This is a genomic window from Streptobacillus canis (assembly GCF_009733925.1).
Classification (GTDB): Bacteria; Fusobacteriota; Fusobacteriia; order Fusobacteriales; family Leptotrichiaceae; genus Streptobacillus; species Streptobacillus canis.
This window is the reverse complement of record NZ_WOEI01000013.1, coordinates 1-43677: the sequence shown is the minus strand read 5'-3', so window position 1 is coordinate 43677 and position 43677 is coordinate 1. Positions and strand designations below refer to the sequence as shown.

Below are 43677 nucleotides of genomic sequence, written 5' to 3'. Positions count from 1 at the left end.
TTATGTCTTCTAATCCTGCTATCATTCTTAGTGTTGTTGATTTTGCACATCCTGATGGTCCTACAAATACCATGAATTCTCCATCTTTTATTTCTAGGTTTATTCCATGTACTGCTTTAAATCCATTCGGATATTGTTTTTCTACATTCTTTAATATTACTTCTGCCATTATTTTTCTCCTAAGATTTATTTTTGTAAAAACACTCGCATTTAATATACGAGTGTTTCCTATATTTAGAGGAATTTTACAATTGCGATAATTTTTTAAATTGTTCTTTTAAACTAATATATAATTCATTATATATTTGATAAACTTTCATATATTTATCATAATTCATTTTATTTGGAATAAATTTTTCAATTTGACTGTTATTTTTTTCAAAATAATCATTTAAACTGATTAATTCTAATTTATCCGCAACTAATAGAGCTACACCTAAAGTAGTTCCACTATTATTTGCAATCAATATATTTTTATTAAAAATATCTGCTAACATTTTAGACCATATTTTATTTTTTGATCCTCCACCTGTAAGTTTCATTTCATCTACTTTTATTCCCATTTCTTCAATTACATCTAAACAATTTTTCAAAGAATAACTAATTCCTTCTATAGTCGATCTAACAAAATGATTTTTATCATGTTTGGCTGATATTCCAAAATATACTCCTCTACATTCAGAATCCAAATGCGGTGTTCTTTCACCCATTAAATATGGTAAATATATTAACTTATCTGCTCCAATTTCAATTTTATCTAAATTTGAGGTTATTTCTGAAAAATCTTTATTTCCAAAAAATAAATTTCTCATATAACTTAAAGATAATCCAGCCGCTTGTGTAACTCCCATTACATGCCAAGTATTTGGAATAGCTGCACAAAAAGTATGTACTCTACCTTTTTTATCAATTATAGGTGTATTTATAGGAGCAAATACTACACCACTTGTTCCTATAGTTGTAAATGCTTCATTTTCTTTTATTACACCCATTCCTACTGCAGCTGCTGCATTATCCCCAGCACCTGCAATAATTGGAATTCCTTCTTTTAATCCTGTTAATTCAAAAAACTTTTTACTGGTATATGCAACAATTTCATTCGACTCGTAAACATCTGCTAGTAAATCTATATCAATATCTAAAATTTCCAAAATTTCATTCGACCATCTTCTATTTGGTACATCAAGTAATTGCATTCCACTTGCATCACTAACATCTGTTGCAAATACATCACTCATTATAAATCTAATATAATCTTTTGGTAACAATATTTTCTTACATTTATTATAATTTTCAATTTCATTATTTTTTATCCACATTATCTTAGAAGCTGTAAAACCTGGTAAAGCAGGATTTGCTGTTATTTCTATTAGTTTTTCTGCACCAACTTTATTTGTTATCTCTATACATTCTAAACTTGTTCTTTGATCTGCCCAAATTATAGAAGGACGAATAACATCATAATTAGAATCTAACATAACTAATCCATGCATTTGCCCAGTAAGTCCTATTCCTACAATATTATTTACATCAACTTTAGAGTTATTAACTATATCTTTAATTGTATATATTAAAGCTTTTTTCCAATCATTTGGATCTTGTTCCGCCCATCCATTTTGCGGTTGATATAGTGGATATTCATAATTTGAAACAAATACTTCTTTTAAATTCTCATTATATAGAACTGTTTTAGTTGATGATGTCCCAACATCTATTCCTATTAAATACTTCATATTCTAACCTCATCTTAATATAATTTGATTTAATATTGATTCTAAATATTCCTGTCTTCCACTTTCCATTGTTATTTTCTCTTTATTTTCAATATAATTCTCTAATTCTTCAAGATTAGTGTTTTCATCTAATATTTTTTTACCTATTTCAGAATTATAACTCGAATATCTATTTTTTATATTTTCCTCTATTCTTCCATCTTCTATTATTTCAAATGCTTTTATTAAGCCTTTAGCAAATGTATCCATTCCTAAAATATAAGCTAATACTATATCTTCAAATGTAAATGATCCTCTTCTAACTTTTGCATCAAAATTTAATCCTCCATTTGTAAACCCACCAGCTTTTATAACTTCATACATTGCAAGCGTTGCATCATATATGTTTGAAGGAAATTGGTCAGTATCCCATCCTAAAAGCATATCTCCTTGATTAGCATCTATACTTCCAAAAACATTATTAACTCTTGCAACATTTAATTCATGTTGAAATGTATGTCCTGATAACGTAGCATGATTTGCTTCTATATTCATTTTAAAATCATTTTCTAATCCATATTTTCTTAAAAATGCTAATGTTGTTGCAACATCAAAATCATATTGGTGTTTTGTAGGTTCTTTTGGTTTAGGTTCTATATAAAAATCACCTTTAAATCCTTTATCTCTTGCATATTTAACTGCCATTTTCATAAGTCTTGCTAAATTATCTAATTCAAATCCCATATCAGTATTTAATAAAGTCTCATATCCTTCTCTTCCACCCCAGAAAACATATCCGCTTCCATTTAATTCTATAGTAGCATCTATTGAATTTTTAATTTGAGAAGCAGCATGTGCAAATGCATCTACATTACAAGATGTAGCCGCTCCATGCATATATATTGGATTTGAGAAACAATTTGCAGTTCCCCATAATAATTTTATATTAGTATTTTCCATTTTACCTTTTATATATTGAACTATCTCTTTTAAATTTTTTCTATATTCTTTAAAATTATTTCCTTCTACAGCTATATCTACATCATGAAAACAAAAATATTCAATTCCAAGTTTTTCCATCAATTCAAAACCTGCATCTACTTTAGCTTTAGACCTAGCTATTTCATCAATTTCTCCGTATTTTCTATCAATTGTTCCTCTACCAAATGGATCTACTCCCTCAGCAACAATTGTATGCCACCAAGACATTGCAAATTTTAAATGATCTTTCATCTTTTTCCCATTTATAACTCTTTCTGCATCATAGTATTTAAAAGATAACGGATTTTTAGAATCTGGTCCTTCAAATTTAATTTTAGGTATATTTACAAAATATTCTTTCATCTTTCTAATTATGGATTTACATCCATATTCTCCTTTCAATTTAAAATTCTACTATATATTCTTTACTCCAATCTATAAAATCTGTACTTTGATAAACTGGTATCATCGGTATTTTACTTCCCTCTTTAATTAAAATTATTATAGGTAAATCTGTAGATTTTATTTCATAATATTTATTTCCATTATATTTTTCTTTAGTAAAGTAATCAATCCATATTCCTTCAGGAATATATACTTTTCTTAAATCTTTATTTTCTTCAAATAAAGGGGCCACTAAAATATCCCTACCAAATAAATATTCATCTTCTATATTCCAAGCAAATTCATCAGTTGGATATTCAAAAAATAATGTTCTTAATAAAGGATATCCTTTTTCACTTGCATATTTAGATTCTTTTAAAATATATGGTAACAGTTGATATTTTAATTCAACACTCTTTCTAAAAATTTCTTTAAACTCATTAGTGTACTCCCAAGGCTCTTTAGGTGGTTGTCCATGAGTTCTACTGTGAGATGTTAACATTCCAAAAGGAATCCATCTTTTATATAAATTTTCTGGTGATTTAAATGTAAATCCTCCTATATCATGACTCCAAAAAGTAAAACCACAAAGTCCTAATGATAAACCTGCCCTTAATGAAGCTGCCATTGAAGAATCTGTAATTTCGGCATCTCCACCCCAATGAACTGGGTATCTTTGTGAACCTGCCCATGCACTTCTTGCCCACATTATATTTTCATTATTTATTTTATATGTTATTTCATTAACTGCTTTGTTATATCTTAAAGGATACAAATTATGTTCAAATCTTCCTGATTTTCCAGAACTATATAATGCTTCATATGGTGCAGCTTCACCAAAATCTACCTTAATTGCTGAAACACCCATTTCAAATAATTCTTTTAATTTTTCTTGATACCACTTTACAGCTTTTTCATTACTAAAGTCTATAATTATATCTTCTGTAGGAATTTCTCCATCATAACCCTTGATATAGTATTTATTTTCTAAAGCTTCTTTATATAAACTATTAGTTGGAGTAATATATGGTAGCTGCCATAATGATACTCTAAAACCTTCTTCTTTCAGATCTTCCATCATTTTTTTAGGATCAATAAATCTACTTTCTGAAAATTTATAATTACATTTCCAATCTTCTTCAAACCATCCTGTATCTAAATGTATTACATCACAAGGAATTTTTTCTTCTCTAAGTCTTTTTGAAACTTCTCTTACTTGCTTCTCATTATCATAAGTTATTCTACTCATCCAAAGCCCAAAACTCCATATAGGTGGCATTTTAGCCCTACCCGTTAAACTTGTATATTCTTCTAATATCTCTTTAGGTTCTCCTAAAAAAATGAAAAAATCAATTTTATCATCATCTAAATATATAGTTTGAACTCCATCATAATCACGGCCTAAATCACATGTAATAGCTGAACTTGTGTGCATAAATATTCCATAACCTTTATTTGAAAAATAAAAAGGTATTGGTTTATACATATCTCTATTTTGTGCTCCTAAAGCATCATATGTCCATAAATTTATTTTCTGACCTCTTTTATTCAATCTTGTAAATGACTCACCTAATCCATATAATTTTTCATCATACTTCAATTCAAAACTTGCTGCAATTTTTCTCTTAAAAGAAGAAATTTCTCTAATATATGAAAAAGGTATGGGATATGTATTATCTAATCCTTTATTATCTTCAATTTGAAAGGTTTTTAAAATACTTTCTCCATTTGAATTTATTATTTCAATATTAAATGGTCTCTTATAAATATTTATAGAATATTTTTTTCCCTTAATTATATATTTATTATCATCTTTTATAATTTCACTTTCTATATCTTGAACTTTATTCAATATCATCAAAGAGTCTTCATCTACTATATCTCTATGATTATTATCCATTCTTATTCTTACACAATTTTCACTTATAAAAGAAATTTTAAATTTACCTATTTCATCCACTTCATATTCAGCAGGAAATTCCCAAGAATTTGTTTTTTCAAATGGAGCTGTAATAGCATTAAAACTCATTCTATATTTTCTATTGTATCTATCCCATTTTATTTTCCCGTTTTTCCCATCAAATTCTATTAATTCATTCATATTAAAATATGCATTATCATATTTTTTAAAATCATTACTAATATCTAATCTTTGATTTAAAACCTTTATATTAACATCTCTCATTTTTACTCCTTCACTGCTCCTTGAGTTAAGCCTCCTATTATATATTTTTGTAAAAAGACAAAAATTAAAATTACAGGTATCATTATAACAACTCCAAAAGCCATTATTTTATTCCATTGAATTCCATATTTACCAACAAAATTATATATCCCCACTGTTATTGGCCTCATTGTTCCATCTGCTAAGAAAGTTAAAGAAAAAATTAAATCTCCCCAAGCAAATAAGAAAGAAAATATTGCCGACATTATAATTCCAGGATAACTTAATGGTAACATTATTCTTACAAACGCAGTCCAAGTATTACATCCATCTATTATCGCTGCCTCTTCAATATCTTTAGGTAAGGATAAAAAATAAGGTCTAAGCATCATAACAGAAAAAGGTATTGCAACAGTACAATTAGCAATAATAGGGGCAAAAAATGTATTTGTAATCCCTATAAATCTAAATAATATAAACATTGGTGTTAAAAGTAATGTTGCCGGCATCAGTTGTGTTATTAAAAATGACTGTATCAAATATTTTCTACCTACAACATTAAATCTTGCAAGACCATATGCAGCTGGTACAGAAATAATAACAGATATTATCATTGTTGGTATTGAAACTGTTAAACTATTAAAAAATCCTTTTAAAATATTATAGTCTCCTCCAATAAATTGTTCTGAATATGCATTAAATATTATTTTTCTAGGAATAATCGTCGGATTTAAACTGAATATTTCAGAATCTGTTTTTAAAGAAGATACTATAATCCAATATAAAGGAAATAAAAATACAATTGCTATAATAATAGCTATAAAATTATAGATATATTCCATTTTATTTTTTTTAATCATCACATAACCTCGTCTTGTTTTATAAATTTAATATAAATAACTGAAACTATTACTAGTATCAAACATAATATATTCGCTACACTTGATCCTAACCCAAAATTAAAAGTATCAAATGAATATCTATAAGAAAGTGTTGATAAAACCTCCGTAGCATTAACAGGTCCACCATTAGTCATTATAAATACTAAATCAAATACTTTAAATGTATTAATAAATCCTAAAGTAATTACAGCTAATATTGCTGGTTTTATTGAAGGTAATGTAATATAAATTATTTTTTGAAACCAATTTGAACCATCTAATTCTGCACTTTCATAAAGTGTTTTAGGAATAGTACTTAATCCTGTTACTAATAAAATCATATTAAATGGTATTCCTATCCAAATATTAGTAATAATTAAACTCCACATTGAACTTTTTTGCCCTAATAACCATTCAATTGGTTCTTTAATAATATGTAATCTCAATAGTATTTCATTAATTATTCCTCCATTTATAGCAAACATAAATTTAAAATTTAGTGCTGTTACGGTTAAAGGTAATAACCATGCTACCATTATTAAACCTCTAATAAATCTAGCTAATTTAAAATCTATATTAAAAAACATAGCAAGTGCAAATCCTATAGTAAATTGAAATATAATACAAACAACAGTATAAAAAAGGGTATTAAATAAAGCCTTATAAAATACAGGATTATTTAAAACTGTTATGTAATTTCTCAGTCCTACAAAAGGTTTTATTCCAGTATTCAATGACATTAAATTTACTTCTTGAAAACTGATAATGATATTATATACTATTGGATATCCTACAAAAAACAGCATAAATAAAACTGCAGGTAAAATATACAAATAACCAATTTTTTCTTTAAGTCTTCTCATTAATACCCTCTCCTATTCTAATTTATTTTAATAAAGGTTCTATTTTCATTTGTGCATTGTTTAATGCTTCTTCAGGAGTTAATGCTCCAACTTCTATTTCTTGAAGAGCTGTATAAATCGCTTCAGAAATTTCAGGCCATTTAGCATGAGGTCCTCTTGGTAATGCATATTGCATTTGTTCAGCAAATACTTTTTTAATAGGATCTGTTGTCCATTCTGGTTCTTTTGCTACATCACTTCTTGGTGGGAAGTATCCTGTTTGACCTATAAATTCTTTTACAGTATTATAATCTCCTATATATTTTAATAAATCCCATGCTGCATCTAAATCTTTAGTACTTGAAGTTATACCTAAATTTTCTCCTCCTAATACAGATGCATTTACTTTATCTACTGGCATCATCGCTACACCAAATTCAATATTTGGATTATCTGTTGTAATTTGAGAAACCATCCATGGTCCTCCAATAAACATAGCTACTTTTTCTGCTGAGAATTGTTTTTGTGCATCTCCTTGTCCCCATGTTGGAGTTTCTTTACTCATTAATCCTTCTACTATTAATTCTCTCCAAAAACTTGCTGCTTTAATTGTTCCTTCTGAATTTAATTTATCATATGATCCACCTGCAGAAATCATCCATGGTAAGAATTGGAATGTTGCTTCTTCATTTTTAGGTGATCCCACTGCCATTCCGAAAATTCCATTTTTTGTTAATTTTTTAGCTGCTTCTTTTAATTCAACCCAAGTAGTTGGTACTTCAACTCCAGCTTCATTTAACATTTTTTTATTATAGAATAATGCTAAGTTATTACTTGTAAAAGGTAATCCATAATGTTTTCCATCAACCATTGTTGATAACATTGGGCCTTTAAAATACATATCTTTTCCTTCCCATGCATTCATTTTATCTGTAATATCTGCAAATATTCCCATTTGAGCAAATTGAGCATGGTCTGGATTGTCTATCATTATTATATCAGGTAATGTTCCAGCACCTATTGCTACTGATAATTGTTTTTTATAATCACCAAAAGGTATATATTCAGCTTGAATTTTTACACCTTTCTCTTTAGAATAATTGTCTAATTGTGTTTGAAAAACCTTTGCTTCATTATTAGAAAGATACGTCCAAACTTTAATAACTTTTTCTTCAGTCGCATCTGTAGATTCTTTCTTAGTTCCACAACTAAACATCATAAATATCATACTTAATAATATGATAATTTTTTTCATAATAATCACTCCTATCTATTTTTTCGTGCTCGCGCACATTTAATTTTAAAATTTTTAAAGATTATCTTTCATTTTTATTTCTGTATTTGTATGTATAATTTTATTTTGAGGCTCAAATCCCATCATTAAATAATTAAAAATAATTTCAGTAGCTTCAAAACCTTGTCTATAAGGTTCCTGACATATAGTTGCAACAATATTTCCTTTAGTCATATTTTTCCTAACTTCAGGTGTTAAATCCACTGTGATTATATCTAATTTATCAATAAGTTCCTTTTCTTTAATTGCTTTTAAGCCACCTTTAATACCTGCTGCACAAAAAAATATTCCATTCACTTTATTATTTTCAAGAATTTTTTTTGTAACTTTATATGATATTTCATCAATATCCTCATTTTCCTCAATACATATTATATTTATATTAGAATTGTTTTCTTTAATAAATTCTTTAAATCCTTTTATTCTTAAATTATGTCCTAAAACTAAATTAGAACCTGTTACTATCGCAACATTATATTCTTTATTTTTAGAAATTAGTGAAAATAAAGATGCAGCAACTCTACCTGCTTGTATATAATTAGAACCTATGTAAACTAATCTTTCACTTCCCTCAACATCTATATTTACATTAACAATCGGAATTTTTTTTTGTGAAACTTGATTTAATTTTTCTACTACTCTAATATCATTTATTGGAGAAATAATTAAAGCATCAACATTATTCTCTAACATATTATCAATAGCTTTTATTTGTTCTAAAACTTGATATCCTTTTTTATTTTCCATTATTATACTAAATCCAAAATCTCTTATACTTTTTTCTTTATCAAGTATTCCTTTTATAACTTCCTCATAGAACGGATTGTCTACAGAATTTAATATTATTCCTATTTTTTTTTGAGAAAATTGTTTTTGAGCTAATGCCTTCGCGACCATATTAGGTCTATAATTTTGTTCTTCAATAATATTTAATATTTTAGTCTTAACTTCTTCTCTAACTCCGCCTCTATTATTCAAAACTCTATCTACCGTTCCTCTTGAGACTTCTGCTAGTTCCGCAATTTTTTTTATAGTTATAGCCATAAAACCTCCGTGTTCGTGCACAATATATTTTACCTTGATTTTTATTTTTGTCAATAGATTTATAATTTTTATTTTTATTCTCTAAAAATTATAAGTATTCTTTGATAATTAAACTAAAAACTTGGTTTAAAAAATTAAACCAAGTTTTACTCTATTTCTCTATAGGAAATATTTCTAATATTTCCTTTTCTTTATTTTTGTATATTAAATCATTTAACAATTCTATTGCAATTTCAGAAAATTTATTAAATGGAATAATATTAGAATGTATATTCTTATTCATAAAATCTAAAATTTCATTATTTTCAAAGGTAGATATTTGATATTTTGTTATATTTTCATTAAGTTCTTTAAGAGCTTTCATAAAACCAAACGTCATAAGATTATTTGATATATATACAGCATCTATATCTTTTTTTATAATTTCTTTCCCTATTTTATATCCACTTTCCATTGAAAAATCTCCATAAAAAACATTACTTTCATCATATTTTATTCTATTATTTACCAAAACATCCTTATATGCTTTAAACCTTTCATTTGCAGTTGAAACATCTAACGGTCCACTTATAAAAGCAATATTTCTAGCTCCATTATCTATCATTTTTTTTATTGAATTATAGGTAGTTTGATAGTTTTCAATGAAAACACCAGAAAAATCATCACTAATTTTCCTATCTAAAAAAACTACAGGGATTTTTTTTATCAATTCTTTAAAATATTCAATTTTATAATTCGAATTTTTTGTTACAACTATTATTATACCTTTTACTCTCTCTTTTAGAAATAAATCTATATAATTATTTTGAATGTCGAAATCTTCGTTGCTACATCCTAATAATAAATTTAACCCTCTATCATTTGAAATATTCGTTAGTTCATTTATAATATTAGAAAAATATAAATTCTTAATATCTGGAACTATTACTCCTATTGTATTATTTTCATTTTTAACTAAATTCCTAGCAATAGCACTAGGTCTATAATCATTATTTTTTATTAATTCTAAAATTCTTTTTCTAGTTTTTGAATTAACATCTTCTTTATTATTTAATACCCTAGATACTGTAGCAACTGATACTCCAGCAAGCTTTGCTATATCTTTTATTTTCATATATTTCCTTTTTAAATTAAACAAGTAGTATAAATGTTAAAACTAATATACTAATCATTCCTACAACTATTGGAACTATTGTTCTTTTAATTACATCTGTAGGTCTTGCATTCATTGTAGTTGATATAATAACTATTACTGCTGCAACAGGTGAAATTGATCTTACTAAGTTAGCAAACATTTGCATTGGTAATGATATTGTTTGTGGTGGTATTTTAGCTGCTGTTGCTACTGCTGGTATTAATGCAACAGTTGCATAGAATACAGATAATCCACTTCCTGATATTAAACCTATAATTAAAGTGATTAAGCTAAATCCTAAAATCATAAATATTCCTGCACCATTTAAATTATTAACTGATCCAGTTAACATTTTTATAATCCCTAATGCTTTTAATCCTTCAACTAGCATTCCTGCTGCTACTAATAATGTTACTACCATACTTAATCCATTACCCATACCTTTAAAATACTCTTTTAATTCAGAACTAAGTTTTGGTAAATTTTTAGTTTTTAGTGTATCTACAATTATCGAAATAATTAATGAGATAAATGTAATTGTAACTAATCCTACTTTAACTTGTTTAAAGAATATATTTATTATTAATACTAAAATTAAAGGTAATAAAGGTAAAATACCATAATATATTGGCATTAAATCTTTTGTATCTTTAACTTGATTTTTCATATTTAAATCAACTTGAGTAAATCCATCTTTTTTATCTAAATATTTTTGCCAGAAATAATGAGCTAATGCCATTATCAATAATGTTGGAATAGAAATCATAGCATGATCTCTTACATAATCTACAATATTCATTCCAAATGTTTCTGCAGCAATTACATTATCAGCACCTAATGGTGTCGGCATAATTGTTGCCGTAGTTGCAATAACCCCTGCAGCTGCTAATGGTGAAATTTCTAAACTAGTTAAAATAGGAAATAATGTTGCCATAAGTAAAATACTTAAACTTGAAGCACTTGGTAATACTAACGACATTAAATTACCTAGTAAAAAAATTATTGGAATTAAAAGATACTTAGCTTTAATTGTTTTTAAAGGTTTTGTCATAATATCAATAGTTACATCATTTGCACCAATAACATTCATATAAGCTGAGTAACCAAATAAAGTCATAATTGTAAGACCAATATTACCTAAATTTTTCAAGAATAGTGTTTCAATAACTTTGAAAACATCTAAATACACAAATCCTGTAGTTACTTTTTCATCAAGAATTGTATGTCCTAATAAAGCTGCACAAAAAAGTAAAATTAAACCTCCTAATGCTAAGGCTAAAATTGAATCAAATTTTTTTACAATTAAATATGCAACAAATGAAACGACAATTATTGCAATAATAATTTCTAACATAACATCATCCTTTCTCTTATTATATACATTTATTTAACGATTCTATAAACCATGTTCTAAATTCTTCCGCTTTTACATCTGTTATTACTTTTACATTCTTTATATCTTTTTTTAAATATCCTCTTAAATCTACTAGAGTTACTCCTTTAGTCATCTCTCCTTTTAACTCTACATCAACATATGTGTCAACATATTCAAATAAATCAGGTTTTAATAAATATGCAACAGCTGTTGAATCATACATTTTTAATCCTGTATTAAAACTTCCACCACGATACTTTTTAAATAATGAATACACCATTTCACCTGTTTTATTCTGAACTTTTATTTTTTCACTATCTTCTGGATATATTAAGGCTTTAAGTCCTATATCTAATCCAGCCATTACTATAGGTACCCCTGAGTGAATTACAATGTATGCTGCTTCTGGATCAACAGCTATATTAAATTCTGACATAACTCCTTTATTTCCTCTAGTTAAACTTCCACCCATAAAAACTATTTCCTCAATTTTATTTTTAACATCAGGATAAATTTTTAATAAAAGTGCAATATTTGTTAAAGGACCTATAGCCATTATAGTAGTTTTTTTGTCTTTTTCCATTATCGTTTTATACATATAGCTTAAGAAATTTTCATCAACTATATCTACCACTGGATCTTCAAAATCCCAGCCTTCCATTCCACTAAGACCATGAACATCTACAGCTGTTTCAAGTTTTTCAATTAAAGGTGATTTACTTCCCATTACAACTGGTATTTCTTCTTTTCCAAAAAATTTCAATAATCTTCTAGCATTTAAAGTTACTTTTTCAATATCAACATTACCTGCAACTGTTGAAATTAGATTAACATTATATTTTTCTGAAAATAATGCTATTGCAATCGCTACTGCATCATCAATACCTGGGTCAGTATCAATTATTAAATTTTTTCTCATAATTTCCTCCTAATTAAATAAATATTGATGTTGATGGACCAATATTAAAATTAAATAATATATATATAAATAACTGTATCAACCAAACTATTAAAAATGAAATTGATAAAGGGAACATAAATTTAAATAATTCATAAAAACCAATATCTTTATTATATTTATTCATAGTTGCTAAAATAAAAGGTACAAAAGGTTCTAATGGTGAAATTGGATTCGTAACAGAATCAGCTATTCTAAATACCAATTGCCCAAATGCAGGAGTAAATCCTAAATTTATAAATAAAGGTATAAAAATTGGTGCCATTATAATCCACTTTGCACTCATTGATCCAATAAAAATATTTAAAATCATTGAAAATACTATAAATAAAATAATAAAGACATATATATTTAAATTAAACTTAGATATTAATTTTATCCCTAAATATGAAAAATATAATCCAATATTACTTTTCTTAAATATCCCTATAAACTGAGAGGCAAAAAAACATAAAACAATAAAGTTAGAATATTTACTTATACTTTTATTCAATAAATCTATGAAATCATTAAAATTATTTATTAGTTTAATATGTTTACCAAAAACAATAGCTGGAATCATAAATAATAATGTAATTATAGGTATTATTCCTTTAATTAATGTTGAATTTATTAAATCTCCATCCACTCCTCTTAAAATTCCATTTTTAGGTATAAATAATAGAATCAATATTAATAAATATCCTAATAATGAAATATTTGCATAAAAAATTCCTTTTTTTTCATTTTTTGATAAATCTACTATTTCCTCTTGAAAATTTATTACTTCATATTTATTAACCATAGGAGAAACAATATATTCTATAACCAAAGTACCTACTAACATAAGTAATATAGTAGAAACAGCAAAAAAATACCAATTTGATGTAGGTAATACATTAAAATTTTTATCTACAATTCTTGCAGCATTTTGTGTTATTGAAGAACTTATTACATCAGTTGTTGAAATAAATATATTAGCACTTAATCCTCCAGCAACTCCGATAAAACCTGTAATTATTCCTAATAAGGGGTTTTTATTTGCAATTTTAAACATTATAGCCCCTAATGATGGCACAATAGCAAAGGAAGCACTTCCCGCAAGATTACCTATTATACCTAACAATAATAGTAATGGTGTAATTAAATATTTCGGTATTTTTATTATTAGTTGTTTTAAAACTAATTCTAAATATTTTGTTTCTTCAGCTATACCTATTCCTAAAACTACAATTAAAACTATTGGTAATACATTAAAATCTGAAAAATTTTTTACTCCATTACTTAAAATCCATTCAATTCCTGAATGGTTTAATAAATTTTCTATTACATAATTTTTATCTTGAGTCTCTAAATAAAAACTTGTATCTCTAAGTATGTAGGAAAAAATTAATACTATTATCCATAAAAAAATAAAAATAAGTATAGGACTAAATTTACTTTTCTTCATTTTATATGCACATACTTTCTATAAATCTTTTTGTTTCTTCATAAGTTGGTATACTTTCTTGAGCTCCATTTTTAGTAACTACTATAGCTGATACCGCAATGGCAAATTTAATAGACTCTTCTAAACTTTGGCCTTTAGTAATACATGATGCAAACGCTCCAATAAATGAATCTCCTGCGGCAGTTGTATCTACAGCTTTTACTTTATAAGCTGGAATATCTATTAATTTAAACTTTTCATTTACTACTCTAACACCTTTTTCTCCAAGCGTTATTATTAAGTTATTTATTGAATTTTCTTTTTTTATATTTAATACTTTTTCACTATCTTCATAATTTGTTTCAAAAATATATTCAAATTCTGTTTCATTCAAAATTAAGTAATCTATATTTTTAAAAATTTCATTAGATAATTTTACTGCTGGCGCAGGATTAAAAATTGTTTTTTTATTATTTTCTTTTGCTTTTTTTAATACGTAATTTGTAACATCAATAGGTATTTCATTTTGTAAAATAACTATATCTGTTTCTTTAATAAAATCTATTTTTTCATCTATATCATCTTTTTTTATTTCAAAGTTAGCACCTGGAATTACTATTATATTATTATCACCATTATTATCTACTGTAATTATAGCTTTTCCAGTAACTTTATTACTTTTTATAATTATTGGTTCTACTTTATTCTTAATTAAATTTTCAATTAATTCATCCCCATCACTATCAAAACCAACACATCCTATCATTTTAGTATTCATATCTAACTTTGATAATGCTACTGCTTGATTTGCCCCCTTACCTCCACAACTTTTATAACAATCATATCCCATAATTGTCTCACCTAATTTAGGTAATTTTTCTACTTTTGCTGTAATATCCATATTTAAACTTCCTACCACTAATGCTTTATTCAAGTTAATCTCCTCCTAAAGTCATTATCGTAAACGATTACGATTTATAGTAAATAATACCTCGATTTTTTAAAAAGTCAAGATACTTATAAAATAAAAAGAAGGTTTTTGATATGTACCCTCTTTACTGGACAAACCAGTAAGGAGGGTATTTTTATGCGTTACAGTTTTGAATTTAAAAAGAAATGTGTTGAAATGTACAAAAAAGGAATTTATCCAGAAACACCAGATGGTTTACGAACAAAAAGATTTAGAGATAAAATTAGACATTGGGTATTACTTGCAGATCATCACGGAATTGACATACTTAAACCTAAACAATCTTGGAAAAAATGGTCAGCCGATGAAAAATTAGTTATTGTAAATAAATATTTAGCTGCTAATTCTATTAATTCTATCAGTATTATTGAAGGAATTAACCCTTCTATAATATCTAAATGGGTGTACAATTATCAAAATTATGGGTATAATGGACTTATAGAGAAAAAGAAAGGTCGTCCACCCATGAAAAAGAAAATAAAAGATATAGAAGAGAATAAACCAAGACAATTAAATGAATCTGAATATGAAGAATTAATTAGATTAAGAGAAGAAAATGAATATTTAAGAACAGAGCAGGCTGTAATAAAAAAAATGATGGCCTTGAGAAAAGAAAAGGAAGCAAACTTACTCAAGGCGAAAAAGCAGGAATAGTTAAAGAGCTTCGTGAAAAAGGATATAAGCTAAAATATTTATTGAAAGCTACTTGTATGTCAAAATCTACATACTATTATGAAATCAGTAAAATAGATGTAGTAGAAGAACGTAATAAAGAGATAATGATATTGATTAAAAAAATATTTGAAGAGCATAAATGTAGATATGGAGTACGTAGAGTACATAGAGAATTATTGAATTTAGGATATAAGATTAACCATAAAAGAGTCCAAAGATTAATGAATAAAATGGGATTATTGGCTAGAAGACCTAAGAGTAAATATCGTTCATATAAAGGAGAGATAGGGAAGGTTGCAAAAAATATAATTAATAGAGATTTTAATGCAACAGCACCATTACAAAAATGGAGTACAGATATATCTGAATTTTCATTTAAATGGGGTAAATGTTACTTTTCTCCAATACTAGATATGTATAATAATGAAATAATATCATATCATATTTCATTGAGTCCTAATTTAGAATTAGTATCTACAATGCTTAAGAAAGCATCTAAAAAATTTCCTCATATTAAAAAATTGATATTTCATTCAGATCAAGGGTGGCATTATCAGCATAATCATTACATAAATGAATTAAAAAAACATAATATTACACAATCTATGTCAAGGAAAGGAAATTGTTATGATAATTCAATAATAGAAACTTTTTTTGCTAGATTAAAAGTAGAAATGTATTATGGTGAAGAATACAAGTATAAATCTTTTGAAGAATTTTCAAAAGCAATAAAAGAATATATAGAATATTATAATAATAAAAGAATACAGGCTAAAACAAAATGGATGCCTCCTGTTAAGTACAGGCAAACATCCATTTCCATAGTCTAATTCATATGTGTCCAGAATTTTGGGTACATATCATTTTTACCTTCTTTTTAATAAATTTAATCTTATTTTTTAAATTTACCGTATATTACTCCTCCTATTATTGATCCTATAGCAATCGCAACTACCCAAAGGAATGCATTAGTCACAAGAGGTAATACTAAAAATCCACCATGCGGTGCTGGAACTTGTACTTTAAATATATAGCTAAGTATTGCCGAAATTGAAGAACCTAACATTAAAATCGGCAAAACTACTAAAGGATTTTCTGCAGCAAATGGTATAGCACCTTCTGTTATATGTGCAGATCCTAATACAAAGTTAACATAAGCTGCATTTTGTTGATCTTTTGTAAATTTATTTTTATAAAGTAACGCTGCTACCGTTGTAATTAATGGTGGAGTAATACAAGCTGCTGAAACTCCTGCCATAAAATAATAATTTCCTTGACCAAGTAACAGTGTCCCTGTAACATAAGCCGCTTTATTCACTGGACCTCCCATATCAAATGCACACATAGATCCAACTATTATTCCTAAAATTATTGGATTTGAATTTTGAAAAGAAGCAATAAAATCCATCATAACATTATTAATATATGTAATAGGCGCTATAGTAAAATTCATTATCACACCTATTAAGAAAATACCAAAAACTGGGTAAAGAAATATAGGCTTAGTCCCTTCAAGAGATTTAGGTAAAACTGAAAATACTTTTTTAAGTAATACTATTATATATCCAGCTAAAAATCCTGCAATTATTCCTCCCAAAAATCCTGCTCCACTTTGATTAGCGTATAATCCTCCAACTATACCAACTACCAATCCAGGTCTTTCCGAAATAGAGGCTGCGATATACCCTGATAATATAGGTATCATCATTTGAAATGCTAAACCTCCTGTATTTTTAAGAAGAGCTGCAAAAGGATTATATTGATCACTGGCTGGATCAAAAGAAAAAATTCCAAATAAGAAAGATACAGCTATTAACACTCCTCCTCCAACTACAAATGGTAACATATGAGAAATCCCATTCATAAGGTGTTTATAAATCGTTCTTCCAATTCCTGTTTCATTCTTAAATTCTACAGTTTCTTTTTTCTCTCCTCCTAATATTTCCCCTTTATTTTCAGAAATTGCTAATAAAAGTTCTTTAGCGTTTTTTATTCCCTTTGAAACAGAAACTTCTATTACTTGCTTACCTACAAATCTTCCAACTTCAACATCTTTATCTGCTGCAACTATAATTCCTTGTGCTGAATTAATTTCTTCTTCTGTAAATCTATTTTGAACTCCAACTTGACCATGTGTTTCAACTTTTACATCAAGTTCTAGTTCTTCAGCAACTTTTTTAAATTTTTGCTCTGCAATAAATGTATGGGCAATTCCCGTAGGGCATCCCGTAACTACTAATATTTTCATCTTAACCTCCAAATTTATTCTATATTTTTAATTTTTATTTCATCTATTCTTTTTTCTATATCCTTCACATCACATAACCCTTTTGAAAAAGCTGTTAACGATCCTCCAGCAGCTCCTCTTTTTAAACTTTCTTCTAAATTATATCCAAGCATTAAACTTCCAACAAAAACAGAAAGTAATGTATCTCCTGCACATGCACTATTAACTAATTCTCCTTTTAATGCATTTGATTTTATTATATTATTTTTATTAATAAAAATAGCTCCTTGGTCTCCAAGACTCAACAAAACATTTTCTAAATTTTTATACTTTTTAAATATTTCTTCTTTTATATTCTTTATCATTTCATCATTTATTTCTACTATACCAAATATTTCTTTTAATTCTTCTTCATTTGGTTTTATCATATAAACAGGATATTTTAAACAATCTATTAATTTTTTAGAACTTATATCAAATATTATCCTTATTTCTCTCTCTTTACAAATTTTGGCAATTTCTACAAATATTTCATCATTTAATCCAGGGGGAAGTGAACCTGATACAAATAAATATGAGTTCTTTTCTATTTGATTTAATTTATTTAACAATTCATTTTCTTCTATTTTTTTTATCTCAGGCCCTCTATTAACTATTTTATATTCCTTATCTGAATTTATAAATACATTAATTCGAGTAACTCCATCCACATAAATAAAATCAGTTTCAATTCCTTTATCTTTTAATTCTTTTTCTATATATTCGCCTGAAAATCCTGCTAAAAATCCCATAGCAGTACTTTCTATTCCCATTTGTTTTAATATAAAAGATATATTTATAGCTTTTCCGTTGGCCTGATAATCTTCTTCTAAAGTCCTATTTACAACATTTTCCTTTAATTCATTTAATTTTACAAATAAATCTATTGCAGGGTTTAATGTTAGAGTATAAACTCTCATTTTGTTCTCCTTTTGTTCTTTTTTGTTTTTTATTGTTCAATATATTATACCTAAGTTTTTGGAAAAGTCAATAGTGTAATTGTTTTTTCTTTTAAATTAAGTTATAATATTTAATAAAGAAATATCTATAGGAGAACATTATGAAAAGTATAAGAAAAGATAAAATTATGGAAATTATTTTTAAAAAAAAATTTGTAACTATACACGAGCTTTCTAAAGAATTAAATGTTGTTCCTATAACTATTAGAAGAGATCTTGAAGCTCTATCTAATGAAGGGAAATTAATCAAAATACACGGTGGTGCAAAATTAAAAAGTTATATTGAAAATGAATTTGATTATCTTGAAAAAAAAGAAAAAAATGAAGATGAAAAAATTGAAATAGCTAAAAAAGCAGCATCTCTTATCACAAATAATGATATTATATATATTGGACCTGGAACAACAACAGAAAAAATTCTTGAATATATAGAAAATAAAAATGTTACTGTCATTACAAATTCTATGGTTATAATTCAAAAATATGCAAACTTACCTAATATAGAATTAATAATTCTAGGAGGAATCTTCAAGAAAAAAAGTAAAGCTATTTTACCTTATTTATTTGAAAATTTCGCCAATATTTTAAATGTTAATAAAGTTTTTATCGGTACAAATGGTATTTTTGAAAATAAAGTTACCTATTCTGATATTTCAGAAGGAAAAATAGAAGAAATTATGATTAACAATTCTATAGAAAGTTATATTTTACTCGATAATTCAAAATTTGACAAAAAATCTTTTTTTAGTTTTGATATGAAGAATAAAAAAATAAATTTAATTACTGATAGTAAAATTAGTAAAGAACTTATTATTAAATACTCAAAGTATTTTAATATACTTGACTAAAAAAGGGGCTGTTCCGAAATAGTTCAAAAAATAATGGAGAATTCTAGCATTTTTTAGAATTCTCCATTTTTTTGAAATAATACATTTTCTTATTAAAATTCATTTTTATACGATACTAAATTGAGGGTTGTACCCTCATGTCAAAAAGTTAAAGTTGAGATTATGCACTTATAGCATTTACTGATAAAATTAAAGTTAAAACCAACAATATTTTTTTCAAAATACTTTCTCCTTCAAACTATTAGTTTATATATTCAATTTGCTTTAAAATCATCAATTAAATACTAACATAACTTTTGCTTAATTCCAAGATTATCCTTAATTTTTTCTTCTTAATTTAACTTTTTATACAATTCATTTAAATACTTATCCAGTGAGGATATGTAGTATTTTTCAGTGAATTTTGAATATACTTCTTTATAGTATTTCATTTTTTCATTAAAATCATTAGACAAATCATTTTTTAATCTTACTTTTGCTTCTTCTATTTCCATCGGTTTTATTTTAAAGAAGAAAAGAAATCTCTTATAATCTTTTTTATAGTTATATATATTTGTATTTTTTAGAACAGGTTTTTCTGAAATATTAAAGAAAGTTGTTTCAATATGAAAGTCTAAACTATCTCTAATCTCTCTTTTGTAGTAAAAGCAAATGTTAATAAATATTTTTAAGAACTTTTCATCTATCTTTTTAATTACCTTTCCCCATTCTTTTTCTACTTCAATATTTTCTATATTCATATCAACAAATTTATCTATATTTTGATTTGCCTCTGAATTTATCCTTTTTATTAAATCATTAAATTGTGTTACTATTTCAAAACTAAGTTTTCTCTTTTTTTCTTCAACTATTACTATTTTTTCTCTTATTCTATCTATACTCTCTTCTGCCATCATTTGACCCTCCTTGTGATATTTATTTATATCATATATCTAAATCTATATATCAACAAGGAACAATTTTTAGATTTTTTTGTTCTATACTTTTTTGAACATTTTTAATTTAATTAATATGTTACCTCTGCTTCTGCAAATTTATCAAACAATCCTAGATAATGTTCCCTTATTTGTATTAATATTTTAATTTCAATAGCCTCTAATACATTTTAGAATAAATGTTTATATATTACAAAACCAATTAGTATGGAATAATTCTTCAAAACCTACAAGTATCTTATCAAATAGCACTTATTCTAAATTTTCAGCTATCTTTTTACTTCATCAAGTGGTATATTTGTAGAATTTTTCTTAATAAAATCCTTATCCACTTTGCATTAAAAAAAGAAGTCCACCTTCAAATTCTCTATCATCTAAAGCCTCAAGACTTCCATTTGTTTTATCTAATCCATTCCATCTTTTACAAAATATTCTTGATTGGAATACTAATCTTTTAGTGTTTTTTGATAATAAATTGCTTTTAATTTGGTAAAAGATGCTCTATCCTTTCTTATATTTGTTGATAAACTATCATAAGTTCTATTAAGGCCTTTCAACACTAATTTTTTAAGTTGTGTTCCATTTGATATCACGCTTTCATTTCCTATCCTAACATATGCAACTCTACTTCCATTCTCTATTAAATAATATGGTGTTTCATTACCTTCAAAAATTGTAAGTACAATTATTATTTTTACTATTAATATCTATAATCTTAAGTTCTATTCTAGGAATAGGATATAGTTTAGTTTTTATTATTTCACCTATATTCTCAGCATCTTTTTTAGCATTTTTTAAACCTATTAACTCGTCATTATCAGCTATACCAAATAAAAGTTTTCCACCTTTTGTATTAGCAAAAGGACTAATTGATTTTAGCTAACTCTTACTTTTCTTTTCTTCAAGCATTATCTTTTTATCATAAAACGTTATTTCTCCAATATATTTTGATAAATCCATATCAATCCTACCCCTTTAATTAGAGTTACTTCTCCTCTATTATCTCATTCCATCTACTTTCAATAAATTTTGAATAAACTATATTATTTAAACCATATGAGCCTACAGATGCTATGTTGTTAAGTTATATAAACATTGTTTCATTTTTTGGTCACACTAAAATCTATTGCAAAAGTTTTAATATTTTCTTTCAATTTATAATATATTTATTTTTCCACAAAAAAAGAACCACTTACGTGATTCTTTCTTCATGTTATTAAAATCTTCTGGATTTGTTGTTCATCTACTTTCTTTAAAACTTCACCATAACCTTTTATCAAAGTTTTTATGTCATTTATATTGGCTTTTGATTTAGGATAATGACAATCTATTATTGGAATGCATGTTACTAAAGTCAGTATTCCATTTTGTGTTAAATGTATACTCGTTGCATCTGTTCCACCATTTCTCATATAGTCCATTTGATACGAAAGATTACATTCTTCAAATGTTTGTTGCATTAATTCTATCATCCCTTTTCTTGGTATAAAATTCTTGTCATAGAATTCTATAAGAGGACCTTTACCTAAAGTTCTTCTTCCATCTTTACTACTTACCACATCAATTACAAATGCTATATCTGGTTTTATTAAATCAGCTGTTGTTTTTGCACCTCTTGTTCCAACTTCTTCACTACTAGTTAACGCAAGATAAAGTGTATTCTCTCCATCATAATTTTTAAATATTTCTACGGCTGCATAAATTCCTATTCTATCATCTAGCGATTTACCTTCTATCATATTTTCTTCTAGCTCTTTAAATTCAGTATCAAAAGTTACCATATCTCCATAAAATATATTTTCTTTATCATCTAACTCTAACTCTAAAGTTTCATGATTTAATTTAGCTTTTATCTTTTTATTATCTCTTGTGGTTACTTTAACATCTGCATCTACTTTAGCAACATTACCTATAGGAATAACCTTAATCTTAGGTTCTATTTCAGATACCATATATCCAACTTCGTCCATATGAGCAGCTATTAAAATTTTAATTCCACCATTTCCTTTTTTAAAGATTAGTGAACCTAGATTATCCATAAAATATTCTTCTTTTAATTCTCTTAAACAAATATCTCTAATTTCTTTTTCATTTGAAGCAATAGCATCTGAATTAGATAACTTTTCTAACAATTCCATATTATTTCATCTCTTCTTTAAATATTTCCATAGCTTTAATTAAATAATTTCTTGGAATACCTAAATTTATTCTAATAAATTCTTTTCCTGCATCAACAAAATCTAATCCTGTTTCAACTAATACTCCTTTTTTTGCAAGTCTATCAGTTAATTCCTGTCCATCTCCTACTTTAACCCATAAAAGATATGATGATTCAAGTGGAAATATCTCATATTTTCCCTCTAAGTGCTCTTTAACATACAAATAATTATCATAAATATATTTATTTAACTCATCTAACCATTCTTCACATAAATTATATGCATTTATAATAGAAACCAAACCTAAAATATTAGGTGAAGTAACTGAATTTTCTTTCATTTTCTTCTCAAATTTTTCTCTTAATATATGATTAGGTATTATACTATATGAAGTTTTAAGACCTCCTAAATTAAATGCCTTATTTGGAGATGTAAGTAAAATTAAATTATCTAAATATTTTTCATCAATATTTAATGCTGAATTATGTTTTTTCCCAAAAGTCATTTCTGAATGAACCTCATCAGATACTAATATACAAGCATATTGTTTACAAATTTTCGCAACTTTTTCTATCTCTTCTTTAGTCCACATTCTACCTGATGGATTATGTGGATTACAGAAAATATACATCTTTGGTTTATATATTTTCATTTTTTCTTCTATATCTTCATAATCTAAATAATATCTACTGTCTATTTCTTTTAGTTGCGAAAAAACAACCTTATTTCCACTATTAATTGCTGAGTTATAGAAAGGATCATAAGTTGGTGTATTAATTAATACATATTCTCCTTTTTCTAAATATGTTTTATTTAATAAATGTAGTGTCGATACTGTACCATATCCTATATTTATACACTCTTTTTTAACTGTAATATTATGTCTTCTTTTTTGCCAATTTATTATAGATTCATAAAAACTAGAAGTAAGGGAAGTATATCCCAAACTTCCCTTACTAATATAATTATTCAATACTTCTTTTAATAAATCCGGCAATTCAAAATCCATATCAGCTATCCATAGGGGTATTATTTCCTCCGGTAACTTAACATTAAATTTTTTTTCTATTAATTCTCTATCCCATTTTCTTCTTAAGTCAAACTTGGTATCTACCTTTTTATCAAAATTATATTTCATATTAATCCTCGTCTACTTCTAATTCACCTTTTTTAATTTTGTGGTTTCTATAAAATACATTTACTACAGCTATTATTATTGATCCTACTGCAATACCTAACATATAGCTTGGTAAATTACTTACAAGTGGCCATGCCCAAATTGCTGATTCAGGGAACCATTGAACCGCACCTAAAACTACTGCTGTCATTGATCCTATTACTGCTGAAATTACATATAAAGGTACAACAAACACTGGATTCTCTAATGCAAATGGTATAGCACCTTCTGAAATTCCCATAAATGCTAAGAACATTGAAGTTTTACCTGCATTATAAAATTCTTTGTTATATACTCTTCTACCAACTAATTTTCTATCTATTAATGTAGATAATCCTAATCCAATTGATGGAACTACTATAGCTATATTTCTAGCTGTTAATGGTAAGATTTTTTCTGTTGTAAATCCTAAGGCAACAAACCCTGCAGCTTTATTAACTGGTCCTCCTAAGTCAAATGCAGTAGCAGCTGAAAGAATTAATGCATATACATATTCCCCTTGTTTTCCTGCTGCTTCAAGTAAACTTCTAATTTGAATATTTAACCATCCACCTATTGGAGTAACTATAAATATCATAGCTATCATACAAGCAAGTGCTGCAAGTAATGGAATTAAGAATGTAGTTTTAAAAGCTAACCATTTTTCAGATAATTTAATATTTTGATTTAACCATTTAACAAAATATCCAACAAATATACCTATGATAATTGCACCAAAGAATCCACTTGGAACTGGAGCTACTTTATCATAAACTCCACCATCAACCATTTTAATAATAGATATAGGTTTATTTGCAATATATCCTCCAATAAATCCAGCAGCTAAAGCAGTTTTTCCTCCTATAGAATTAGCAACAAATGCTGCAAACATTGGAATTGCAAATCCAAATAATGTAAATCCAAAACTTTCCATTAAATGTGCAAGTTTTAATAATTGTAAGCTAAACCCTGAAAATTCTCCTGAATTAATAGCTCCTAAAATATTAACACTTGGGTCTATTTTAAATAATACATAAGGAATAACTTGAGAAAATGCTCCTATTAATCCTCCCATTATTAATATAGGTATCATGTATGAAATACCTGTCATAATATGCTTATAAAAGCTTTGTAATCCTGAAACTTCTCTTCTTCTTTTTTTAACTTCCATATTTATCCTCCTAATTTTTTATTCAAAAACTTCCTGTAAAATTTCTTTTGCTTCTCTAATAGCTTCTTTTAAAGAAACTTCATAAACTTCATAATCTTCAAATCTTTCTATACCTTGAGGTGTTATTGCTATAGCGTGTATTATAGCATCTGCCTCTTTAATATCTTTTGATGTCAATTCATTTTGAATACCATCTGCTCCTTGAGTTTCAATTTTAATTTCAATGTCTAACTCTTCTGCTGCTTTTTGTAATGATTCTGCAGCCATAAATGTATGAGCAAGCCCCATAGGACATGCACAAACTGCTACTACTTTTTTCATAATTTAACACTTCCTAACTATTTATTATTTTTTCTATTTCTAATTTATCTTCTAATTCATTTAAATTTTTTCTAAATTCAGAATTAATTATTTTTGATGATATATCTTTTAATATATCTATATGTTTTTCAGAATTACTTTCAGGAACAAGTATCATAAATACATGATTAACTTCTTCTTCATCTTCTGCCCAAACTAAAGGATTAACTAATTTTAAATATATTACACTAGCCTCATTTATATGTTTGCTCTTACTATGTGGAACAGCAAAACCAAACCCAAGTACAGTATTGTCTATTTTTTCTCTATTCATTACTTCTTCTTTTATCTTTAAATTTTTTTCTTCATCTAACCCAAGTACCGCTATCATTTTCTCTATAATTTTTTCTTTATTTACTTCTCCAGAATTAATGATGATATGCTCTTTTTCTACTATTTTCATACTATTTTTTTCCTTTCAAAATATTTTTCAAAAAAAGAGGTATTTCTTTTTTGTTTTTTATTTCTAATAAATTTTTTTCAAAATTATATTTTCTTAAACATTTGTTTAAATCAAGTATAGCATCTAAATGTTCATCCTTATTTTTAGATGCAAGTACTATTATTATCTTTACCTTTTCTCCATAAAAATCTATTTCATTTTTTAGAGTTAGTAAAATAAATCCTGTTTTTTTAACATCTTTATTCAGTTCTCCATGTGGAAGTATAGTCATGTCTCCAACTTGAATATATTTACCATATTTATCAATTTGTTTTTTTAAATTATGGTAATATTCTTTATTAGCTATACCATTTTCTAACATCAAATCAACTGCAACCTTCAATGCTTCATCTATATTTTCTGAATTAACATTCAGTTTAATATTTTCTGGTGTTAAAAAATCATAAATTCTTTTAACCTTTTTTTCTTCTATATCAAAATATATCCAAGGCTCAAATTCTTTTTTTATATTTTCTTTTATTTCAATATCTGATTTTCCTATATTTTGCTTAATAAATTCTAATAATTTTGTTTCAGAAATTTTAATATTTCTCCTAGGTAATCCATATTTTTCAAGTTTTTCTATATCTTCACTTTTAAATATTGCATTAACTTTAATTATTTCATTTCTTTCACTTAATATATCAAGAGTTGTAACTATTAGATCAACTTCATCTATATTTTCATATGCTCTCAATTGATTATACGGTATAACATCTATAATATCGACATCAAAATTTTCTTCTAAATTTTCAACTATAAGTTTAGAACTTGAATAACCAAGTCCACATACAACTAATATCTTAACTAGCTCTTTTTTTATATTTTTATTCATTCTATCTAAGGCCCTTTTAACCATAATAGTTATAAAAGAGATTTCTTCAGAATCCCATTTACCCTTTAAAGATTTTTCTGTTTTTTCATAAATTTCACCATACTCTTCTTTAACTTCTGAACTAATGCTTTCTCCAAGTGTTATCTTCTTTTTCATTCTATATATAGCTGGTTTTATATGATGTATTAATTCCTCTCTAAAAATTTTATCTTTACTAAAATCTCTATCAAAATTTTCATTTAAGTTATTAATTATATCATTTACTATATCTTCTATTTCTATCCAATTTATATAGAAGGATTGTTCTTCATTGTAGTTATATAATCCTAAATAAAGATCTGTTAACATCATCATATCAAGCTCATTCAAGTGCTCATTCATAAAATGTTTTGATATTTTTTTATATTCTTCCGTTTTTTGTATAAAACTTTTATTATCTACTTCAGATTCTATCAATCTATTATTATCAATATTTCGATTTCCACTAATAAATATATAATATGATACTATATCAAAAGCTTCATCCGTTAATTTAATATCTTCAGTAAAATCTCTTACTAATTCTTTAGCCTTATCTAAATTTATTACTTTCGAATATTCAAGAAGTTTCTTTCTTAATTCTCCAAAAAAATATATATTAAATTTGTTATTTTTTAAACTTCTTAATTTATTAATTAAATAAAATCTTATCTTTGATTCCTTACCTGTAATCATATATCCTTTATTTGAATCTATTTCTATCTTCAAATTATATTTTTCTATTTCTAAATTAATATCTTTTATTACAGTTCTTAAAGTTGATTTACTAATATCATATTTATCTACAAGATCTTGTAATTTAAATTTATTATTTTCTAAAAAAATATCTAAAATTATATATGTTTGTCTCTCATATGTATTAAATACATATTCTTTAAAAGGTATTAATGATAGTTTTTCTTCATAATTTTCAATTAATAAAGTTAAGTTTGCATTTTTTATATCTATTATTTCTAAAGAAGTATAATATTTAAAAACTTGATTTAATATTTCTATATCATATCTTAACATTCTTTCACTTATTTCTAAGCTAGTTGCTAATTCTACTATATTATTCTTACCTTGTTTAAGTAATTCTAATATTTTAAAGTTTCTATCTCCTATCATCTTATCTCCTTCTATTATAAGTATATCTTAAAAAAAATTTTTAACAAGATTTAGATTTTTTCACAAAAATATGAAATAATTTGCAACAAAAAACAGAAGATTACTCCTCTGTTTTAATTATGCTTAATAATATTTAGTCTTTTAAATTAGGAAATTTACTATAAATATCTCTTTTTAAATTTTTATTTAATTTATCTAACACCTCAGATACTACCCTTATTATTACTCTATCTTTTACCCCTTTAAAGTGAAAATTTGAAATTTGAGTCTTTCCTTTTATTTTTATTCCTATAATCCCCCTAACATCATCTGTCAACTTATTATCATGAATATCAGCATCTGATTTAACTACTATGTTAACTTCTTCTTTCATGTTTTCTAATAATTCTTCTACAGTTTCTTTAGGATTTAATATTATTTTTGATTGTTTTAATATTTTTGATACATTTTTTGTCTTAGTTAAAGTTTGTGTTAAAAGTCCAAAAGTACCAGTTTCAAATATCTCTAAACTTTTATATTTTTTAAGTTTATCACTTACAACATTCGGAAGTTCACTTTGACTTTCAGATATATCTTCATCCCCTATTAAATAGATATATTCTCCACATTTTTCTTTAATTTTTTCTATAATTTCATCAATTTCATTCATACTCTTAGTTGAAGTTGTTACCCTTATTAATACCTCTCCACTTTTAGCATAAAGAGCTATAGTTACTTCATCTTGTGCCTTCATTAAATCATCAAGTCTATCTTCAAGAGCTGATTCACCTATTCCATATATTCTAATATATTTAGATATTATCTTCTTATCTGAGTATTGTTTAAGATATGGTTTTAAAGCATTTTGATACATAGATTTCATCTCACCTGGTGGTCCTGGAAGTATAATTATTCTTTTCCCTTCTCTTTCCATTATTGCACCTGGTGCAGTTCCAACAATATTTGGTAATATTATTGAATTAACAGGTAACATTGCTTGCTTAATGTTATTTTTAGTAGCTTCACTAGTAGGAGAATATTTTTCTCCATATTCTCTTATTCTTTCCCATTCTTTTTTTGATAATTTTAATTCTATATCTAAATATTTAGCTGCTACTTCTTTAGTAATATCATCATCAGTAGGCCCTAATCCTCCTGTTAGTATTAATGTATCTACCATCTTAAAATTATCATCTATTACCTTAGTTAATCTACCTACATTATCTCCTACAGATGTATGTAAATATACATTAATCCCAAATTTTGCAAGTTCTTGTGAAAGATAGTGTACATTAGTATTTAATATATCTCCTATTATTATTTCTGTACCTACTGAAATTAGTCCAACATTCATATTTCACCTCTTTATTAATTTAAAATTTCATCATATACATCTTCCATATAATCTTTATTAAAATATCAAAAAATTTTTAAATTTTATATTTTTCACAAAATTTATCAAATTTTACCATTTTAAATGATAAATATACTACTATTAAAAATAGATATATATAATATATAAAATTTCCTTGAAGTTGATAATATTCATAAATAATTAATGGTGTTACAATTATTGGAATAACAAATATCATAAGTGTTAATTTTAAGACCAAATAAAATTTTCCTCCTCTTTCAGTTAACTCTGTTAAATTATTCCATAAAAGATTAATATTTTCATAATCATATATAACATTATTTATAGATTTTGAATAACACAATATTGTAAATATTATTGTTTCTAATAACACATATTTCATTAAAATGCCATATACTAAAGATATTATTAAAAATATCAAAGTATTTGGAATAATAAATATTAAAGTCGTTACTAAGACTTTATTTAATATAAATTGTCTAAAGTTTATTGGCAATGATTTAATAAAATTAAAGTTTTCCTTTTCTATTGATAAAGATATTAATGATAAACTACTTGGATAAGCTGTAAATACAAATGAAAAATATATCCCTATTATTAAAGATAAGATAAAAGGATAATCTTTAATAAAATAAAATTTTTTATAATCAACAAGTAAAGATGCAAAAAATAATATAGACATAGCTATTGGTGTTGCTACACTTTGATAAATTAATGTCGCATCTTTTATTTGATTAAATATATATTTTCTTATGTTCATTTTACTATTTTTTTTATTAACTATCTTAGATTTTAATTCAATATTATAACTTAAACTATATTTATTGTAACTTAAGTTAAATAATTGATATGATATAATTATTGCAATTAATATGAATGATATATTAATTATTGTATTTAAATCTATACTCGATAGTGGTCCATACACCTTATTTTCTACTACAACTTTAACCTCCGTCATTTTTAAAAGTCCTATAGTAAATACTGTTCCAACTAACATAAAAAATATATTTAAAATATTAATCATCTTATCACTTAATCCTATTTTTTTTATATATATAATCATAAATGAAAATATTGAAAGTATTAATATAAATAAAGATATAAAATTTAATATAGAAAACACAATATTATATATTATATTAAATTCATTTTGAAAATAAAATACAAAAAATACACTTAATATTGGTAATAAAAATTGTAATAACAGTGGTATTAATATAATTATTCTTGAAAAATATATTTCCTTTTCCTTTAATGGTAAACTTTTATATATTTCATTTTCTCCATTTTTTACCATTACATTATACATATTAATAAATGTTTGAAATAAAGATGTCAATATAAAAAATAATAATAAAAAATCAAAAAAATACGGATTATTTTTAAAATCTGTATCTACAACCATAATAGTAAAAAGTAATAAAAATAAAATTATAGGAAAGATATATCCCCTAAAAATTATTTTTTTGTATAGATTTTTATCACTTTTATATTTCTTTATTACACCTCTTGTAAATATTGGATTAGCATAAAATAAATTAATTTTTAATAATTCTTTTAACATAACTATCACCTATCTTTTACTTAAATTTAGATAAATTTCCTCTAAATTTTCTCCATAATCTAAGGCTTTTAATTCATCCATACTTCCAATAAATATCAATTTCCCTTTATTCAATATTCCTACTCTATCACAAATATTTTCTGCTACCTCTAAAACATGAGTAGAAAATATTATTGTTTTTCCTTGTTTTTTTCTTTCTTTCATTATTTCTTTAAGATTAAATGCTGCTTCAGGATCAAGCCCTGTCATAGGTTCATCAAGTATCCATATATCACTATCTGTTATTAAACTTCCTATTAAAAATACTTTTTGTCTCATACCATATGATAGTTCTTCTATAATATTATACATAGCATCATCCATTCTAAATATTTTCTTATACTTATCTATTCTTTCTTCAAGCAGATTATTTTCTACTTCATATATATTACCAATAAATTGAAGATAGGACATTACAGGTAACTTTAAAAATATATTAGGACTATCTGTTACATATGATATCTTCTTTTTAATATCATTTCTATATTCTTTTAAGCTTAACTCATCTATATATATCTCTCCTTCTTCTGGATTTACTATACTCACTATAGACTTAATTGTTGTGGATTTACCTGCACCATTATGCCCTAACAAACCAAATATTTCTCCGGATTTAACTTCTAAGTTTAAATCATCAAGCACTATTTTTTCGTCATATTTTTTTACTAAATTTTTAATTGATATCATATTATCACCTTCCTATTACTTTAATTATACCTCATTTTATAAAAATAACAATATGTACCTTTTTCTTTCCAAATCCCATTATATCCATATTTTTAACATACTTTTTAGCTTTAAATTTTAACACAAAAATACTCTCCTTACTTATTTCCCAGTAAAGAGAGTACATATCAATATATCACCATTTATTATTTATTATTTCTTCTTTTTTCTTTATTAATTTATCTTTCAATTCTTTTAACATTTCTTCTAATTGTTCACTTTCTTTTTCAGTTTCTTCAATCAAGTCTAAAGTTTCTTTTATATTTTCTTTTAATTTTTCTATCTCATTCATCTTTTATTCTCCTCCTATATTATCTTTTTATTCTTATTTCAATGTTTAATTTTTTGAAAATAATAAAGTGCATTCTTTTCTTCAATATTATTTCAACATTCCTTTCTAATTTTATCAATTTATAATTTAAAATAATAGTGAAGTATACATTTTTTTCTAGATTAAAACAAAATGGATGTCTCCTATTAAATAAAGAAAAACACCCATCTTTATAATTTAATTAAAATTCATATCCTATTCTAAGTCCAGCAATTCCATGGTTATATCCTCCATAAATTTCTGTTGTAAATCCTTTATATTTAATTCCTGCACCAATTTGAACAAATCCTTTTAATTTAACTGGCGATAATCCTTCAGGTTTAATATAGGCAATTCCATCAACCTCTACTTTTTCACTTTCAAAAGTATTTGCAATAAAATATAATGGGTTATTATTTAATCTTAATCCTGCCCTCAAATTACCAAAAACAGAAAAATCTGATAACATTTCTTTATTTACTTCAAATAATCCGTAAATACTTCCACCAAAGTTTACTTGTTTATTTATTAACTCATTGTATCTAACTTTAGCATCATAATTAATATCTAAAGGATATTCCTCATTTCTTTTAGCAATAAATTCTTTTGCTTCTTCTTCTGTTAGATATAAGAACTGATCATCTTTTCTACTTTTTAAATCTTCTGATATCAATTCTCTATATTTTGTTTCAACCTCATTATCAATTTCTTCTTCTGTCTTAATATCTTTATCATATATTTCGTTTTCTTTTATATCTTCTTTTACTTTCTTAGTTAAAAGTTCGTCCATATCCTCAGAATATAGTTCTTTACTTTTTTCTAAAATTTCATTAATTAATTCTGTTTTTCTATCAAGAGAAGAATTTTCCAATCTTCTATATTCAACTTTTTTAGCATTATATTTACCTTCTTCAACAGAATATTCATGCTTTTTCTTAACATTTTCTTGTATTTGCTTCTCTAATTTAGCAATTTTTTCATCTGTCTTATCAAATAATTCTGCTTTTTCATCATTTTCTCTTCTTTCACGTAAAGCATTTACCCAACCATCATGTGCCTCAGCTTTCCTAGCTTCTGCATCTTTAATCTGTTCTGATAATTCATTTTGTTTTTCTTCATTTTCCTCTATTAAAAGTTTACCAACAAGTTCAATGATTTTAACACTCAATTTATTTTCTTCATCTTTAAAAGTATCTGCTCTTTTAAAAGCCTCTTCTGATTTTTGTTTATATTCTTCGTGAGCTTCTTGAGGAGTTTTACCAACTAAAGTCGCTATTGCTTCTTTTATTTTTTTTAATTTATTTTGATTCCTAATATTTTCTCTAGTTAATTCTTTATTCAATATATCATAAGAATTTGCAACATTTGTTGCTATTACTTTAGCTTGTCTATATGTTTGAATTTTTTCTTCTTCTTTTTCTATTTCATCTTCTTTTTCAGTAAAAAAAGTATTTAATAATTCTAAATCTTTAGGTAGTTTTATTTGCTTAGCTTCTAGTGATTTAGAACTCAGATTATTTTCTACATAAATGTCTAAACCTCCACCTACACTTATATTTAACTTCTCTAAATTTATTGGATATTTAATATCCAAACCTAATGTAGTGAATAAGCCATCTTGATTAAACTCTCCTTCACTTATACTTTCAAGCCCAGCTACTTTTAAATCATTTTTACTTACATTTATTCTTTCATAACCATTGCTTAAATTAACTCCTATATTTACTGGGATATTTTTACTATACCCCAGTAAACTTACTATACAACTTAATATTAATAATTTTTTCATTCTACCACTCTGCCCTTATTCCTAAACTTATTCCATGGCTTCTTAGATTACGTCCTTGATAAGATACTTTTAATTCAAATTTATCATTTATATTATATCTTCCATCTATTCCATAGTTAAATACATTATCATCTAATTTTAGACCTTTTGCAGTATCTTTAAATTCATATTCTTTTAATTCTACCTTAGATTTCAGTAATGTATCAGTTAAGTATTTTGTATATGATATATTAGCTCCTATGCTTCCTTTTTCATTTATATATCCTCTCACTCTTGCTCCAAGTGTTGTATTTGCTTTAAAGAATGTTTCACTATCAGAACTATATCCAAATTCTCTATTTTCATTAAAGCTTCCTTTAATATAAGTTATAAGATCTGTTGATACAAATGGCTCTACATCTAATTTATCATTTAGTAATTTAAACTTATATCCTCCTTCAAGATTTGCATTTAAAATTATATCGCTTGATTCATAATTTTTAACATCTCTTGATTCTATTTTTCTTACTGTATTCTTAGTTAGATAATCTATATTAAATAAACTAGTTAAATATCCTTTATTATAGTCAAATTTGTTATATATACTTAACCCAACATTATTCCCATAAACATTACCACTTAACTCTTCAACTTTTCTTTTTTCTAACTCAATTTTTCTCTCTTCTTCACTTAAATCCGTTCTTATTGGATCTTTATTTTCTTCTAACCCTAATTTATAATCAAATAATACAGAATTTGAATAATTTAAGCTTAATCCTGTAACATTATACTTACTTGTATAATATCCTCCTAAAATAAATCCATTAGAGATAATAAATTTATCTTTCTCTTTATTAAATTTAAATTGAGCTTCATTTATACTATCTGTAAATATACTGATTTTTTTCTCTTTCCCTTTTAATTCCAATCTTTCTTTTAAAGTTTTATTTTTCTTTTCTAATAACTTATAACCTAATAATTGTGAATTTGCTAATATCTCTCCATTTAACTCATTTTCACTCATCCAGTCTAAGTTATTTAAATCTGTATTTACCTTTTCTTTATCAACCGCTGTTTCTAACGAATCTATTACACGATTTCTAAATCTTGCACCTAAACTTAATGGAGCTATTTTATTTTTTCTTATTAATTTAGCTACTAAAGATACATTTTCACTATCGTCTTCAATATCTTTTGTAGATACTTCTAATGAAACAAATGGAGTATATTCAAATGTTCCTAACTTAACTTTCCCTAAATTCTTTTTAGCTATTTTTGAAACACTTAAAACTTCTTTTTCATCATTATTTGCTGATATTATTCCTTCAAGTTCATCTTTTTTAGGTTTAGTATCTGGATCTATTAACTCTGGCGTTTTAAATATATTCATACCTTTTTTTCTAAATATATTAAAATTAAATCTTGATGTATCATCTAAATTCAATTCATTTACCTGAAGATTAGCAATTGCAGCTATGTATGTACGTGATCCATCAAGTGGGGTATAAGAACCATCTATTCTATCCGCAGTTGAATATGAATAAAGTTCTCCTCTATTGATTACATCTGCATCTATTTTAGCTCTATATTCTTCCTCATCATCATCTAATAATGTATTTTTTATAGCTTCTAAATTAATCATATCTAACTTTAATTTAGCATCTCTATGAACTACAAATGGTGATTTAGAATCTCCCCTTAATATTAAAGTTCCTGCTTCTACTATAGTAGGATCTGTATATGTATTAGATCCTGATAAAACTAAAGTCCCATTCCCTTTTTTTACAAGTCCTGCATCAACAAATAACTCTCTTTCATCTTCTGGTAATTCATCCATATATTTATCTACTTTTTTATATAGTTTAGCAAAATAATCTGCTTTTGTAACTTTTGCTTCTTTTAATAATTCTGCTAATTTTCTCGTTTTTTCATTTGTATCAAAACTAGGATCAAGTATCTCTTCAAATGTTAAATCTTTAGTTGTATTTAATGCTAAAAATTCAGTTCCTGTTAATGCTTTTCTTGTATACATGTATAGATATGGATCTAAAGCTCCCGCTATATCATTACCAAAAGTGTACGTTCCATATGGAATATTAGCAACAAAATCTTCATCTCCTGTTTCAAGAGTTAGTGCTCTTACAAATCTTGCAGGTCCTCTATATGCCATTTCTTTATTAGATATACCCCACCCTATATTTTCATCAGGACCATATAATCCTACAATAACAGCATTTCCCTCTTGATTTCTTTTAAAACGTGCATCATCAAGTGCGGTAGTTAGTATAGTTTGTTTTATCTGTTGTGCACTCATCCAAGGGAATTTAGTTCCAATTTCTCCAGCTATAGCAGTTATTCTTGGAGCTGAAAAACTTGAACCCGATTCAAATAGATTTAAACCTAATGTATCAAATTCTATTAATTCTCCTCTATCTTTTGATTTCTCCTTATATTTCTTTTCTTCCTCTGTTAATTTCTTAATATATGTTACCATTCCTTCACCAGCTACAGTCCAAAGTTTTGCTGCTCCAGCTCTTGTAAATGACATTAAGAATGGTCTACCATCAATATCTTCTGTTTCAAGTTCAGAATTTCTATCTATTGTTGCAATTTGAACTTTAATTTCTTCTTCATAACCTTTAGGATATTTATCAGGATTTCTTTTTATATCTTCTAAAGTTTCTCTTAACATTTGATAATAACTGTCTTGGTAATGAACAAATCCTCTTAATTTATTATATAACCCTCCACTTGTCGAAGTGTTTAATCCAAATACTTCTGATATATCTTCTGTTGCTCCAGAACCTGTTGTTAGTCTCTTATCTGCAAGTCCTATTACTCCTAATAAATTTTTTCTATAATTATAGTTATATTTATATTCTTTACCTTCTGCTTCAGCTCTCTCTCTATCTTTTTCATTTAAATAACTTGGTAAACTTGTAAATGGATTATTATATTTTCTATTACCATCTAAATATTTTGTCTTCGTTCCATCACTATTAAAGTTTATTAAATCTACTTCTGTTGAATTACTATTATTTAAAGTATTTCCTTGCGCTCTTACCATTAATACATCTTTATTTGAAGCTATTAATTCTGCTGCAGATTTAAGTACTTGACTTAATGATAACATTCTTAAATCTAATAATTTTTGATAATCTGTTACTGTTATTTTCTCCTTATTTCTAAAATAGTTAAGCATTGAAGGTATATTTAATTCACCTGGATAGTGTTCTTCATATCTAGAAATATCTCCAAAATCATTATCTGCAAGCCAAGTTTGAACAGCAACTCTAAACTCAGCATTATCAGGATCATTGTATGCAGCCACAGCTCTTTTCTTATCTTCTAAACTCATATCTCTTATAGCGATATATTCTTCATACGAATATTCTGATCCATAAGACATATTTATAGCTTTAACATTTTTATCATCCTCTAATATTTTATTTAAATATTTTCCAACAATTCCAGGTTCTAATCCTCCCTGTGAATTTTCAATAGCTATAGCTTTAAAATGTAAATCTGTCGCTCCTAATTTTGAAACCTCATCTATGGCTATTACATCTTCTAACAAATCTAAAGCTTGATTATAGTATTCTTTTAATTTATTTACTTTTTCTTCTTCTGGTAATTTTTTTATTTCCTCTTTTAAATTAGAATAATCATCAATTTTTTCTTTAAAAGTTCTTGCTCTACCATAAAAAAGTTCTGAATCTAAAAATGCTGCTGATCTTGTTAAAAATAATCTATACTGATTTTCAATTTGTTTAATCAGTAAATCATCATTACCTGATACTAATTCTAAATCTCTTTTAGCACCCAATGCTAATAACCCTTTTAATGCACCTGCATTAATTGCGCTCGTCAAAAATTGTCTTTCGCTTGTTGCTATTTCATCTATCATTGAACCAATTACAACTTCTCCATGCGGTCTATCTAAATCTATAAATTTATCATCTGCATTTTCTTTATTTGTATCCGTTCCTTTAGGTCTCATTCTTATTAATCTTGCTTCAACTTCTGGAGAAACATTATAGAATGAACTATCTGCTACTGCTACTGTAGTACCATAAAAACCTACATATGCTAATTCTTCTTTTCTATATATTTCAACACCATTTCTTAAAATTTTTCTAGCAACTTTATGTTTTCCTATTTTAGTTTTATCTTTATCAAGAATCTCTGTTACAAATTCTAAACTTGAATTACCTTTACTTGTACTTTCTTCATATCTTGATAGTTTTTCTACTATATCAGGATTAAATCCTCCTGTAACAGTCTTCCCATCTTTACTAAACTTAAGAGTTGTTTTATCAAGATCTGTTAGTATTTCTTCATATTTATCTTTATAATCTGACAATTTAATTCCAAAATCTATATTTTTTGTTACTTTGTTCCCTAAGCTATCCTCTATTTCTACTCCTTTAATTCCAACTAAATCATCTAAATCTGAATATTTTAATAAAGGGTTTTTCTTTAAATCTTCTAAATATTTTTTATCTTCATAACCACCATTATTAGTTAACACCTGATAACTTATTCTTCCATTATCATAACCTTTTTTTAGGTCTCTATATCTTGTACCATTTTCTATAGTTGGCGATTTAACTATATCTACACTTTGATTTAACATTATTTCACGAGTATTCCCTTTGTTATCTCTAAGCGTTATATAAGCTGCATTTTGATTTAAAAAAGTTATTCTTTTTTTATTATTTTCTATATTTTCAACTTTAATTTTACCATCTATATTTTCAGTATATTTAGAATATCTTTTATCATTTTCATCAATAACTATTACTGGATTTTTAGCTTTGACACTTTCTACTATTACATTTTGCGCTATCTTTTTATTTAAATGTAATGTTTCTCCTTGATATAGATAACTTCCATTAAATTTAAAGTTATTAGCATCATAGTAATCTAATATATTTAATTCTTTATTTTCTATAATACTATCTAATTTATCTTTTGATTCTTTTGATATTTGTTTATCTGTAAAACTAAATTCTAACACTGAATCTTGTTTTCCAATATTTTCTTTTTGAATACTGCTACAACTTAAAAGAGCTGATACCCCTAATGTAACTACCGCTAACCTTTTATATATATTCATAAATTTTTCCAACCTTTCTACCAAGTATAACTTAATCCTAAACTTACATTAGGTACTAACTTTTTAAACTCAATTTTTTTATCTATTGGACCATATAATCCGTCATCTGGTCTTTTATTATCAACTATTTTATTAAACACTTTTTTTTCAAATAAAACAGTTGTATCTAAAGCTGCGCTTAATTTTAAATTCTTTAATATATCATACTCTAAAGATATGCTTGGTTTTAAATCTATAGCTCCTCCTAAATTAAATATAGTATTTCTATAGTCTGATAATCTAGGTTTTTCTTGATTTTCTTTCAATTCTGCATCTTGATTTTTATAATGATACATTTTTATTGATCTTAGTGCAAATAAATCTAATTTTGTATTAATTTCTAATCCTGTTTTTAATCTAAGATTTTCTTTTAACTCTTTTTCATATTCTATATTGCTATTTAATGAAATTAAATTTCTAAGTACTGTAGGTAAACTTTCTCCTCTTAAATATGCAAGTTGTGGTTTATACTCTATTTCTACACTATTTCTCCCTGCATGTTTAGCTTCTGGTTCTATATAATAATCAAAGACAGCTGTTAAATCATTACTTAATTTTGAATTAACACTTAATTTTTCTTTTTCTTTATCTATATGTTTATATTTTGTTTCTAAACTCGCATTAAATATATTTGTAAAATTATCTGGATTTAGTACTTTATTTTGTGATTTTATTGTAAATTTATTAGAAACTTTAGCTATTAAACTTAATTTATCATTAAATTTATGTTCTACATCTCCTTCAACATCAAATTTAAAATCTACTGGTTTTAAACTTTTGTTTAATACTGATAATTTTAAATCTATATTAGATTTTCCATTTATTGTTGTATTTTTATTTAACACATATTTACCGCTTAATTTATTATTCAATGAAGTTTCATGTAATAAATGACTTCCTTTTGTTATAAATGGTAAAATCGTCATTTTAGGTCCATACCCTAATTTTGTAATATTTTCTATATTACTTTCACCAAATTTTTTATTATATTCTAATCCTAAATTTAATTCTGGTTTATATGAAGCCCATTTGTCTTTAACTTTTACTCTTGAATATCTTGCAGTTCTAAATTCAAGTGTATTTACTAACTCAGGCTTTATTTTTAAACCTTCCACTATTTCTTTTTCAACACTAATATTTAAATTAGGTTTTATTTCATCATAAACTGTATCAACTTTTTGAGTCTTATTTTCTCCACCTACAAAAAAGCTATCTGTTTCTACCTTCAATTTACTTCCTAATTTATATCCATCTAAATCATAACTAATTGAAGCATTTGTATCCTGTATTAATCTATCTACATAATTTCCTGCCATAAAATCTGGATAAACAGTTAAATCTGTAGTAAATGTATTAAATGGTTTAGATCCAAAATGTAAATCATAATTTAAATTGTGAGAAAACCCTAAGTTTAATTTACCTAATTCTTGATCAACTTTTAAATTTGTTTTAAAATATGATTCATCTTTATCAAATCTTGCAAATTGGTTCGCCTTATATTCTACTGACGTATCTAATTTTGTTTTACTTTCTTTCACTTCTCCTGAAATAGATGTTTTAAATACCATATTCCCTAAAGCATTTCTTTTCACTTCATTATCTATTTTTTCTACATATTCTGCAGGTCTTTCTAAATCATTAACAACCCCTGTATCATGATTAATTTGTCTTATAGATATTAAATCATCAACATAATATGTTAATTCTGTTTTAGAATTTAATCCATAAAATTCAGGACTTTGATAACTCCCATATAGTTTTGCCATTACATCATGATTTTTCATTCTTTTATTAGTTTCTAGAGATAATACTCCATAATCCCAGTCATTTAATATAGAATTTTCCCTACTTGATTTTAAAACTGCACCAAAATTTAATCCCTGTTTTTTAAAATCTAAATTTAAATCTGCTACTTTTAAAGTATATTTAGTTCTTTCATATCTAAATGGTGACCCTTCAATGTCTTTTGAATTATCTCCTATTCTTTTACTAAAAATAGGAGCTACTTCAATTCCAGTTTCTATTTTCCCTTCCATAGCAAATAAATTTATTCCTATTAATCCTGCTGCTATTACTTTATATTTTTTCATATAACCTCCTACTATATTAGAACTTCATTAGTTTTTACTTTTAAGTATTATATATTTTTATAAATCATATTTCAAATATATTTTTTTTATGTTTTGTATTAATAATATATATGATTAAAATAAAAATCTACAACAAAGTAATTTTACTTATTGTAGATTTTTTATTTTACCTTACTATATTAAACTTCAAAGCAAACAATGCTCTAAATTTTTTATTGTATTCTATTGAAGTATCTATATTTAATCTTGATATATCAAAGTTTACTCCTAAACTTACTTTAGGTGTAAATATCTTATAGTCTGTATTAAATCCTATATTTGAATAAAGCTTCTTGTATTTTAGATTTAAATTTAAATCTGTAACAAGTTGTCTATTTTCTAAAGTATTTGTAATACTTAACATATCTTTATATCCATAATCTATAGTTAGTGATGGTGTGTATTTTTGATTTACTACCTTATTATCCATTCTTAATAATAGTTTATGTTCTTCTTTTATCTTACTATTTAGTCCTATAGATATATTATGTATCTTATCTCTTCTATTTAATACATCTTCTAAATATGATTTCCTATCTATATATGAATATGAACTTATTAAATTATTGGAAAAGATAGATTAATATTTAAGTTTTCATTTCTTCTTGCACGCCTTTTATCTTTCACTTCTTCTAGTTCTTCTCCTGGAAGTAGTTCATCTATACTTTTACCTTCTTTTCTATTTGGTAATATAGGTCTTACAAAAGTATATGATATATCTAGTTTTTCATTTAATATTAAACCTTCAAGACCTGTAGAAATATTATATCTATATTTACCTTCTTCAACATCTTCTCCATGATTATCAAATGATAGTGATAATTTAAAGGGATTACTCTTTACATTAGTTATTACTATATTTGATTTATCTTCTATATTAGATGGTTCTATCTTTACATCTATATTATTACTTTTAACATATTTAAAGTTAGATACTAATTCATCTATTTTTGATACATCTAAGGACTTACCACTTTTTAAATCACTATTTAAACTTACAGCTAAGCTTTCTTCTTTTCCATTGTATATTATTCTATCTATTTCTGTGGCTTGCATAATAAAGGGAATAAGGGTTAGGGTTATTAGTTTTTTCATAACATTCATTAATAATAACATATCTCTAACCAAAACTTTACAAAAGTTTGATTTTTAAATGATAAGTCATCTTCTTTATTATCATCTATAAGTTTCTTTTCTATAAAAAATCTTTTAATAAAACTACTAATAGATATATCTAATATTATCACATCACTACAAGCTACATGAAATACCGGTATTTTATCACTATCTACTACTTGTGAAATGAAATAACCTTCATATGTTAAAGGTATTAATCCTTCTACTTCATTAAATCTTCTCTCCATTCCATCATATCTTTCATCTTCTAGTCCCCATAAACTATCTGACCAATTTAATCTATTCATATCTCATTCTTCATCATAATATTTTATATACTCTTTTATTTTATTTATATTTTCTATAGAAAAATCTGCATAATTTATAGTATATTCATTTAAAGGCATTCCTTCTTTATATAAGTTTTGTAAACACTTAGGCATTCTAAAATTATATATTTTTTCTATATCTTCATCACTTACTGGTGGCAATAATTCAATATTATATTTTCAAACATAATATTTCTCCCTTTTATTTACCATCTAAAGTTAAATGTGATATATCAAAACAAATTTTTCTATCTTCTGCATAATAAGACTCACATACTTGATATTCATCTTTTCTTTCTATTACACTCTTACCTACATGAAAATATCCACGTTTTTCAATTATTTTAGTGTTTTTTAATATAACTTTTTTTAACTGCTTAAATAATTCCATTCTATCTTTTCTATCTGTATTTGTATTAAGCTCTGAAATCAATACTACTTTTTTATCTTTTAATTTACCACCTAGATATAAAATTAAGGCATTTTTTTCATCATCTAATTTATACAATACTTTTCCGGTTCTAATTATTCTTTCTGTAATAACAAATTCTTCTATTGCTGGTACAATAAAGTACATCAATGTGTCATCACTTTTTTCTTTATTATCTAATTCAGGTATTTCATCAATACTATTATAAATTTCATAATTATTAAAACCAGTTTTAATATATTTTAATCCCCCTACTTTATCTTCAATTTTCTTTATACCTTCTACTATATCTTCTTTTAATGTTGCAAACCAAACTCTTCCACCCATTTTTTCCTACCTTTCTAATTTTTTTCTCTAGTTGTTATTTTTACATTTCTATTATCTACTGTATTAACTCTTATTTTTAATTTTGAATCATCATAATTTTCATTTGTTTTAAATGTAATATCTACTCTATTTGAACCTAATAATCCTTTTTGATTTGAAGAAATTTGCTTTTGAGTCTCAGGCACATGGATTTTTTATTTTGACTCCTCCCTATATTATACCTTGAAGAATCTTCAAAAATCCTAAATAAATATTCTTTATATCATTACCCCAAAAAACAACATTTGATTCACCTGATACAATTAATTGTTTTTATAAGAACCT

At 25.5% G+C, this 43677-nt stretch carries 39 protein-coding genes; 3 read left to right on the top strand and 36 right to left on the bottom strand.

Features of this window, described 5'->3' with window-relative positions:
• The 13 genes from GM111_RS04545 to rbsK all read right to left on the bottom strand — a co-directional run.
• A partial coding sequence (locus GM111_RS04545) for an ATP-binding cassette domain-containing protein (RefSeq protein ID WP_156299685.1) occupies window positions 1-169 on the bottom strand: 169 nt, incomplete at its 3' end.
• A gap of 76 nt (window positions 170-245) precedes the next feature.
• A complete protein-coding gene (xylB, locus tag GM111_RS04540; RefSeq protein WP_156299684.1) occupies window positions 246-1733 on the bottom strand; it encodes a xylulokinase in 1488 nt (495 codons plus the stop codon).
• A gap of 9 nt (window positions 1734-1742) precedes the next feature.
• Entirely contained in the window at window positions 1743-3056 is a 1314-nt protein-coding gene (gene xylA / locus GM111_RS04535) for a xylose isomerase (protein WP_156299687.1), read from the bottom strand.
• Between the two features lie 40 nt (window positions 3057-3096).
• Entirely contained in the window at window positions 3097-5262 is a 2166-nt protein-coding gene (locus tag GM111_RS04530; protein ID WP_156299683.1) for a glycoside hydrolase family 31 protein, read from the bottom strand.
• 2 nt (window positions 5263-5264) lie between these two features.
• A complete protein-coding gene (locus tag GM111_RS04525; RefSeq protein WP_156299682.1) occupies window positions 5265-6101 on the bottom strand; it encodes a carbohydrate ABC transporter permease in 837 nt (278 codons plus the stop codon).
• On the bottom strand, window positions 6101-6985 hold the full coding sequence (locus GM111_RS04520; protein ID WP_156299681.1) for a carbohydrate ABC transporter permease: 885 nt from the start codon (window positions 6983-6985) through the stop codon (window positions 6101-6103). Before GM111_RS04520 ends, GM111_RS04525 begins: the two co-directional genes overlap by 1 nt.
• Window positions 6986-7007: 22 nt before the next feature.
• Entirely contained in the window at window positions 7008-8219 is a 1212-nt protein-coding gene (locus GM111_RS04515; RefSeq protein WP_156299680.1) for an ABC transporter substrate-binding protein, read from the bottom strand.
• Window positions 8220-8273: 54 nt separating this feature from the next.
• Complete coding sequence (locus tag GM111_RS04510) at window positions 8274-9302, bottom strand: LacI family DNA-binding transcriptional regulator (protein WP_156299679.1); 1029 nt, start codon at window positions 9300-9302, stop codon at window positions 8274-8276.
• Window positions 9303-9453: 151 nt separating this feature from the next.
• Window positions 9454-10416: a LacI family DNA-binding transcriptional regulator gene (locus GM111_RS04505; protein WP_156299678.1), complete on the bottom strand. Its 963-nt coding sequence runs from the start codon at window positions 10414-10416 to the stop codon at window positions 9454-9456.
• Window positions 10417-10432: 16 nt separating this feature from the next.
• Window positions 10433-11791 (bottom strand): C4-dicarboxylate transporter DcuC, encoded by a 1359-nt coding sequence (gene dcuC / locus GM111_RS04500; RefSeq protein WP_156299677.1) that lies wholly within the window; start codon window positions 11789-11791, stop codon window positions 10433-10435.
• Window positions 11792-11810: 19 nt separating this feature from the next.
• Entirely contained in the window at window positions 11811-12731 is a 921-nt protein-coding gene (gene rihC / locus GM111_RS04495; protein ID WP_231479768.1) for a ribonucleoside hydrolase RihC, read from the bottom strand.
• 13 nt (window positions 12732-12744) lie between these two features.
• Window positions 12745-14199 carry an AbgT family transporter gene (locus GM111_RS04490; RefSeq protein WP_156299675.1) on the bottom strand — a complete coding sequence of 485 codons (1455 nt, stop codon included), beginning with the start codon at window positions 14197-14199 and terminating at the stop codon, window positions 12745-12747.
• Window position 14200: 1 nt separating this feature from the next.
• Window positions 14201-15112, bottom strand: coding sequence for a ribokinase (gene rbsK, locus GM111_RS04485; protein ID WP_156299674.1), 912 nt, complete (start codon window positions 15110-15112; stop codon window positions 14201-14203).
• A gap of 153 nt (window positions 15113-15265) precedes the next feature.
• On the opposite strand from rbsK, the gene GM111_RS04480 reads away from it, so the two are divergent.
• On the top strand, window positions 15266-15802 hold the full coding sequence (locus tag GM111_RS04480; protein WP_156299673.1) for a helix-turn-helix domain-containing protein: 537 nt from the start codon (window positions 15266-15268) through the stop codon (window positions 15800-15802).
• Window positions 15709-16653, top strand: a complete 945-nt coding sequence (locus tag GM111_RS04475; RefSeq protein ID WP_156299672.1) for an IS3 family transposase — start codon at window positions 15709-15711, stop codon at window positions 16651-16653. Before GM111_RS04480 ends, GM111_RS04475 begins: the two co-directional genes overlap by 94 nt.
• Before the next feature lie 62 nt (window positions 16654-16715).
• Here GM111_RS04475 and GM111_RS04470 read toward each other — a convergent pair whose 3' ends face one another.
• Window positions 16716-18071 (bottom strand): PTS fructose transporter subunit IIC, encoded by a 1356-nt coding sequence (locus GM111_RS04470; RefSeq protein ID WP_156299671.1) that lies wholly within the window; start codon window positions 18069-18071, stop codon window positions 16716-16718.
• A 14-nt stretch (window positions 18072-18085) separates the two neighbouring features.
• Window positions 18086-19009 carry a 1-phosphofructokinase gene (gene pfkB / locus GM111_RS04465; protein ID WP_156299670.1) on the bottom strand — a complete coding sequence of 308 codons (924 nt, stop codon included), beginning with the start codon at window positions 19007-19009 and terminating at the stop codon, window positions 18086-18088.
• A gap of 140 nt (window positions 19010-19149) precedes the next feature.
• On the opposite strand from pfkB, the gene GM111_RS04460 reads away from it, so the two are divergent.
• Complete coding sequence (locus tag GM111_RS04460; protein WP_156299669.1) at window positions 19150-19896, top strand: DeoR/GlpR family DNA-binding transcription regulator; 747 nt, start codon at window positions 19150-19152, stop codon at window positions 19894-19896.
• A 332-nt stretch (window positions 19897-20228) separates the two neighbouring features.
• On the opposite strand, the gene GM111_RS04455 is transcribed toward GM111_RS04460, so the two are convergent.
• The 21 genes from GM111_RS04455 to GM111_RS04355 form a co-directional block, all read right to left on the bottom strand.
• On the bottom strand, window positions 20229-20792 hold the full coding sequence (locus tag GM111_RS04455) for a hypothetical protein (RefSeq protein WP_156299668.1): 564 nt from the start codon (window positions 20790-20792) through the stop codon (window positions 20229-20231).
• Between the two features lie 705 nt (window positions 20793-21497).
• On the bottom strand, window positions 21498-21701 hold the full coding sequence (locus tag GM111_RS08580; RefSeq protein WP_156299686.1) for an AlbA family DNA-binding domain-containing protein: 204 nt from the start codon (window positions 21699-21701) through the stop codon (window positions 21498-21500).
• Between the two features lie 338 nt (window positions 21702-22039).
• Window positions 22040-22969, bottom strand: a complete 930-nt coding sequence (locus tag GM111_RS04445) for a M20/M25/M40 family metallo-hydrolase (protein ID WP_156299667.1) — start codon at window positions 22967-22969, stop codon at window positions 22040-22042.
• A gap of 1 nt (window position 22970) precedes the next feature.
• Window positions 22971-24128, bottom strand: coding sequence for a MalY/PatB family protein (locus GM111_RS04440; protein ID WP_156299666.1), 1158 nt, complete (start codon window positions 24126-24128; stop codon window positions 22971-22973).
• Window position 24129: 1 nt separating this feature from the next.
• Window positions 24130-25317: a PTS fructose transporter subunit IIC gene (locus GM111_RS04435; RefSeq protein WP_156299665.1), complete on the bottom strand. Its 1188-nt coding sequence runs from the start codon at window positions 25315-25317 to the stop codon at window positions 24130-24132.
• A gap of 18 nt (window positions 25318-25335) precedes the next feature.
• On the bottom strand, window positions 25336-25638 hold the full coding sequence (locus GM111_RS04430) for a PTS fructose transporter subunit IIB (protein WP_156299664.1): 303 nt from the start codon (window positions 25636-25638) through the stop codon (window positions 25336-25338).
• A 13-nt stretch (window positions 25639-25651) separates the two neighbouring features.
• Entirely contained in the window at window positions 25652-26080 is a 429-nt protein-coding gene (locus GM111_RS04425) for a PTS sugar transporter subunit IIA (RefSeq protein WP_156299663.1), read from the bottom strand.
• A gap of 1 nt (window position 26081) precedes the next feature.
• Entirely contained in the window at window positions 26082-28100 is a 2019-nt protein-coding gene (locus GM111_RS04420; RefSeq protein WP_156299662.1) for a BglG family transcription antiterminator, read from the bottom strand.
• A gap of 133 nt (window positions 28101-28233) precedes the next feature.
• The gene (locus tag GM111_RS04415) at window positions 28234-29433 is read right to left on the bottom strand and encodes a CinA family nicotinamide mononucleotide deamidase-related protein (protein ID WP_156299661.1); all 1200 of its coding nucleotides are present in this window, start codon (window positions 29431-29433) and stop codon (window positions 28234-28236) included.
• Window positions 29434-29509: 76 nt separating this feature from the next.
• On the bottom strand, window positions 29510-31021 hold the full coding sequence (locus GM111_RS04410; RefSeq protein ID WP_156299660.1) for a hypothetical protein: 1512 nt from the start codon (window positions 31019-31021) through the stop codon (window positions 29510-29512).
• A gap of 9 nt (window positions 31022-31030) precedes the next feature.
• A complete protein-coding gene (locus tag GM111_RS04405; RefSeq protein ID WP_156299659.1) occupies window positions 31031-31747 on the bottom strand; it encodes an ABC transporter ATP-binding protein in 717 nt (238 codons plus the stop codon).
• Window positions 31748-31922: 175 nt separating this feature from the next.
• A complete protein-coding gene (locus tag GM111_RS04400) occupies window positions 31923-32078 on the bottom strand; it encodes a hypothetical protein (RefSeq protein WP_156299658.1) in 156 nt (51 codons plus the stop codon).
• A gap of 220 nt (window positions 32079-32298) precedes the next feature.
• Window positions 32299-33885 (bottom strand): coiled-coil domain-containing protein, encoded by a 1587-nt coding sequence (locus GM111_RS04395; RefSeq protein ID WP_156299657.1) that lies wholly within the window; start codon window positions 33883-33885, stop codon window positions 32299-32301.
• 1 nt (window position 33886) lies between these two features.
• The gene (locus GM111_RS04390) at window positions 33887-38983 is read right to left on the bottom strand and encodes an autotransporter domain-containing protein (RefSeq protein WP_156299656.1); all 5097 of its coding nucleotides are present in this window, start codon (window positions 38981-38983) and stop codon (window positions 33887-33889) included.
• A gap of 17 nt (window positions 38984-39000) precedes the next feature.
• The gene (locus GM111_RS04385; RefSeq protein ID WP_156299655.1) at window positions 39001-41112 is read right to left on the bottom strand and encodes a hypothetical protein; all 2112 of its coding nucleotides are present in this window, start codon (window positions 41110-41112) and stop codon (window positions 39001-39003) included.
• A gap of 166 nt (window positions 41113-41278) precedes the next feature.
• Entirely contained in the window at window positions 41279-41581 is a 303-nt protein-coding gene (locus tag GM111_RS04380) for a hypothetical protein (RefSeq protein ID WP_156299654.1), read from the bottom strand.
• A gap of 128 nt (window positions 41582-41709) precedes the next feature.
• Window positions 41710-42207, bottom strand: a complete 498-nt coding sequence (locus GM111_RS04375; protein ID WP_197034485.1) for a ShlB/FhaC/HecB family hemolysin secretion/activation protein — start codon at window positions 42205-42207, stop codon at window positions 41710-41712.
• A gap of 47 nt (window positions 42208-42254) precedes the next feature.
• Window positions 42255-42575, bottom strand: coding sequence for a hypothetical protein (locus tag GM111_RS04370; RefSeq protein WP_156299652.1), 321 nt, complete (start codon window positions 42573-42575; stop codon window positions 42255-42257).
• Window positions 42576-42578: 3 nt separating this feature from the next.
• On the bottom strand, window positions 42579-42758 hold the full coding sequence (locus GM111_RS04365) for a hypothetical protein (RefSeq protein ID WP_156299651.1): 180 nt from the start codon (window positions 42756-42758) through the stop codon (window positions 42579-42581).
• 40 nt (window positions 42759-42798) lie between these two features.
• Window positions 42799-43353 (bottom strand): hypothetical protein, encoded by a 555-nt coding sequence (locus tag GM111_RS04360; RefSeq protein WP_156299650.1) that lies wholly within the window; start codon window positions 43351-43353, stop codon window positions 42799-42801.
• A gap of 14 nt (window positions 43354-43367) precedes the next feature.
• Window positions 43368-43538, bottom strand: a complete 171-nt coding sequence (locus GM111_RS04355; RefSeq protein WP_156299649.1) for a hypothetical protein — start codon at window positions 43536-43538, stop codon at window positions 43368-43370.
• Window positions 43539-43677: the final 139 nt, after the last annotated feature.

What these genes read in the sequence shown, in the direction of transcription:
- xylB (WP_156299684.1), bottom strand. Translation starts at nt 1,733, where the DNA reads ATGAAGTATTTAATAGGAATAGATGTTGGGACATCATCAACTAAAACA.
- xylA (WP_156299687.1), bottom strand. Translation starts at nt 3,056, where the DNA reads ATGAAAGAATATTTTGTAAATATACCTAAAATTAAATTTGAAGGACCA.
- GM111_RS04530 (WP_156299683.1), bottom strand. Translation starts at nt 5,262, where the DNA reads ATGAGAGATGTTAATATAAAGGTTTTAAATCAAAGATTAGATATTAGT.
- GM111_RS04525 (WP_156299682.1), bottom strand. Translation starts at nt 6,101, where the DNA reads ATGATTAAAAAAAATAAAATGGAATATATCTATAATTTTATAGCTATT.
- GM111_RS04520 (WP_156299681.1), bottom strand. Translation starts at nt 6,985, where the DNA reads ATGAGAAGACTTAAAGAAAAAATTGGTTATTTGTATATTTTACCTGCA.
- GM111_RS04515 (WP_156299680.1), bottom strand. Translation starts at nt 8,219, where the DNA reads ATGAAAAAAATTATCATATTATTAAGTATGATATTTATGATGTTTAGT.
- GM111_RS04510 (WP_156299679.1), bottom strand. Translation starts at nt 9,302, where the DNA reads ATGGCTATAACTATAAAAAAAATTGCGGAACTAGCAGAAGTCTCAAGA.
- GM111_RS04505 (WP_156299678.1), bottom strand. Translation starts at nt 10,416, where the DNA reads ATGAAAATAAAAGATATAGCAAAGCTTGCTGGAGTATCAGTTGCTACA.
- dcuC (WP_156299677.1), bottom strand. Translation starts at nt 11,791, where the DNA reads ATGTTAGAAATTATTATTGCAATAATTGTCGTTTCATTTGTTGCATAT.
- rihC (WP_231479768.1), bottom strand. Translation starts at nt 12,731, where the DNA reads ATGAGAAAAAATTTAATAATTGATACTGACCCAGGTATTGATGATGCA.
- GM111_RS04490 (WP_156299675.1), bottom strand. Translation starts at nt 14,199, where the DNA reads ATGAAGAAAAGTAAATTTAGTCCTATACTTATTTTTATTTTTTTATGG.
- GM111_RS04480 (WP_156299673.1), top strand. Translation starts at nt 15,266, where the DNA reads ATGCGTTACAGTTTTGAATTTAAAAAGAAATGTGTTGAAATGTACAAA.
- GM111_RS04470 (WP_156299671.1), bottom strand. Translation starts at nt 18,071, where the DNA reads ATGAAAATATTAGTAGTTACGGGATGCCCTACGGGAATTGCCCATACA.
- pfkB (WP_156299670.1), bottom strand. Translation starts at nt 19,009, where the DNA reads ATGAGAGTTTATACTCTAACATTAAACCCTGCAATAGATTTATTTGTA.
- GM111_RS04460 (WP_156299669.1), top strand. Translation starts at nt 19,150, where the DNA reads ATGAAAAGTATAAGAAAAGATAAAATTATGGAAATTATTTTTAAAAAA.
- GM111_RS04455 (WP_156299668.1), bottom strand. Translation starts at nt 20,792, where the DNA reads ATGATGGCAGAAGAGAGTATAGATAGAATAAGAGAAAAAATAGTAATA.
- GM111_RS04445 (WP_156299667.1), bottom strand. Translation starts at nt 22,969, where the DNA reads ATGGAATTGTTAGAAAAGTTATCTAATTCAGATGCTATTGCTTCAAAT.
- GM111_RS04440 (WP_156299666.1), bottom strand. Translation starts at nt 24,128, where the DNA reads ATGAAATATAATTTTGATAAAAAGGTAGATACCAAGTTTGACTTAAGA.
- GM111_RS04435 (WP_156299665.1), bottom strand. Translation starts at nt 25,317, where the DNA reads ATGGAAGTTAAAAAAAGAAGAAGAGAAGTTTCAGGATTACAAAGCTTT.
- GM111_RS04430 (WP_156299664.1), bottom strand. Translation starts at nt 25,638, where the DNA reads ATGAAAAAAGTAGTAGCAGTTTGTGCATGTCCTATGGGGCTTGCTCAT.
- GM111_RS04425 (WP_156299663.1), bottom strand. Translation starts at nt 26,080, where the DNA reads ATGAAAATAGTAGAAAAAGAGCATATCATCATTAATTCTGGAGAAGTA.
- GM111_RS04420 (WP_156299662.1), bottom strand. Translation starts at nt 28,100, where the DNA reads ATGATAGGAGATAGAAACTTTAAAATATTAGAATTACTTAAACAAGGT.
- GM111_RS04415 (WP_156299661.1), bottom strand. Translation starts at nt 29,433, where the DNA reads ATGAATGTTGGACTAATTTCAGTAGGTACAGAAATAATAATAGGAGAT.
- GM111_RS04410 (WP_156299660.1), bottom strand. Translation starts at nt 31,021, where the DNA reads ATGTTAAAAGAATTATTAAAAATTAATTTATTTTATGCTAATCCAATA.
- GM111_RS04405 (WP_156299659.1), bottom strand. Translation starts at nt 31,747, where the DNA reads ATGATATCAATTAAAAATTTAGTAAAAAAATATGACGAAAAAATAGTG.
- GM111_RS04400 (WP_156299658.1), bottom strand. Translation starts at nt 32,078, where the DNA reads ATGAATGAGATAGAAAAATTAAAAGAAAATATAAAAGAAACTTTAGAC.
- GM111_RS04395 (WP_156299657.1), bottom strand. Translation starts at nt 33,885, where the DNA reads ATGAAAAAATTATTAATATTAAGTTGTATAGTAAGTTTACTGGGGTAT.
- GM111_RS04390 (WP_156299656.1), bottom strand. Translation starts at nt 38,983, where the DNA reads ATGAATATATATAAAAGGTTAGCGGTAGTTACATTAGGGGTATCAGCT.
- GM111_RS04385 (WP_156299655.1), bottom strand. Translation starts at nt 41,112, where the DNA reads ATGAAAAAATATAAAGTAATAGCAGCAGGATTAATAGGAATAAATTTA.
- GM111_RS04380 (WP_156299654.1), bottom strand. Translation starts at nt 41,581, where the DNA reads ATGGATAATAAGGTAGTAAATCAAAAATACACACCATCACTAACTATA.
- GM111_RS04375 (WP_197034485.1), bottom strand. Translation starts at nt 42,207, where the DNA reads ATGCAAGCCACAGAAATAGATAGAATAATATACAATGGAAAAGAAGAA.
- GM111_RS04370 (WP_156299652.1), bottom strand. Translation starts at nt 42,575, where the DNA reads ATGAATAGATTAAATTGGTCAGATAGTTTATGGGGACTAGAAGATGAA.
- GM111_RS04360 (WP_156299650.1), bottom strand. Translation starts at nt 43,353, where the DNA reads ATGGGTGGAAGAGTTTGGTTTGCAACATTAAAAGAAGATATAGTAGAA.